Origin of the sequence: Enterovibrio makurazakiensis (assembly GCF_050336585.1) — a bacterium.
GTDB lineage: Bacteria > Pseudomonadota > Gammaproteobacteria > Enterobacterales > Vibrionaceae > Enterovibrio > Enterovibrio gelatinilyticus.
This window is the reverse complement of record NZ_JAKJSE010000008.1, coordinates 115,343-172,406: the sequence shown is the minus strand read 5'-3', so window position 1 is coordinate 172,406 and position 57,064 is coordinate 115,343. Positions and strand designations below refer to the sequence as shown.

The window sequence follows — 57,064 nt, the reverse complement described above, 5'->3', positions numbered from 1 at the left end:
GATCATGGCATCAACGAAATCGAGATCGTCTCGGCCCTGAACTTGTTCCTGAATATTAAATAGCTGTGTTTGCAGTTGGTCACCTGCCGACTGCAACGTATCTTGCAGTTCGCGCAGCGTACTGGATGTTTCGTTTAACAGTTGCTCACAGTTAGCAATCGCTGCTTGCCAATCTTGGTTTAACAGCGCAGCAATGTCTTCTTTGACCTTTTGCTGTTGTTCATCCATGGTGCGTTGGTTCAAATCGATGCGATCGAAAATTTCTGCCACAGAATACTTAAGTACGCCGTAAACATTTTTACGCCAAAAATCAGCATCGCCATCTTCTGACGCTGCTGACAAAGCTTTATCAATCTCATCTGCCACCATGGAGAGCTGAATAGACAGCTTCAATGAGCTGTATTCACGGTGACGTGCATAGTAATCGCTGATACCCAGCGCAAGCGGTGTAAGACGATAGATGCTCGCACCCTCTGTCAGTTCGCTGGTAAAGCGACTCAACAGGCGGCTACGCACCAAATCGTTAATGGCATTGTTTGCGCGAAACGCGATGGTCTCGCTAGCTTGATCGAATTGGTCACTCACAATGCGGAACGCATCGACAAGTTCCCCTTCCCCTAGCTCCTCCTCATAACGCTCGCTGCTGAGTACTGCAACGGCAAGGAGAAATGCCAGCCGTTCCGGCGGCAGATTGAGAGAGAAGTCATTCTGTTTCACCCAACCGACCAACTCAGGAACAGTCTGAGAGAATTCGCTCATCCGTAATCCTTGTTGTCTATTTCTAATTATTTATCGAGAGGTCTTTGCGCCCACACATGAATGTAGCGCCCTAACGATATAAAAGGTTCTTGGCGGCAAAGCTTTTGCTCCATCGCCACAACCTGTTCAAAGGTATATTCGCCCATTCTTGTGTCTTTCATGTAGTCATGGAATGTACGTACACCACTTTTTCCCAAAATATTAAAGCCAGCCTCTTCGATCCACTGATAAACGTCTTCAGGTGGAAGGCCTTTTTGAGGCTGAAGCTTAAAGCGCTTTCTATGCGGCATACCCTCTTCAACATGGGTAAGGTTGCCGCATATTAAATTTTTAAACAGCAAACCATTTTGGTTGTAGAACATCACTGACGCAATGCCACCAGGCTTTACTTGCGAAAGAATGACATTCAAAGCTTCTCGCGGATCCGCTAGCCACTCCATCACCGCATGAAAAAGCACCAAATCAGTTTGCTTATCCACATGCTGTGCAATTTCCTGCACGGGTGCATGAACAAAGCGATATTGAGGAAGCAACCCAGCCGCTTCGATATCTTTTTCCGCCAACTCGAGCATCTGTGAAGAAAGATCGCACAAAGTGACGTGATGACCACGGTTGGCAATTTGCTGCGAAAGCTGCGCTAAGCCGCCTCCAGCGTCCAAAATATCCAGTGGTTTAGACTCACCCAGTTGTCCCAAAATTGATTCGAGATCTTGCCAAACAACGGCTTGGCGGATTTCTCCTTTGCCCGAGCCGTAAATGTTTTTAACAAATTTGTGGGCAATGTCGTCGAAATTTCTATCCTCTGTCACAGTGCCTTCGTTATCATATTCTACTGAAGGGGCTATTTTCGCATAAGACTGCCGTTAATAAAGGTTTGTTGTACTTATTGGCCCCTGTTTGACTATATTTCGGGCGACATTTCATGTTTGAACTAAAAAAACTTATATCAACTTTACTGATGCCCCTCCCTGCACTACTGCTAATCGGATTTTTTGGTCTGTTTTTGATTTGGTTCACGCAGCGTAAAGGGTTTGGTTCGTTCTTTGTTTTTGTTTCACTGCTGTTAATTGGACTCGTATCTTTTCAGCCAATATCTTCATCGTTGTTAATGGGGCTAGAAAGACAGCACACCCGTTTTTTACAACCAGAAGAGCCCGTTGATTACGTCATGGTGCTTGGGCATGGTCACGTGGTTGATGACGAAATCCCTCCTACTTCTGAGTTGTCGCGAGTGGCGTTGATGCGCCTCATAGAGGGGATTCGGATTCACTTCATGTACCCAACCTCACAACTGATTTTGTCAGGTTATGATGGCGGATACGAAGTGAGCCATGCTCGTATGCTGGCTCGGGTAGCAATGGCAATGGGGGTGAACAAGAACAACATCCTGTTGCTTGAAACAGCAAAGGACACGTGGGAAGAAGCCTTTCAAGCGGCATCCGTCGTGGGCGATAGCAACTTGGTACTGGTGACGTCGGCGAGCCACATGCCTCGCGCATTGTATGAATTTCAAAGTGCAGGCCTAGACCCTATCCCAGCACCAACGAATTACATGGCCCAAAAAGAGATTCAACAGCCTTGGATCAAGTACAGCCCTCGGGCACAGTACCTCGAGCAATTCGAGCGCTTCTGGCATGAACGCTTAGGGCAACTGTGGCAACGTCTACGCGACAAAGTGGCGCTACAAGAAGCGGTACTGCAAGCGGACCCTGTGACGTCTCCTGAATCGGCTATGCCAACACCAGAGACTGATATCGAAGGTATTGCGCCAGCCAATTAGATACGAGGCTAACTCGACTCCATTTGTTCACTGACAAAACAATTCGTCTGTTAGAAAAACAAAAAGCTGCCACCAGGCAGCTTTTTTTATGGATTTGTTTTGTAAAGTTTACTTGTCTAAGTATGTTGTGTACGGCCGTGATACTCGACGAATCAATATGTCGATTAACGGCTATTAACTAACTGCCTAACCACTTCAAGATCTTCAGGCGTATCCACGCCAGCAGGTGGGACTTCGATAGCCACATCCACGTGGATTTTCTCGCCATACCAAAGCACACGCAGTTGCTCTAAGCACTCGATGTGTTCAATCGGGCTTGGTGCCCAATTGATATAGGTATTAATGAACCCTGCACGATAACCGTATATGCCAATATGGCGTTTCAGATTATGGTGGATCTCCATCGGCACTTTAGCAAAGTTATCGCGATCCCAAGGAATCGTCGCTCGGCTAAAATACAGCGCATAACCGTCTTTATCCGTCACCACTTTCACAGCGTTAGGGTTAAACACTTCATCAGCATGATCGATGTTAACTGCCAGCGTCGCCATAGGCGCAACACTCTTGGCTAAATTCTCTGCAACCTGACGAATAACACTCGGCGGGATTAACGGCTCATCACCTTGCACATTTACGATGATTTCATCAGCATCGAGATTGTATTTCTCGATCACTTCCGCAAGACGTTCAGTGCCAGATTGGTGATCTTCACGGGTCATGCAAACTTCGGCACCAAATCCATTCGCTGCATCAACAATACGCTGATCATCCGTTGCGATAATCACATTGTGAGCGCCAGACTTCAGCGCTTGCTCGTAAACCCATTGGATCATCGGCTTTCCACCAATATCAACCAAAGGTTTGGCGGGCAAACGACTCGACGCATACCGAGCGGGGATCACCACGGTGAATTTCATTACTTAACCTCTTCAGAAGTCAATTCACGTGCTTCCGGTGTCAACATCACTGGAATCCCATCACGAATGGGATAAGCTAACCGGTCAAATTTGCAAACCAACTCGTTCTTTTCTTTGTTGTAATTCAGCTTTCCCTTACACGCAGGGCAAGCGACGATTTCAAGCAGTCGGTGATCCATATCCATCCTTCACTTTCTTAATGGTATTCATTACGTTGGCAGTATCATCCGCATTGAAGCTCGCATCAACGGGCAAATACCACCAATTCTCAATTTCTGGGTGTTGTTGTAACAATGCCCGACATTTAACGGCATCTTTTTCCGTCATCAACAAATGCTCACCTTGATCAGCTAACGTCATCAATCTCTCAATTTCAAATGCTTTATGATCCGCGAAGGGCTCGCAATGAATGGGGTGTTGTCCCAATTCATTCAGCGTATTGAAAAAACGTTGAGGGTTGCCGATCCCAGCCATCGCAACAGCATTTGGCAAGCTATTGGCAACAACCCGCTGACCCGTTTTTAGATTAACCAATTCATGTGGCAACAAGGCCATGCCAATCTCGCCTGGTAGTGCGACATCACCATTACAAATAATGAAGTCAACGCTATTTAAACGGTCAACTTGCTCTCGCAATGGCCCAAACGGCATGTAATGACCATTACCAAAACGACGCTCGCCATCCACCACCACAAACTCAAGATCTCTCGCCAGTTTATAATGCTGCAACCCATCATCAGTGATAACAATATCAACACCAAGAGGCAGCAACGCTTTCACCGCTTCGCTTCTAACAGGGTCAATCGCGACAGGCGCACCCGTTCTTTGGAAAATCAATACAGGCTCGTCGCCGGCTGCATCAGTGGTAGTGGTGTCATCCAACACCAGAGGATACTGCTTTGCATTGCCACCATAACCACGGGAGACAACTCCCGGAGTCATACCAAGTGCTTGGAGTTGCTCCACCAGCCAAATCACAACTGGCGTTTTGCCATTGCCGCCTACGGTGATATTACCAACCACGATGACAGGAACAGGCGCTTTGTAAGCCTCACCACTTTTCATCAAAAACGCTTTGCGACGCTGTCTGGCTATTGCCCCAAACACCTTGCTCAAAGGCCATAACAAAGGCGCAGCGAGCCAACCTAGCGGGTGGTTTTCAAACCAAATTTTCTCGACCAAACCCGCCAAGCGTTATTCTCCAAATTGAATACGATGAAGTTGTGCGTATGCGCCATCTTTCTCAATCAAGGTAGCATGATTGCCGCGCTCAATAATTTCACCTTCATCAACAACCAAGATCTCATCGGCTTTTTCAATGGTCGACAATCGGTGGGCAATCACAAGCACAGTGCGGTCTTTTTGCAATTCATCTAACGCCGATTGAATAGCACGTTCTGATTCGGTATCGAGTGCTGAGGTTGCCTCATCCAAAATCAGAACTGGCGCGTTACGAAGCAGTGCCCGCGCAATGGCGATACGCTGACGCTGACCACCAGATAAACTCACACCGTTTTCACCAATCACCGTATCGAACCCGTTATCCATGTTCTGGATAAAGTCAGAGGCGTAAGCCAGCTTTGCTGCTCGTTCAATCTCTTCACGAGTGAATTTCTCTTCCGCCGCATACGCGATGTTATTGGCGATGGTATCGTTAAACAGGTGCACGTTCTGCGAAACAATCGAAACGTGATCACGCAGATTACTCAAGGTGTAATCTTCGATACGCACATCATCGATAGTGATCCCGCCGCTGTCGATGTCATAAAAACGGGTCAGCAAATTCGCGATGGTACTTTTACCTGAGCCAGAACGCCCAACGAGTGCCAACGTTTTGCCCGCTTCCAATTCAAAACTGACCTTGCTTAATGCTGGCGTATCTTTGGTTGGGTAAGTAAACACCACGTCATTGACTTTGATGTCACCTTTCACTCGCGCCACTTCATGGCTACCGTTGTCTTTCTCGGTTTCCATTTCCATCAATTCAAACAGGCTGTTACACGCTGCCATACCACGCTGAAATTGCGAGGTGACGTTAGTCAGTGCTTTCAGTGGGCGCATCAAACCGAACATTGCGCCGAACACCACAGCGAACGTACCCGCGGTCAGCTCTGAGCGAATCGCTTCCGTGTTTGCCAACATCAATACCGCCACAAGTGCGAATGACGCTATAAGCTGAATAACGGGGTTAGCGATGGCCTGTGCAGACACCAACTTCATGGTTTGTTGGCGCATACCATTGCTGACTTTCTCAAAGCGCTCTTTTTCAACATCTTGACCGCCAAAGCTCAGTACGACTTTGTGGCCTTTAAGCATTTGCTCAGAAGAAGACGTCACTGAACCCATAGCTTCTTGCATGTTGGAGGATATTTTACGGAAACGCTTAGAAACAAAGCCAATCGCCCAAGCGACAACGGGCGCAATAACCAACAAGATGGCTGATAATTCCCAGCTGTAATAAAACATCAACGTCATCAGGCCAATAATCGATGCCCCTTCACGGACAAGGCTAACCAATGCACCACTGGTGGCATTAGCCACTTGTTCAGAGTCGTAAGTAATACGAGACAGCAAGGCACCGGAAGATTCTTTATCAAAGAAGCTCACAGGCATCTTCATAAAATGATTGAACATGCGACGGCGCATCACCATCACAACATTGCCTGACACCCATGACAGACCATAGGCAGACACAAAACTCGATATGCCGCGAATGAGCATGAGACCCACAAGGTAAAACGGCATCATTTTAAGGAAATCGCTATCCACGCTGTCATAGGTAAAGCCTTCGTCTAGTAGAGGCTTAATCATTGAAAGCATGAGCGTGTCACTTGCTGCGTTAACAATTAACGCAATGATGGCAACCACAAGTCCTAGTTTGTAATTGGCAATGTACGGCCAAAGCGCTTTGAACGTTTCTCGGGTGGTTTTATCTTGGTAATTTGACATTTTATTTGCTTATATTTCTGCAAGTAGCGGGCATTCTACTCTTTTCTTTTGGGGCGTCCAAACATCTTCCGGTACCAAAATGCTTCCAGATCAAGACGTCGACTAAGAATTCGCCAACTAGATGGTGAAAATTGCACACTCACCTGACCATGCATACCAGTTTCATACCAATCAATGTTTCGATGCTCATAACGCGCAACCACATCCGGATGCGGCAAATTCCAGGGAGTATAACGTCCGGTTGAGGCAATAGCGGCCTGCGGCTGCACGCGTTCGATGAACTCAACCGACGAGGATGTTTTACTGCCATGGTGCGGCACAATCAAAACATCGGTGTCCAACTCCTCTTCGTGTGCCACGAGATAAGACTCCCCCGCTATTGGCATATCTCCAGTCAACATAACGCTATGAATGCCATCTGTTACCAGCACCACACAAGAATCTGGGTTTCTCGCTTCGTCAACGAGAGCGAGTGGATACAGGGCGCTAAATTGTAAGCCATTCCATTCCCAACGCTCACCCCGCTGACAAGGAAGCATATCGGGATGATTCTCGCTGATTCTCACCCATTGAGGTTCAAGATTGTCGATCGCCCATTCCATCCCGCCAGCATGATCGTTATCTCGGTGGCTAAGGATAAGCCCGTCCAGCCGACTACCTCTTGATTGCAAGATCGGCGAAACAACACTTTCTACGATGCTTCCCGATGACCATGCTCCCCCCGTGTCATAGAGTACAGCTTCCCCTTCTTTTTCTATCAGTACGGCTAATCCATGCCCCACATCAAGCACGTCGAGCTTCCAACTGTCTGCGTCATCAGCCCCGTCTTCCCACATCACTAACACAGTGACGAATGCGCCAAACAATAGTGGAAACCGCCTCATTTTCAGCGTCAGCCAAAGGAAAACCGTGATGATAAACATCAACAACCAAAGCCAAGGTACACGCTCGATAGAAAACCATCCAAACGAGGCCGTCTCTAATGCAAATAACAAAGGACGTAATGACCAGTCTACTGCCATCCATACCCAGTTGTCCGCGACAAGAGGAGAGATGAGTAAGGCCAAAAGAACTAGGGGGACGGTAATCAAACTAACAAGAGGAACCGCGAACAAGTTATAGAGAATTGACGTCATACTGATGCCGCCAAACCATGCCCACATGAAGGGCAACATGCCAACCGTGAGAAAGCACTGCATCAGAAATAACAACTTGAAATAGCGTTTTAGGGAAGGGATAAGCGACCCGCTTTTCTCGATGCCTTCGTTGCTATTTACGCTGTTTTCTATGTCATCACACCGTCTCTTTTGCCCCACCAATGACATGAGGCACAGCACAAAAACGGCACCAAAAGACAACCAAAAGCTCGCGGAAAAGATGGACAGTGGGTCAACGACCAACACTACGGACAGTACCATCAAGAATGTGTTAAATGGACTGACACTGAAGCCTGTTTGCCGAATAAGAGAGAACGTGATGAGGGCGATAAGTGCACGTTGGGCTGTCAATGAAAAACCAGCCATCCATGCATAACCTAACGCAAAAAACAGCCCCACCATGGCAGCGACCCAAAGCCCTTGATCATGTCTAAACAATAAAGGTAACAACAGCTTGGTGACACTGTAACCAAAGAAAAATGCCAATCCGATATGTAGACCTGAAATCGCGAGTAAATGGGCTAACCCAGTATCTCTAAGCTTCATCCAATCAGACTGTTGCAACAAAAATCGTTCGCCAAACCCCAGCGCGACTAAATACCGAAAAGACGGATAATCTCGAATTTCGTTAGTCACTTTCTCGAACAATTGCTGGCGATAAGAAACACTGTCGTCAAGTATTTCCGCGGTTAACACAGAGCCTTTAGCATGAATATGACGTGACAAAAAATAGGTTTCGGCATCAAAGCCCGCTTCATTCAAACGACCATAGGGCTCTCTTAACCTTGCGGTCATTTCCCAGCGTTGTCCTTGCTTAACTGGCTGATCACTTCGCCAATAGAGACGTACTCTAAATGTCTCAAAAGTGGTCAATTTGCGTCCATTCACTGTGTCGACATCAAAGATTACACTTGTTTGCCGTTTTTCAGCTGTAAAAAGGCTGCCAACTTTTCCTGCTATGGTAATATTCTGAGCCACTGTCTGAGCGGAAATGGTTTTGAATGTAAACAGAGCCGCAGAGCTGGATGCCACTAGACAGCCAAGGGTGAGACCGATGAAAAACACGGATACGTGCTTTCTTAGGGCAAGCAAAATGACAAGCGTGATAAATGAGCCCATCAGCGATGTGCTGATTTCTGGAATGTCTGGCCACCATTTGAGCGTGACGATAGCCACCACGATACCCAGTAACAATTTCATGAAGGTATCAATTCCGTGTTAAATGAAAATCTATGCCAAGAAAAATAATTAAAAAATTTCTCCCCAGACACGACGTGATCCGCAAACAAAAAGCGCTCGCGGTGTTTGGCAATCTGCTTTACGACCCAAACCTTTGGTGTTTGAATCGTCGCTCTGCGTCTGGCGCGTTCGCTGTTGGCTTGTTTATGGCGTTCATTCCCCTTCCTAGCCAAATGATCATGGCTGCTGGCCTTGCCATCATGTTTGGGGTGAACCTTCCTCTGTCTGTTGCCTTGGTGTGGATCACGAATCCAGTCACCATGCCCGTCATTTTTTATGGCGCTTACAAGGTCGGCACTTGGTTGTTGGGCACTCCCAATACCCATTTTCATTTTGAGCTGACATGGGATTTTCTGTTCGGTCAAATGCATCAAATTGGCCCACCGTTTTTGCTGGGAAGTTTGGTATGTGCTTTTTTCTTTGCCGCAGTGGGATACTTTAGTGTTCGCGGCCTTTGGCGCTATTCAGTGGTGAGAAGCTGGCAGAAACGCCGATTGCGTTTGCCTAAAATCAAAGTGCTAAAGAAAAAGAAACCCTCTCAAAATAGCCAAGACCAGAAAAACCAAGACAACTAAAAAACACACATACAAAAATACCCCGCTTTTGCGGGGTATTTTTTTCGTATTGAATAGGATGCGAGATGTTATGTGTTGAAGCGGTACAAGGCTGTAATTCTACAACTTATCAACGGGATGTCCTCCCAACTCTTAGGCGTTACCTATCGTGCACTCAATACCGTCGCGGGTTGCAATTTACAGGCACGCTGCGCAGGATACCAAGTTGCCAACAAGCTCAATACAACAGCAGTAGCAGAAACCATAAACACATCGCTGTAGTGCAATTCCGTCGGTAAAAAGTCGACGAAATAGATGTCGCCAGAGAGAAAGTCCTGCCCTGTTAATCGCTCAATACCACCCACAATAGTTGTGAGATTTAACGCAATTAAACAGCCAGCTATCGATCCCATCACACTGCCCAACAAACCAGAAAGCAAACCGTGCCATATGAAAATCGAGCGAATCAGTCCATCTTTTGCCCCCATGGTGCGGAGCACTGCCACGTCAGCAGCTCGGTCTTTCACCGCCATCATGAGCGTTGAAACGATATTGAAGCAAGCAACGCCAATAACAAGCACCATGACCAAATACATGATCACACGAACCATCTGAATATCGCGATAAAGGAAGCCATACTCCTGAGTCCAGTTCTTAAGGTACACATAAGCCGTCAGTGTTCGGCCGACTTCTCGCACGATACTTCTCGCATCGAGAGGGTCCGTTAACTTCAACGCGACACCAGAAACCATGTCCCCAATGCCCAAGTATGCTTGTGCATCCTGAATAGGGATAAGCGCTAAGCCATGATCCACCTGACCCGCCAAGCTCAAAATGCCAGATACTTGAAGCCGTATGCGCTTTGGCGCTCGCAATTTAAGGTCTGGGTCAGGAGAAGGCACCAGTGCCGTTATCCAATCCCCAACTTCTACGCCCAATCCATCCGCAATGCCTTTACCCAGTACAACAGCATGATTGCCTCCTACAAGAGAAGACCAACCATCCCCCACCACGTAGTCTTTGATATTGCTTACATTAACCTCTTGTAACGCATCAATACCACGAAGTTGAACGGGCTTTAAGTTCGCGCCTTTTTCAAGTAAGGCGGTTAAGGTGACATAGGGTGCACCCGCAACAACGCGGGGGTTCGCGACCGCGGTCTTTTGCATGGTTTCCCATTCTTTAACTGGCGTATTTACCCCTTCCAATTGGGCATGAGGGATCACTGCCAACACACGATTATTCAGCTCTCGTTCGAAGCCATTCATTGCTGACAAACCAACAATGATCACCATGACACCAACAGAAATACCAATCATTGAGGAAACGGAAATAAACGACACCAGTTTATTGCGGCTTTTGGCCTTACTAAATCGACGCCCAATAAACAGCGCTAACGGTTCGATCATGCTGAGACAACCTCACTGTGTTGCTCCACGAACTGACCATCTAACATCGACAACTGTCGGTCCATTTTTCCGGCCAGTTCTTGATCGTGTGTCACCACCAAAAAAGCCGTGTTGAACTCACGGTTCAATTCACGCATTAGGTCATAAATATCTAGCGCAGTCTTATGATCCAGGTTACCTGTTGGTTCATCTGCCAATACCAGTGCAGGACGATTCACGACAGCGCGAGCAATCGCGACACGTTGACGCTCTCCGCCTGAAAGCTCGGAAGGACGGTGCTCGGCACGGTGGGACATTCCCACTGCATCTAAAATTTCCAGCGCCCTTCGCTTCGCTTCTACAGGCTTCTCTCCCCCTATCATCAGAGGCATCGCCACATTTTCCACTGCCGTAAAGTCAGCAAGAAGGTGATGAAATTGGTAGATAAACCCAATGTTGCGATTGCGAAGTGTTGCCTGATCAGATGCACGCATTTTGATCAAATCTTTTCCATCAAAGTTCACTGAGCCTTCAGTTAACGTATCAAGTGCGCCCAGTACGTGCAGCAAGGTGCTCTTTCCTGACCCTGACGCACCCACAATCGCCACCAACTCCCCTTTATCGATAGAGAAGGATACGCCTTTCAACACGTGCGTTTTTAACTCGCCTTCTTGATAGGTTTTCACAACGTTTGAACAGGTAAGTAGCGTATTACTCATAGCGAAGAGCCTCAGCAGGACGAACAGACGCCGCCTTAAATGATGGGAACAAGGTAGCAAGCAGACTCAGCACAATTGCGCCTACGACTACGGAAAGAACTTGCTCTGTTTTAACCACAACCGGCAAAGCAATGCCATTGCCGAGCAAACTCAAATTAAACAGGTGCATAATTTCATTGATATTCATTGCCAGAGCAGTACCAAGTAAACCGCCAAGCATCGCGCCAATTACACCACTGCTGGCGCCCTGCACGACAAACAATGCCACAATGCTTTTGTGCCTCATGCCCTGTGTTTTTAATATGGCAACTTCAGCCTGTTTTTCCATAACCACCATAATGAGCGCTGAGATTATGTTGAATGCCGCCACCATAATGATGAGGCTTAACATTAACCCCATCATATTTTTTTCCATTTTTACCGCTTGAAAAAGCTCACCGCGTAGTTCTCGCCAATCGGACCATTCGTATCCCATGGTTTCAGCAATTTGCTTAATGGTCGGCACATCAAAAGGATCTTCAAGAAACAGCCTAAGATCTGCTGGTTGTGAACGAGGAAGGCGCATTAATCGTGCAACGTCATTGAGGTTGGCATACATGAGTTGGCCATCAACATCCGTGGCAGTGTCATAGATACCTGCAACGGTAAAATTACGCTGAGAGGGAATGCGGCCCACAGGAGTGAATTGACTCGCACTGGTGATCATCACGCGGACTTTGTCGCCCACGGACACATCTAAATCACGCGCTATTTTTCTACCCAAAACCAGATGATACGCACCCGGCTTCAACATTTCGAATGAACCACGCACCATGAACTCACGAATGGGTTCAGGACTGTTAGGCTCAACGCCCAGCAAGCGCCCTGCCGCAATCGAAACAGGGCTTTGCACGACAGCATCAGTGCTTACGATCGGCGCCGTGCCCGTCACGTTATTCCAATTCGCAATCGTGTTCACATCGGGAGCGAGCTCTGCATCGCCAGAAATCACCGCTTGCGGTAAAACCCCCAAGATACGATGTTTCAACTGACCTTCGAAACCATTCATCACCGAAAGTACCGTCACTAATGCCATCACACCAATGGTGATGCCCGCGGTCGACATATACGAAACGAACCGGCCAAATTTGTCGCCTGAACGCCCACGTAAATAACGTAAGCCAATAAACACCGATAAAGGGTGATACATAAATCGAATTCTCAACGAGTCATTTGGACTACTCTAAATACCATTCAATAGTCCGTTGTTATGTGTGCTTACCCAACCGCTTCAATGCTTCGCCAGCTCGTAAGATGAAAGATTGTATTTCATCGTATGAGCGCTTTAGTTAGCGTGGGTATAGTGAACAGCAAGAATACCTTTAAGGTCAGCGGATTGCCATGAAACCCAACCTCACCACCCGCGGTTAGGTGCTTTTTCAAACAAATCGTTCCATTCTTCTTACAACACAGCCTTCTTATTCGCAGATACTGTGACTTGCGCTAACCCATTGCGCCCATGACGACCTAGAACCGAGATCATGAACCGCCCATCGTTTTATCGAGTACTCAAGTTCATTGGCACTGTTCTCCATCAACAGGCAAAGAATCAAACACCTTAAGCACAGAAACATGCATATTGGGTCAGTTTGGGTATAATCAACAGATTACAAAGCATTAGGACACACAATGAGTCAGGACGAATACTTTTCCGTACATGCGCACCTAAAAATTAATGTGGAAGAATTAGGTGATGGCGAGCATGTCCCGTCTGACGTAGAGTTTGGCCGTGAAATCCCGATTGCTTTTCGTATTGCTAGCGACTGTGGTGTTCTAGATAGTAGCGTCGAAAAAGAAATCCATACGCTGCATAACGACCAAGGTCATGCCTTGAGCAAATTTCTGACTGCTCAGAATGAAAAGATCAATTTGTTGCTCGGCTTTATGTTGTCTCAACAAGATGATCCCAACCTTCGATTTCAGACTGAAACTTTCGGAGCCAGCAGCCTCACGTTCATCGCCAAGAAGGCATTTCAGAAAGGACAGCATCTTCGCCTAAAGCTCTTTCTTGAGAACCCTCCTTCCGCCATTTACTGCTACGGTACCGTGTACGGATGCAAAGAAAAAAATGGTAAGTTTGCCGTGGGTATTAAATACACACGCCTTCAAGAAGAAGACAGAGATGTGCTGATCCGTGCTGCGCTTCATCAGCAGCAGAAGCTTCTTAGACAACGCGCATTAGAAAGAGATAACTAAGCCCCAAATCATGAAAGATAACGCTTTATTTACCTTGCCTTCGCCAACCAAAGCCGGCGACACACGTGTTATTGCCAATCTCCTTGGCGCTTCACTGCCTCTAACCATTGCCAATATTGCGGATAAGCAGCAAAGATTGATGTTGTTGGTCGTCCCAGACAATCAAACAGCGCTAAAGCTTCAGCCAGAAATACAGCAGTTTACAGGGCAATCGTGCCATGTTTTCCCAGATTGGGAGACACTGCCCTATGATAACTTTTCACCGCACCAAGACATCATCTCTGATCGTATTGCTCGGCTCTATCAGTTATCTAAACAAACCGCTGGGATACTGATCATTCCGGTATCTACCTTGCTGCAACGCGTCATGCCGAAATCCTTCTTGGTTCAGCATGCGTTGATGGTAAAGAAAGGTGATTTGTTATCACTTGAAAAGCTACGTCATCAACTCGAATTATCTGGCTATCGTCATGTTGATCAGGTTATCCAACATGGTGAGTACGCAAGCCGTGGTTCGATTCTTGACCTGTTTCCAATGGGGTCTAACCATCCTTTCCGCATCGATTTCTTCGATGACGAAGTGGACACCATTAGAGAGTTTGACCCAGAGAACCAACGTTCTACTCAAGAACTCGATCATATCAACTTGTTGCCCGCACACGAGTTCCCAACAGATGACGAAGCTGTTGAGCAGTTTCGCGTTCGCTGGCGCGAGCGATTTGAAGCAAGGCGTGAGCCGGAATCCATCTACCAGCAGGTAAGCAAAAAGACATGGCCAGCAGGCATTGAGTACTGGCAGCCACTTTTCTTTGAGCGCACCGAAACGCTGTTTGACTACTTACCCAATGACACTCTCTTGCTCACCAAAGGTGATCTGGAATCTGCCGCTAATCAGTTTTTAACCGATGCCGAGTATCGTTTCGACCAACGCCGAGTCGATCCACTGCGCCCTCTGCTGCCACCCATTGAGATTTGGCAGAACGTTGAAGAACTATTTTCTGCGTTTAAAGCATACCCGCGCATCAAGCTACAGATTGATTCAACAGAAGATAAAGCCGGACGACAAAATGCGCCCATTAAGGATTTACCAGACCTCACAGTAAATCAGCAGCTAAAAGAACCATTAGGCTCACTGCGCAAGTTCACTGAAGACTTCAAAGGCAAAGTGGTGTTTTCCGTTGAAACGGAAGGACGCCGAGAAGCCATGCTGGATCTTCTCGCTCGTATCAAGATTCGCCCTTTCGTTAGTGCGAACCTCGAAGAAGCGATAAATGCACCAACATCGTTTGCCATGGTGGTCGGCCCAGCAGAACGAGGATTTGTCTGCGAGAAACCCGCCTTTGCGCTGATTTGTGAAAGCAACTTACTCGGTGAGCGCGTTATACAACAACGCCGCCGCGGAGATAAAAAGGCAGCGGTTAACAGCGATACCATGATCCGAAATCTTGCAGAGTTGCAGATTGGACAGCCTGTTGTTCACCTCGAACATGGTGTGGGCCGCTACCTAGGGCTCCAAACGCTAGAAGCTGGCGGCATTGAAACTGAATATGTCACACTGGAATATCAGCAAGGCTCCAAGCTCTATGTACCCGTTGCATCACTGCATTTGATCAGCCGATACAGTGGCGGCGCCGAAGAAACAGCCCCGCTACACCGTCTTGGTGGCGAAGCGTGGGAGAAAGCGCGTAAGAAAGCCGCAGAGAAAGTCAGAGATGTTGCCGCAGAGCTACTCGATGTATATGCCAAACGTGCTACCAAACCCGGCTTTGCGTTTAAACACGACCGAGAAGCATACTTAGATTTCTGTTCAAGCTTCCCATTTGAAGAGACCCCAGACCAATCTCAAGCCATCAATGCTGTACTCTCTGACATGTGCCAGCCTATCGCAATGGATCGCTTGGTATGTGGTGATGTAGGTTTTGGTAAAACAGAAGTCGCCATGCGAGCAACCTTCTTGTCGGTCAATAACAACAAACAAGTTGCCGTGCTTGTGCCAACCACACTGTTAGCACAACAGCACTTTGAGAACTTCCGAGATCGATTTGCCAACCAACCTGTTCGCGTAGAAGTATTGTCTCGATTCAAGTCTGCCAAAGAACAAAAAGCCATTCTTGCCGACTGTGCTGAAGGCAAGATCGACATACTTATCGGCACACATAAACTGCTGCAAAGCGATGTGAAGTTCGAAGACCTCGGTTTACTGATTGTCGATGAAGAACACCGCTTTGGTGTTCGACAAAAAGAGAAAGTCAAAGCCATGCGTGCAGATGTCGACATTCTCACGCTCACTGCGACCCCAATTCCTCGTACATTGAATATGGCGATGAGTGGCATGCGTGATTTGTCTATCATCGCCACGCCACCTTCACGTCGCTTGGCCATCAAGACTTTCGTTCGAGAGCGAGAGGACGCGATGATCCGCGAGGCGTTGCTGCGTGAAATCATGCGTGGTGGGCAGGTCTACTTCCTTCACAATGATGTCGACAGCATTGAAAAAGCCGCAGACGAATTGGCTGAACTGGTACCTGAAGCTCGCGTTACCGTCGCTCACGGACAAATGCGTGAGCGTGAACTCGAACGTATCATGTCTGATTTCTACCACCAGCGTTTCAATGTATTGGTGTGCACCACCATTATCGAAACGGGCATCGACGTTCCAACTGCCAATACCATATTGATGAACAGAGCCGATCGTTTAGGCCTCGCTCAATTGCATCAATTGCGTGGTCGTGTCGGGCGATCGCACCACCAAGCATATGCTTACTTACTCACCCCACATCCAAAACGGATGACGAAAGATGCGGTTAAGCGTCTTGAAGCCATCTCGTCGCTCGAAGATCTTGGCGCAGGTTTCACGCTTGCCACACACGATCTTGAAATACGTGGCGCGGGTGAATTGTTAGGTGAAGAACAAAGTGGTCAAATTCACTCTGTGGGTTTCACGCTGTATATGGAAATGCTTGAGCAAGCGGTAGAAGCATTAAAAGAAGGTAAAGAGCCATCATTGGAAGACTTGCTCAATCAGCAAACCGATGTTGAATTACGCTTACCTGCGCTGCTGCCTGATAGCTATATCCCAGACATCAATACTCGCCTATCACTATACAAACGTATTGCGGGTACCAAATCACAAGATGAGATTGAAGAGCTAAGAGTTGAGCTGATTGATCGATTTGGTTTGTTGCCTGATGCAGCATCGAATTTGCTCAAAGTGCAACAGATTAAACTAGATGCAGCGAAACTAGGTGTACGTAAGATCGACGCTCATGATAGAGGCGGTGTGATCGAGTTTAACCAAAACGCCCAAATTGATCCCGGCTTCTTGGTGGGTCTGTTACAATCGCACCCAACTCGATATCGTTTCGATGGACCAACCAAACTAAGAATTGTGGAGTCACTGACTGATCGCAGAGAAAGGGTTGAGTTCATAGAGACACTACTGACCCAATTTGCTGACAACCTATTGGTCGCCTGAGTCATTGGCGACAAGATGCTATTAACGGAGTAATGCTTTGAAAAAGCTAATTTTCCTGCTGCTGTGCACCATTAGCTGGCCTTCACTTGCAGAACGTTGGTTTGACGTTGAAGTGATTGTATTTAAACGTAACCAGAACCCTGAAAGCGTTCAGGAAAACTGGCCTGATACACAACCAAACATTAATTTGTCGAATGCGATATCTGTTTTTGACTCCGCCACATTATCAGCCAAAGGACTTCAGGTTCTTCCAAAACGCGATTGGCAGCTCAACGCTGAATACAACAGATTAGCGAATCATGCCGGCTTCAAGCCTTTGTTACACACTGCTTGGCGTCAAAATGATGGTAGTAAGCATGCCATGCCAAAACTGCGATTTACGGCGGGTAAAAATTTTGGTGATACTTACTACACCGATGGCACACCAAAAGAGACCTCTCTCAATGCTGACTCCGCTTATGACAGTAATGAAAAACAAAGCGGTTCAATGTATGAGTTAGATGGGTTTATTCGTGTCTATGTCCAGCACTACTTGTTCATTGAAACCGACCTTGTGCTTCGTGAGCCTGGTGAGCGAAAAGTGCTACAAGACGTGAGCGAAGTGCCCACCCCGCTAAATAACCAAACCGCGACCGACATCGAAACGGTCTTGGACGATGGCACTAAGGTTGCTTTGCCAGAAGAAGCGGACACGTTTACCGGACTTCAAAAACTTGAACGTACATATGCCGTCGAGAAATATCTTAAGCCATATGCCTTCGAGCAAAAGCGCAGAATGCGAAGTGGCGAGATCCACTATTTGGATCACCCTCTGATGGGTCTGATTATTCAAGTCACTCGTGTCCAGTAAACTGCTTTATAAACGCCCTCTTAAGAGGGCGTTGCTTTTTCAGGCTTATACGTAAGTAACCTGAATGCACTCGATCTCATGTTACTCGGGTCGACATATACTTAATTAATACATAACGAAGAACGACACACATAACCCATGCAAGCAAACTTGGAATTTCAAACAGATCGCCTTCTGCTTCGCGCACTGAATCGCATAGATGCTATTGCGCTACGCGACGCTATCAGAGACTCCTCTGACACCATTTCTCCATGGCTAGACTGGTGCCACGAGGGTTTTGATGATTTAGATTCAGAAGCATGGATTAATCGCAGTCGACAGGGTTGGCTGACTGGCACAAGCTATGAGCTTGGTGCTTTTGATTTAGAAACAGGGACACTTGTTGGCTGTGTATACATCTCGAGCATCGACAAGGTCGCTAACCTCGCAAACCTCGGGTATTGGATTGCCTCTCACCATCAAGGTCGAGGGCTTGCCATTGAAACGACTGAAGTAGCGGCAACACTCGCGTTTACTCACCTACTGCTCACGCGCCTTGAACTCGTTATGGATCCAGCCAATCTTGCCAGTATTCGTATTGCTGAAAAGTTAGGCGCAAGCTTTGAATGCAAAGCAAGAAATCGATACATGTATGATGGCGAGCCCAGAGAAGGCTTGGTGTACAGTTTAGTCCCATCTGATTTTGGGCTTTAATCTCAGGCTGGCGTGACACCCAAAACGCACTCATCAAGATCAAAAAAAGCTGCCAATGGCAGCTTTTTTCATACATTAAATGGCGCGTTCAGTGACCCACCAAATCTATCAATGTATCAATGAAGTTTTAACGATGGACGCAACACGCGGTTGATTCGGCTCACCAGCATCATCAAACCCGTCTTAATCACACCGTGAAGTGCGATTTGGTGCATTCGATACAAAGAAATGTACACCACACGCGCCAAACGGCCTTCTACCATCATTGAGCCACGAGTCAGGTTACCCATTAGGCTACCTACGGTAGAGAAACGGCTAAGGGAAACCAAAGAACCATGGTCTTTATAGACGTAGGCTTTTAACTCACGATCAGTCAGTTTCGCAACGATGTTTGAGAAACAACGGCTGGCCATCTGGTGCGCTGACTGAGCGCGAGGCGGTACCATCGAACCATCTGCTTGCTCACACGCTGCACAATCGCCCAGCACGAAGATATCATCATCACGCGTTGTTTGCAGTGTTGGCTTAACCACCAGCTGATTGATACGGTTAGTTTCCAAGCCTGCAATATCTTTCAAGAAATCAGGGGCTTTGATACCCGCCGCCCAAACCATGATTTGTGCAGAAATCTTATCGCCATCTTTGGTCACCAAACCGTCTTCTTCGGCTTTTACAACCATGGTTGCTGTGCGTACATTCACGCCCAGTTTAATCAGCTCTTGCTGCGCCGCACCAGAAATACGAGGAGGCAAAGCAGGAAGAATTCGCTCACCCGCTTCTACTAAGGTCACGTTGAGCTTTGAGCTGTCTAGGTCACGGAAGCCATAGTTGTGAAGCTCTTTGATCGCATTGTGAAGCTCTGCAGACAGTTCAACACCCGTCGCACCCGCACCAACAATCGCAATATCAACAGTACCGTTACCCGATTTAGCATGGAGCTTGAGGAACTCATTGTTCATGTCGTTACGGAAACGACGCGCTTGCTCTGGGCTATCTAAGAAAATGCAGTTATCACGAACGCCTTCAGTATTGAAATCATTCGATGTAGAACCAATTGCCATCACCAGTACGTCGTAGCTCAGCTCTCGCTCTGGCATCAGCAGTTCGCCATCTTCCTCGTCGTGCAATGCCGCCAACTGAATGGTTTTATTCTCACGATCGATATTGGCTAAGCTACCCAATTGAAAATCAAAATAATGATTACGAGCATGAGCACGGTAGCTGATGGCATCAACACCCTCATCCAATGAGCCTGTTGCCACTTCATGCAACAAAGGTTTCCAAAGATGACTCGCTTTGCGATCAACAAGAGTGACCTTGGCGCGTCCTTTACGTCCAAGTGTGCGGCCTAATTTAGTAGCCAATTCCAAGCCACCCGCACCGCCACCTACTACAATAATTTTGGTCACGATTACTTCCTCACCATGAATTTAAAACGAAAAAATGTGCCTCACCCCACACTCGAAAATGCGTGATGAAAAAAAATGTGTGTTCAAACGTGTGTAGGTGATGAGGTAAAAATTGATCGCTAGCGGTAATGTGAAGTCGCAGATTTATCTTTTGTTTTTAGTGCATCTACGCTTTTGTATTTGTTTTTTTGCGCTTAACGTCACAACCAATTTGTCGCTTCCATTATACAGCTCACTTGATCTCAATCAATTTTTATATCTTAAAGTCCCAACCAAATGCCGCAAAAATGCGCAATGCATCGATTGGAAACGACAATATTTCGAGAACACAAAACAGAGTAAATACGACAAAGACACCTGAAGCAAAGGCAGGTGTCTTTACGATTAAACGACAGGAGTATTAGGCTTGCTCTTTAAACGCCTTCATAGCTTGAAGGTGATGAGAAATGCTCTTGAATTTATGGCTCTGGGCATCATCCCAAACCACATCATAGTAAGCACTCAATGCATCTTCTGAACGCGAGTTATCAAGCACATCATCATTCTTGGACAAAATAACTAAACAGCGGCCTGCATTTTTAGAACGGAAATCTTCAACACATTTAGTGCCAATATCAGCATACTCTTCAGGCCTATCGATTCGACCTTCCATATTTTCCTGCGGAAACAAGTTAGGGTTAAACACAACTTGCTTTAGGCCGCTTAGAAAACCAATACGCTCTGACCAATACCCACCAAGCCCGACACCGCAAATCAAAGGGTGCTTATCATCAGACATTTCAATTTGCTTGCTGACTTCTTTCAGTAGGTGTTGCATGTCATGTTTCGGGTGACGCGTACTGTAGCTAAGGAAGCGAACATCAGGGTCTATAAACTGAAGCTGCATGACCTTTTCGTGGTTGCCAGGGCTTGTAGAATCAAAGCCATGAAGATAAATAATCACTGAAACTCCCTCTCACACTTGTATGGCTAACGCCGCTATCTTCTAAGTCTGTGTCATGGTGATAACACAATCTACCATGCATTCACACACATTACTTAAGGTTAAAGAACAAAGCCTCGAAGGGGTCAATAAATTCAACGTCAATTGGTTACCTTGTCACCAACCGTGGTGGTATCTACGCAGTTTTCCGACAACCACACTCACTATTGAAGTACGTCATTGATGTCATCAACATAAGACGCCAACTTATCACGTAATACTTGGCGTTGCTTGTCACTCAAATGCCTATCCAATCGCTGAAGCAGCTCATATCGTCTCGCAAGATAAATAGCCATGTCACTTTGGTATTCATCACTTTGAAAATGGACAAGTCGGGAGAAATAATCATTGATGCGCTGTTCGATATCGGGCTCATTACGGTGAAGAAGAATTGCTGTCAGCTCTTCCAATAAGCGATCACGAATATCGTAAAACACAGGTCGCATCTCAATCTGGTAAGACGCCATTTCGGTCAATTGTAATTGCTGCTTATCGCTAACAGCGTCTACCCAAACTTCCATCCGCTCGACCAACCGTGTCTGACGTCGCATGACCTGATCGTCAGTCGTGCCTTCATTCGCCTTTTGAACGCCTTCATCAATGTTGTCTTTGAGCGTTTGCAGCCAGTGTTCAACCTGCTCATCACTCAGCGACCGAATCAAATTCGCTAAGGGCGGCGTCAAACCAACAAGTGACGCCAAAATCGTTTCGTTCACCTGTTGGTGGTACTCCCCTATCTTTGAATAAGATAAAGGTGAAGCCGTATCTTGCTTAACTTGCTTGAGCAAAGCCTGTATTTTGGGAAGTTCCACTTGTCGATGCCATGAATGAAACACCTCCAGATCTTTGTCCAACTGCTGCTGTTGAGACGACGTCATATCAACATAGTCGGACAAGTAGTAATCGATCCAGAAAGGGAGTGTGTTGTAGGCAAATTGATTAGTGCATGCAGTGAGAGAGAATGCCATGAACGCAGCAATCATCATGTTTTTCATTGAATAATCACTATGCTTCATCGATGTGCCCCCTCTCGGTAACAACTATGGATATCGTTGCTTGTTCAAATCGGCAAGGAGTTGAAAAGCGCGTTCTTGATACAATGGCAAACCGTATAATTCAAACCCAAGCAAAAACCACAGCAAGCCCAAATAGTGGGCCACTGGAAGCCATCGTTCACAAGTTTTGTGCCACAACTCGACGTTTTCTATACGTCGTTTTTGACAGTACCGATTCACTAAGGTTTCAAGATCAACGTCATTTGCGATAGATGTCATGACCAAATCAAGGGCAGGGTCACCCAACGCGGCATATTCCCAATCAATGACTTTGACTTCACCGTTAGGCTGCCTAATCAGATTGTACGCGCCCAAATCATAGTGACTGGTTGTTAAAGTCAAATCACTCTTGAACGCCGAACGCTGGAAATACTGATGAATGGACACGACGTCGTGGGTTAACGAATCAGAAGATAGACAACGAAAGTAGTGCTGACCTTTTTCAAATGGATCAAACCGATTGGTAAGGGCTGGTAGCTCATGAACCTTGGCTTGCAACTCTGCCAGCATGTCCAATTCAGCGCTCACTAATACGTCGCCTTTTACCCACTCATTTAACAAGCCTTCAGGATAAAGAGCCACAGGTCTTGATGTTAGCCCCATCTGTGAAGCAATCAACAACGCATCATGTTCATTTTGACGGCTCAAGCCAAATATTTTGGTAGGCTGCCCATTTGGTCGCCACACAAATTCACGACCGTCAGAGCCTGAAAGCTTCATACAGCGGTTGCTCAAACCACCTTCAAGCCATTGCGCGTTTTCAATAATAAAATGAGGCCGCAGTCGTTCGACAACTGCGGCCTTATCAAGCTCTATGGGTTGCAATCGTATTACCAACCAATCAGAGATTTAGACTCTTTCTTACGAATTTCAGTCTCATCAGCCCATTCAATCAGGCCCGTTTCAATATCCATTAAACGCATCGTCATTTTGTAGTAGACGTCAGCATCACTACCACTACGCTTATCAATACTGGATAGGTTGCCGTACAACATGTACTGCGCCCCCACCATTTTACCAAACTGAATAGCAGTGCCTGGGTTAACCAGCGCGTCGTTGTTTTGGAAATCCAATTGATCACGAACGGCTTCCACTCGCGTCATATCAACAAAGCGGAATTTACCTGAATTAAGCATACGCGTGCTAATAGAATCAGTGATTGATTCTGTATCAATGTGTTCCGCCGTTTTGTTCTTGATTGACTCAACAAAAACAATCGGTCTGCTATCACGAGTAATCGCCGCGACTGATCCTGACGTCAGCATGCTGTCGGTCATTTCAACAGCGATTTTTTGAAGATCCGTCGACCCAAACTCGATCGTGGTCGTTTCTACTTCTTGAGCGTCGCCATAGCTCACTTTTTGTGAACACCCACCCATGATGAGCGCTACACCCATCAGCGCAATCACGCTTTTATTCATTCTTCTCACCCATCAAGTTGTCTATATTCGTTAGCGATTAATGTCCCTGAACTAAGTATTACTGCACGTTGCGCAGTGACACACGAAAGTTCTTAGCCGCTGGGTTCAATGCAACGCCTTGAAGCGTCACAGAGTCTTGACCGTAGAGCGTAAACTGACGCCACGGAGAACGACCGCTGTCGACTTCAAGCCCCTGCTCGTCATACCAATTGAATCGGTACTGAAGGTTCTGCGCATCACTGCTTTTATTCGTGACCATGACCTGCGCTAACAAGCGATCGTTAACTTCGCTGGTTTTGGCGTTGCCAAACTCCAAAGACTTGCCCAGCACTTCATTACCCAAAACAACATTCTGATTACTGCTATCAATGCTAATGCCAGACGTATTACTCGCACATCCCGCCAAAAACAACGTTGCCGATAGCAAAATAAATGCAGATCGCATCATATATCTCCTAAAATTCCCTGCCAGTGCACGACATTACCACCCTGCCGAGACAGCCATACCAGTGTCGTTTTACCCGATTCCAAAGCCACATCTATGGATTGCCCATCCACGGTTACTACGTGTTGGCCCCCAGAATACATACCGCTGAACACTCCCGCGCTTTCCGGCAGGGTCTGCCAACTGCGTGTATCCGGTTGTTCAGTTAATACGTTTAAAATACTTGCCACAAAATTTCCAACGCCACTCTCGTCATTTTTAGACAAAGACTTACGCATTTCGTTTTTTGCCACAAGGCGCAAAATCTGACGAACACTCATTGCTGGCATGGCTTCACTCAGCGCATTTTGAGCCATAGCATTCACATTCACCAACGCAGACGGTGTGACGGTAACACCATCGATACCAAAAGACTGCTGTGGCGTAGCACTAAAAGAAGTGTAATACGGAAGTGCCAAACTATAGGTTTCCAAATACCCATCGCTATCAGTCAACCAGATGGGCAGACGCCAATCTTGACGCGCATTCACCACACCTTGCTCATTAATCACAACCAGTTGAGATTGGCTTCGTAGTGGACGTTGATAGTCGCCGTAGCGCTTTTCAAGCAAGTCCAACTCACTATTACGCCCTTGCTTGAACGCCACCCTCATTGTCGCGTCAGCAATGTATTGGTTGTCTGGTGCAACCGCCAAAGCTCGGCTGTAATCAATGAACGCGCCATTAAGATTACCTTCAGCTTCATACAACAAGGCTGATAGATAAAACAGATACCCGTTCTGCACTGCTTCTAGCTTGTCACCCGCATCAGGATACCTTGCGAGCACGGCACCTACGTTGTCAGCGATACCATTGTTCTTGGCTGAATTCGTCGCGTTTTTCAGTTCAGTTTCACGGAGTTTACGGGCTTCTTCTTGCACTCTGTTCGCACGTCGAGACTCTACCAATGCAGCGGTCAGATCGCCTTCCTGCAAATACCCTAACATTAAGTAAAGGTGCAAAAAACCCAGTTCGTAATCCGGAGGCGTATACGTCAACATGTTATCGTTAGAGAGCAAGGCACCGGCCTGATTAAAGCCCTCAGAAACTTGAATCACGGCTTGTCTTTGTTGCTCTGTCGCCGCGATATCCGCTTGGTCAAACCCTTCCTTACTGATCACATCGTCGCCCGCAAGCAACGCCAAACGCCCGCGCTCCATGCCATCAAGCAAATCACCATCGACAGACTCTGGTAGCAATGCCAGCGCTTGCTCGTACTCTCCCTGAGACGCTAACTGATGTGATGGCTTCAATGCCGCTGAATAATGGCTAAACAGCCCTTGAACTGACAAATTGGCACAGCCCATCAGGCCAAGGCTAATGAGGCCAACAGCTAGTTTTTTTTGATGGCACAAAGTAAAAGCCCTACGCGTATTGGCGAGGGCTTGGGAGAAATAGTGAGTCATTATCCGACAGTCATCGGTCCCAATGGGCGTCCACCAAGTAAGTGCATATGAATGTGATACACCTCTTGTCCACCATGGTTATTGCAGTTCATGATCAAACGGTAACCGTTTTCTGCAATGCCTTCTTCTTCCGCTAACTTACGTGCAACCGTAAACATACGACCCATGGTCGCTTCGTCTTCAGCTTCAATATCATTAACCGTTGGGATGAGCTTATTTGGAATGATGAGCATATGGCTTGGCGCACGAGGATTAATGTCTCGGAAGGCCGTAACGAGATCGTCCTGATAGACGATGTCCGCGGGTATTTCCTTACGAATGATTTTACTGAAAATGGTTTCTTCAGCCACGGGCAACTCCAAATGAATGATTTCATGAAGGTCTAAGTATGCTAGAGACCAAGAGATTGAGCAATAATGAACAGTGTTTTTATCGACATGAGTGAAGGGGAACGCTCTATTTTTACGTTTCGTTACAAAACCTGATGGTTTTTCCCCCAGCCTCTAGCTGCACTTATCAGTCATGAGTTATTTATTAACCATTCTCTCAGCAATTTTGCGTCTCACTTCAAAGACTCGAAATACCGACCAATTTTAAACGTAAAGTTTTTGAAATACTTGCAGATGATAAGAATAGCGATGTGTTAGAAGTCAGTAATTAACTTTTATTAACGGTAGGTGGTTTGTTTTGCAGCAAGTGCCCCTCCGTAGCAACGATTTTTCGGCCTCTATTTTAGGTCGTCTATCTGGGAGACATTGGCCTGTGGCTAGTGGGAGGAAACAAATGGCTAAGAAGCGACAGAGTTCTGTTATACGTCGAATGTACGCAGGGTTTGCAGTACTAGCAGTCAGTTTAGTAGCGACAAACACACTAAACTTGAACAGCTCTCAAAACATTCATGAACAACTGGAAGTTGTGACCACTGAAGCCCTACCTTTAGTATCCATGTCTAACGAAGCGAGTGTCAGCTTGCTCGCAGCAGATAAAATCTTCAAAGATTATCTCACCAGCGGCACTGTCACCGCCAGCCAGCAAGTTCTTGATCAATTTGAAGCAGCCAGACAAAAGTTCGACGTTAACCTTGGCAGCCTCTACGAAGCCACCTCTAGCCAGCCAGAACTTGCAGGGCAGTTGGAAACCTTGCGTGAAATTGAAAAGCGATACTTCGAAGAAGCAGCAATGGCGATGGGGAACTTCCAGCGCCAACAAACCGCCAAAGCAAATGGTGTAAAAGCCGCTCGCCAATTCCAACGTATGAACACTGCGCTTGCCCTTGGCATGCAAGACTTTGTTGCCAATAACGGTTCCACAACGCTTAAAATCATCTCTAAAACCTACTTTAGAAAGCTGCAAGAAACCGAAACACACACCTCTGATGCGCTCGCCAGTAATGATCTTAATGACGTCAACAAAGCCATTGCAGGCAACAGGCGCAGTGTTAAACAATTGAATTACTCATTTCGCTCACTGACTTCTCAGTTACCTGAACTGAAAGAGAAGTTCCAGAAAGATCTCGACTCCTTCACCGTTGATGTGTCCAGAGAAGGTGGCGTGCTAGACCAGCATTATGCCTATTTGGTGGCGACGGGAGAGCTATACGACAATATCTCCAACCTCGCAGTGGAAGTTGATAATGCGATGGCAATATTGGATCAATTTCGCCAGCAAGCGGATGGCGTCATGATGGCATCCATTGAGCAAGCGAACACATCATTCCAAAACGGCGTAAGACAGACCATTTTCATTGGCGCTTTAATTCTTGCCATTACCTTCTTCATTGGTTGGCACATCGCTCGTAGTGTTCGTAAACCTCTGAGCAGTACCCTAACGGTATTAGAAGCCATTACCGATGGTGACATGACACAACGCATCGAGGTCAAGGAACACAATGAGTTTGGGCAACTTGCCGACCACATCAATACCTTGGCATCTAACCTTCAAGGCATATTGAAACAACTTCGTGATGCGGCTGAAGATCAGGCGCAAGTTGCTGCAGAAAACCAGTCCACCACTCAAACAGCCAAAGAGCAGCTGAATGAACAGCGCCAACAAACCACGGCGGTTGCCGCTGCAATGACCCAGATGGAGCATTCTGTTCAAGATGTCGCTAGCAGTGCGCAGCAGACCATGGATAAGGTCATGGAGGTGAGTGACGCCGCAGCCAAAGGCCGCGAAATCATGACGCGCAGCATCAGCACTACCCACCAGCTTTCAAGTCGACTCGATGAGTCAGTTTCTGTTGTTTCTTCCCTTCAAGAGATGACCGCCAATATCGAAACGATTCTGGACGTGATCAGTAACATTGCTGACCAAACTAACTTGCTTGCCCTGAATGCCGCGATAGAAGCCGCACGTGCGGGTGACCAAGGTCGAGGCTTTGCCGTGGTTGCTGATGAAGTACGCGTACTGGCGAAACGAACATCAGACTCCACCTCTGAAATTGAGGAGATGATCAGCAAACTACAAACGCAATCTAAAGATGCTGTGTCCGTGATGCAAGAGTGTGTCACCGAGATGGGCAATAGCGTCACCCAGGCATCTGACGCCAACTCAGCGATGGAAGAAATTGAAGCCATCATCATGATGATCAGCGACATGAGCAGCCAAATTGCTCAGGCTGCGACAGAGCAACGCACCACATCAGCAGATATTGCACGTAACGTCGAACACATCAGCTTCATTGCAGACAACAGCTACAGCGCCATGCAAAATGTTGCCGGAGCCAGTGAGAGGCTTGATAAACAAGCAGTGAGCCAAAACGAATTGGTTCATAGGTTCACGGTTTAACCTTTTATTCAGGTTATAGCGGGCACAAAAAGTGCCCGCTTTCTTTTGTTCCGCCAACACTTCCACAAAGCGACAAGTCTCTTTACTACGGCCTCTATAACCGCCCATCCCCACACTCAATATCCACGCCATTTATTCGTCATCGAACTCACTCACCTACCCTCACTTCATGCAAATCACGATTAGCATGCAATGTCTAGATAGACTGCCAATTCACCCAATTAGCCATGCACCATCACCGTCAATTCATCGACGCATTATGCACGCCGTTTAACCTAGGTTTGAATCGATGGCAAATAGATCCAACTGTTTGTTTTAACGCCAAAGTTAGGTGCCAATATGAGCAAATGCGCCTATGCGCTATCGGAATAGCGTAATAAACGACAAATGTGATCCATGTTTACCTTCGTAATATTCTTGGTTGTGTTATGCGCCTCTTGTGGCAAAAATCAAAAAGAAAGCGCTTTCTTTTCCAGTTTGAATACCAAGAGTTGGATAACTACCGAGACGAAAATCGCAACCACAAAATCATAAGTCACTGATTAGTTAAGTGACATTGACGTTAGGATAGTCGCTATCCAAAGGGAGTTAGACAGTGTCGAGCAAAATGGCCTACCTGCACCAACAAAACGGTGACGGGTTAACTGAGTTGAAAATGAAAACGCGCCAAATCGTGGATAACAAAATTCACGGTATTTCTTTCAGTCCTTATGTCGACGGACAGGGACCGGGTTCTGAAATTAGCGAAGCGCAAATTCACGAAAGATTGCAAATCATCGTACCTCACGTCAATTGGGTGCGTTCATTTTCCTGCACAGAAGGTCACGAGAACATTCCAAGAATCGCCAAAGAATATGGCTTAAAAACCATGGTTGGCGTTTGGATTGATTATGACAAAGAAAAAAACGAAATCGAATTCAACAACGCTATTGAAGTGGCTAAAGCAGGCCATGTTGATGTATTAGCGATTGGCAATGAAGTGCTATTGCGTGGCGATTTATCTGAAGACGATTTGATCGACTACATTGAACGCGCTAAAGCGGCGTTACCTAATGTTGAAGTCGGCTATGTGGATGCGTATTTCTTATTTGAAAATCACCAGCGCGTCACGGATGCCTGTCAGGTTGTACTCACCAACTGCTACCCATTCTGGGAAGGCTGCCCACAAGAATTCGCCGTCCCATACATGAAAGAGATGTATCACCGCGCGATGAAAGTCGGAAACGGTAAACGCGTGATCATATCAGAAACAGGTTGGCCAAATCAGGGCGTCGCCGAACGTGGCGCTGTGCCTTCTGAAATCAACGCATTGAAATACTTTATCGACACCTATGCATGGGCAGAGGAAGAAAACATCGAAATATTCTATTTCTCGTCATTCGACGAAGCATGGAAAGTGGAAGATGAAGGCGCTGTTGGTGCCTATTGGGGACTTTGGGATAAAGACGGTAACTTTAAGTACAACGCTTAATTTACGCATTCTCTAGCCGTCTTTTTCTATTAGCTATAAAAATAAGGAAACAAGGTATAACACTATGGAATACAGAAACGCTATTTGTTATTCGGGGTACCGAGAAGGTCAAAACCCTCGCGAAGGGATCTATCCTTCTTACAACCAAGTGAAAGAGGATTTACTTATCCTTTCTCAAAACTGGTCAGCCCTACGCCTATACGATTGCAGCACGCATGCACGTTTGGTGTTAGACGTAATAAAAAACGAAGGTCTGGATTTCAAAGTCATGCTTGGAGCAGATGTCGGCGCTGAAATGAACAACCCAGATTGCCCTTGGGGTGCACAGTTCAGTGAGGAAACGCTGGCTGCAAACCAAGAAGCAAACAAGCAAGAGATTGAACGATTGATCGACCTAGCAAATGCCTATCCTGACACCGTGGGATATGTCTCTGTCGGTAACGAAGCGAGTGTTGAATGGACTGATCACCTGATCTCTGTGGAGAAACTGGTTGAACATGTTAAGCGTGTTAAGTCTGCGATTTCACAGCCAGTCACGTTTTGCGAGAACTATGTTCCTTGGACCTACAAGCTGGATGATTTAGTAGAAGCGCTAGACTTCATTTCTTTGCACACCTATCCGGTTTGGGAATACAAAACCATTGATGACGCATTGGAATACACCAAGCAAAACTACTTCGCTGTTGCCGACCGTTACCCTGGCAAGCCTGTCATTATTACAGAAGCCGGCTGGGCAACCGCCTCAAATGGTCGCGGGATTGACGAGTGGAATGCTTCAGAAGAACTGCAAGCCGCTTACTACGAGCAATTGCTAAACTGGACACGTGAAGAGAAAATCCTCACATTCGTGTTTGAAGCATTTGATGAGCCGTGGAAAGGCGACTCTCACCCTCAAGAACCAGAAAAACACTGGGGCTTATTCAAGGTTGATCGCACACCAAAGCTGGTGATGCAGGAACTGTTTGATTAATCTCTAGCACACCTATAACTCCAAATAAAAAATGGGCAGATAATCTGCCCATTTTCTTTCGTGCACTAAACGCGGAGTGTCTCACCCGCAATGCCCTATTGCACAGCATCGCGTAAGCACACCCTAAAGTCCTTTCCTTTCGTCTTTGCATTCCCAAGAGCCCATTTCAAACTCTCTGCAGATCCAAGGTCTGTTTTCATAGATAGTGCACATAAATGTCTCGCGATCTAGCGCAGAGCACCAACCATCATCTAGACGTAACATGGTTTCTCCACCCCACTGGTCATAAGCAATATGCTCTTCAGGAACACCAGTATCAGTGATGATCATCACTTCCAAACGACAACAACATGCTCGGCAGTTAGAGCACAATACTTCTGGCGTCACATTTTTAACGGGGATAGTCATAGACATCTACGGTTAACTCAATTGCCGCATAATACTTCAAAAAGCAGTGAAATCCTTCTAAATACTGATGCAAAATTTGATTGACGCCACCGTCGCCATTTTTCACACCAAATCGCTTTAAACCAGCTTCGCTAAACATGAGAAAAGCCTTACAATGCGCGCCCTTTTTACATCTCGCAGGCAACTTCCTTGAAACTCAGCAAAAGATTGAAGCACATTGAGCAGATGGTAACGTTGCGCTACACCCACATTTGGGATTGCTGCTGCGACCACGGTTTTCTGGGCGCGGCTTTGCTAAAACGAAATGCCGCTGACAAGGTACACTTCGTCGATATCGTGCCAAATCTCATGGTGACGCTAGAAACACATTTGAATCGGCTCTACCCAGATGTCTCGTCTCAATGGCAAACCCATTGCATCGACGTCGCCACGTTACCGCTGGTCGATTATCAGGGAACGCATCTAGTGATTATCGCAGGTGTCGGTGGAGATCTGATGAACGAATTCGTTAGCGCTATTCATCGCTCACATCCGGATATGGAGATTGATTTCCTGCTGTGCCCCGTGCACCACCAGTTCGTATTGCGTGAAAAACTGATTGAGATGGCGTTTAGCCTAAAAGACGAAGTCTTAGTCGAAGACAACCAACGTTTCTATGAAATTATACTGGTATCAAACCGTACGAATGAGCAGGCTCCCGTAAGCCCTGTCGGTGAGAAAATTTGGCATGCGTACTGCGACGATCAAGCTCATATTACCCAAAGGTACCTCACTAAGTCCTTGGCGCACTATTCGCGAATTCAGAGGGGAAATGCAGCTATAGGCGGACACATCATCGAGGCGTACCAAGCCGTCACGCTTAACAGAAATCAGATGGGACTGGAAAACAGTCTAGGATGATTTTAAAAAGGGGCAAAATGCCCCTTCCATGATCAAAGGCCGATTGAAGGGCAGTTGAACGATAAATCACGCATGACTTACCCTTGCTGATGTACAACACGATACTTAGTTTTCACTAATTGATTCAACAAGACTTCTGAACTTTCAAGCTTCAACTGTACTTGGTTTTCTAAATCACCAAATAACGAAATCCCTTGCCCAAGAGCAACTGGGACCGAAGTGATCGTCATTTCATTCAAAACACCAGAACGCAGTGCGCTTTGAAACAGCTTACCGCCATCCAAGTAAACCGTGTTGATACCTTGTTGTTGCATCTGCGACAACATGCTTTGCAGTTCGCCCGAGATAATATGCGCTTTACACGCCAATTCTTCAGGCACTTCCAACAGGGAGTTACTCGCCACATAGACGGGCTTGTTATATGGCCACATGCCGAACGACAGCACCTTTTCAAAGGTATTTCGTCCCATCAGCAATGCATCAACCGAATCCATAAATTCAGCGAAACCAAAATCACTGCCTTCAGGGTTTTCAATTGTTTCTAGCCAGTCCAATTCACCGTTCACACCAGCAATAAACCCATCAAGACTTTGCGCCATATAAGCAACAATCTTCATCTAACACCTCTAAGCACACATTGCGAATGCGGCATTATCCTCTGGTTCACTAAAATACGAAAGCGGATTAACACGGGGAAACATCGCCAGAATACGCCCCAAAAATGGCCTTTCAAGCAGGCTCTCATAACAAGTAATTTCTACAAATAAAGAAGGTTAGACGAAATTCAATCATGGCGTCAATCAACAGAATTCGCCGCTAGCGCAAACCCTAGAAACTGATAACATGCGCGAGATCTTTACTATTCGAGAAAGCACACCCATGTCAGTAAATAATCCCCAAATCAAAGATGTCTATGTCGCATTCCAAGTTATTCCAAGGTTAAAAGAAGGCAATAATTTTGAAGTGGTAGATAAGGCTATTGAGGTTGTGAAGGCCGCCAATGTTCCTTATCAAGTTGGCGCAATGGAGACCACGATGCGCGGCGAACTCAATCAGTTGTTGGATATTGTTAAAGCCGCCCAGCAAGCCTGCTACGATGCGGGAGCGCTTGAAGTGATCACCAACATCAAAATCCATAGCAAAACAGAAGCCGCCACAGACACCTTCTGTACGTACGATCGTGGTGTGACTAAAGCGAACCATATGTTTGTCGATAAAGCATAAACGCCCATAAAAAAAGAGAGCCCAATTACCTCAGGCTCTCTTCTTAGTGTCTAAAAGTGTCGGTAGTAACACCGAAAAACTCTTAGCTGTAATAGGCTTCAACCGTGCCTTTCAGCGTGATCAAAAGCGGTTGACCGCGACGATCCAATGCTTTCGGTGAAGGGATTTTTACCCAACCTTCGCTGATGCAATATTCTTCGACATCGAAACGCTCTTTGCCGTTAAGGCGAATACCAATGTTGTGCTCGAAACACTCAGCAACATGGTGTGGGCTGCGTGGGTTGCCTGATAGGCGATCCGGCAAAGCTGGAAGCGAAGTAGTGTCGTTCATGGTCATGACCTGTAGATATAAAAGTGCGACATTGTAGACAATATGCCTTTCGCGCTCAAGATACTGCGTTATAAATCGTTGCAACAAACCTTTAAGGTACAAAAAGACCAGCACAAACCGTTCTTGGTAAACCGTTATGGACGAACCAAGGACATGCGCACAAACCGTATCCCGTTAAACGATTCTTCTTCAGCCATCGCTTCAAAACCGTGATGCTCATAAAAACAAACTGCATTGACGGATGAACGTAAACGAATTTCTTTGTGGGACGTCGAATCTAATAATGAGCTAAGTAATTTTCTGCCCAACCCAGTCCCTTGACAAGATTTAGACACAAACAGATGCGTCACATAGTTTCCGTCTCGAAGCGCACCAAAGCCCACCATTTCGCCATCATGCTCAGCTTTTATCGCTGTAAACATGCTTTCATCAAATGTTGACTCGATATCTGGTAGCACTCGCGTCTTGTATTCTTCTTTCCCTTGAGCGTTGAACAAAGGCAGAACGTCAAGCTCTGACACCATCGCAATCAAATGTTGTACCGCCGATATATCACTAGGTTTGGCTGGCTGAATATCCATATTCCCTTCAAAATTCTGTGCACTTTGGTTTGATGATAACGGACTTAAAGCGATGAATAAACAGCAATAATTTATTTACACATAGTGCGTTTGCAACAAAATCGACGGCAGTTAATCAGATCACTGTCGTATCACTCTCTAGCCATTGCTCACGACTAATTCTATATAGGCAATGCCGCTCCAATTCATGGCCTTTGGGGAGTTGAGGGTGATCAAAGTCTTGATGACTATTGGTCATACCAAGCTTCAACATAACGCGTTGAGATGGGATGTTCTGCAGTGCAGTAAAGGCATAAACCTCTGAAGCGCCTAATTCTTGAAAGGCAAAGTGAAGTGATTGTTGCGCAGCTTCTGACGCGTAACCCTCTCCCCAATATTCAGCTAACAACCGCCAACCTATCTCTACAAACGGAGCATTTGGAATACCACTAGCTTCGTGTTGGTAATGTAAACCCACAAATCCGATAAATTGACCCGTTGCTTTAAGCTCTATGGCCCAAAAGCCCCAACCTCTTTTTAAAATCAGTGACTGAAGTCGAGTTGCTTGCATATCACTTTCATGACGTGAGAGAGTCGATGGAAAATAACGCATGACCTCAGGGTCTGAATTTAAACGAGCGAATGGCTGATAGTCTTCACTTTTCCAACGTCGTAAAATGAGTCTGCTGGTTTCCATCGTGATGATTCTCTCATTGTGAAATGTAGAAACGGCGCTGTTGATCAAATCACTCATCTAACGTACTGATCCTATGAGCATAATACATATTACTCAACTCGGTAACTCGCAGGTATACCGAGTCTTGTGACTTTGTTCATCACATTGATGATCTGAATCGCTGCGCCGATGATTAGATCAATGATTTAGGAAACAACGCCCGTAGGTACACATAATCGGCTTTGTAGATAAGTTATGGCAAAGAACTTTCAGCGAAATCTACATAGAAGCGCAAAGACAATCACCCAATGCCTCACGAATTTTTTGTTATATGCAGCACCGCCTGCCTCACTTCATTAGCCAACATTTGAGGTGAAGACTGCAATATAAAGTGAGAGCCAACGATTGGCCTATACGAACAATTTGTAAATGACGTCGGTATTTCTTTCGCCTTCCCCTCAGGAATAAGCAAGTCGCTAATTGGACGAATATACACACAAGGTAATGAACTATGAGATGCCATTGTATTTTTCAAGCTTAGAATGGATCTCAACCTACTCTTCAGGGTGGCTTCAGGCAAATTGCTGATTGTGGACGTAAACGTAGCGACAATGCTCTCTTGTACATCCCAGCCCAAAAACAACAATCGATGCATCAAATTTGCACCAGGGATTGATGACAAACGTTTGATAGGAAGTAACAAAACCAAACGAATTAAAGACGGACGAGGGCAACTAAGAAAACTAGCGACAAAGATAATACCTTTTGTATGTTTGTTATCGTGCTGAATAAGGTGCGGGATTAAACCACCTGAAAACGACTCAGCTAGCAGTATGTGATCCTCTTTTGGGAGCTTTGAAACGACAAACGCTGACAAGTCTTCGTACGACTGACTGCCTAAATGTGGGAATGATATTATGGCAGTTTCACCTCTATAGAATGAGACGAATTCATCAAATAAGTTTCCAGTACCATCCATGCCAGGTAACAATACAAGCTTCAATTTATCCCCTTGAATTCAAAACTGACAATCACCATGAAGCATGCATGTTGTACTCGTTCCATAGTAAACCAATACATTTCTTTATCGATGATTTCATTCTGTTCAAGTCGTATTTAAAGGGTAGAACGCACAAATCTACGCCGCGAAGCTCCCTCAAACGACACAATTCATTTCGACATAAGTTACTGATTCGTCTTGCTTCAGGATTTTAGAACGAGTCAACTACTCTTATTCGTAATTTTCGAAGCCGCAACTCCTATCCCTACACCTAAAACAAAGCCTCCAAGCAACTTAAGAGCTGTTGGATTTTCTGAACATGCCGCAACTAAACCCGCACCAACTGTGCCACCAGTTAAACCGCTCGCTAACTGATTTGATGTGACTTTCGCTCCTGACGCCCACGTTACAAAATGTTCACAATTATTATCTGTGACAGAATACTTCCATCTACCTATCTGAGTGCGGGCTTTTTGGAGCATTTCATCAATGGTATTAAGAGAACTCACATTACTTACAATTGTCTTTTTTCCTTGGGTAACCACATTCCAAGGCTCTTCAATCACCGTGCCATTACGTTTTGTCGCTGATATAAGCATATACAACCCTTGGTCGCACAGTTTGTCAGTAACAATTGACCAGTGTTCATAGAGTCCAAAATCCGTTGCTACAATATCACCTGGTTTAACACTTAATGTGTTCATAACACTCCATTGCACATATCTCAGTCGCTTCACAAGACAACTTATTACAGGAACCAACTCTTGTTTGAAAGGCTGTCAAACCATTGCTTAACTCACTACCATGATATGTTTCGATGTGCATATTGAGAGTTTGATTGACGCAGCATCGAAAAATTCATACGGCAACATACTCACCCAATTGACCTAGTATAGGTAAAAAAGACCAGAGTCCTTGCTGCGCTGATAACGAAAAAAGCCGCATACAATAAAACCAGCTTTCAAGCTATGTATCTTTAATCACAATGGTTCTAGCCAATAAATCACCCAAACGTCTTCTTTTCTTACCCAATAGAAATATTGAATCAATGAAACCGAGAATAAGACAAAGAAAATTTCTAAAAAATGATTGAATCAACGAACAATATGCACCTGTTTTTTTGTCTATAACAGAAATCTTGAATAATCTTTTCCCAATGCTCTTCCCCTTAGGTAAGGCGTCGCTAAAAAGATAGTAAGACACGGAAACAACCAGTGAATAGATACGCACATTCTCTGTGTCTAGCCCAGATTTACCTAACACGTAAAAACTCCCCATAAAAATCAGTATACTGATCAAAGAGTCTGTCGTCTGCGCTAAAAATCGATAATTAAGCGGCGCAGTGGATAATTTCCGAGTTTCAAAATTGTGTTCTTTCGGCGCTTTGGCACGATCCAATTCAGCATTAAGCAAACTCCCAATTTGAGGCTCATTTCTGTCCATAGTCTTCCTTCAATGTAAATTGCTTTGAAATTTATGGACTTACCCATACCAATTCTGATGAAAGCGAAGAAATTCGTCGTCTCAAAGAAAGCGTTTTAACGCACTAGAAAAGAGCGCGACATATCAAAAAATCGCGGCGTACTTTCGCCAATCAGTCCAATTGAAGTATGCCTTTATCCGCGCTCATCAATCGACCTTTCCCGTCAGATTGATGTGACATGTCCTCGACATTCATCCCAGTGCTTATTCTTTGTATTTTTGGTTCAATTACCTAGTAGGCTAGAAAAAGATTTTTTACCGTTAATGCTGTTAATCAACATGATATTTTTTCCTTTTCCAGGTGTCCACCAACTACAATCGGCATAAGAGTCATCCCAAACTCTTTGAGCAAAAAATTCGATGGGATCAGGAACAACTAAGTCAACCATTCCTCCCTGAAGCATTTTAACTTTATTATCCCCTTCTCCAATCACAGTTAAACCATAGATAGATAACTCCCCATTCTCATCAGAGCAAAAGTATGAGGTTTCACCATAAAACGTAGATTCATCCCCTACTTTCAAGTCTGTAAGATACCGATTTCCGGTATAATTGCCAAAATCCTCATATGGAATATCCCACTTAAATCCCGAAAATACAGGAAAGGCCAAGAATAAAAACAAATACAATCCATTTCTCATAGTATCTCCTAATTTATAACCTTACGTACTAATCATGCCTTTTTATATGGCTTTCCATGTAAGCCAATTAAGTTCCCCAAAAGATCGTCTAACTGGCAAATTGTTATACCGTTTTCAATTTCCATTGGGCCACGATACAACTTGGCTCCTAGCACCTCAAGACTTGAGATTATTGTCAGATACATCATCAGCTAACCAATACACAACTGTACTTTTCCCTCGCAGATACTTCTTCATCTTGCTGAACTATCTCAAAACGAATGTTGCTTCGTTCATGTACTCACAAAAAATGGTCGCTTGCTTAAAGTGCAATACTTCATCTGCAATACGATATAGACAGTTTTGTGGCCCGAAAGCAGTGACTTCTCACACAGTCGTCTATTAACCTATTACCTTGCAACTGCAGAAGGATTCATATGTGTTAGGCATTTCGAATCCTCGAAAGAACTCTGTTTGAAACAATAAAATCACAGTAGTTTCCTGAAATGGTGGAATCAGGATCAGTTACCACATACTCAAATGAAGATTTAATCGGCAGATCAGATACTTCAGGCGCTTTGATGCCAAGCGATCCTAGTTTTGAAGCAACGGAAGTATCTAGAAGCGCTTTGGCGCACGCTATAAAGTGTAAATGTGAAGAATCGGCCTTATCTCGGCTTTCATCACCATACATGTACTTCATATACTCTAAAGCTTCTTTAACCTTTGGATTAGTAGAACTCGAGACAAAGTCATAATGCTCCCAATCAGCTGAATCGTAGCGCAATCCATTTCTAGGATAATCAGAGCTGGTTCTCAATGAGAGTGAAAATTGCCCGAACCAAGGAATCGCATCGAGTGATATCCCAGTAATCGGAATATCCCCTCGCCAGGTTCGTTCAATATTTTCTATATAACCCTCAGCATCATTTAGTAAAGACAAAATCGCCGACGTATAGATCGTTTTACCTTTTTCTATAATTTTCATTTTTATTAATCACTAAAGATGGTTGTTATCAGAAGCTCTATGCTCAGAGAAAGCGTCGTGTGTGACGAATAAACACCAAAAATCAATCATTGAAGCCTAAGCCGTTTACTGCAGAATCACACAAGTTAGTACTGACAGATGCTACGATTCAAAAGCGTGTGTTCAGATACTGATGTGATGGAACGGTCTCATTACGACAAAGCCAAATGGAAATACGACTTTCAAGCCAACACCTTTAGCATCGACGATTTTTCATCAATTAACAGCAATATAAGAGACTAACACATTCATCAAGGCTGGGCTAATTATGAGGGAACTTTCAGCACCAAAGTTAAGTATTGGTTTCACGATAATTATTCATATATATCATGCCCATCATTATGGTTAAATCATATTTTCTTACATCTAGAAGACAGAAACAGAAAAAACAAACATACTAGTAAGGCAACAATATTCTGCCATCCTTCAGGAGGGACACCAAAGTTTTTGTGAACATGTAAATAGAAGATTTCGTAGTATAAATACCTCACTGTAGAAATAAAAAACACCGAAAGTGAAATAACAAAGAACGCTCGCCTCATTGTAAAAATCCGAGACTTACAACCAATGATATTTTCCAAATAAAATAAAAACATCGACAAGGGAAGCATGACAAGCATCATACAAACCCCTGCGTATTCACCAAAGCCACGCCCATCGTTTACATTTGTTCCAGCATTTATATAAGCTATTGAAAAAATAGCAACAACCAACCCAAGAACATATATGAGATTACAAAATATAACTTTCAATTTTTCGGCCATAATAACCCGACCCCTTAGCTTTAAATTTGAAGTGCGACATAACGCATCACATGGGCCCTCTCTCATGTGAATTTGGAAAATTTTGGTGCCTTTTGAAAACAGGAGGTTCCATGTCTTCAAGAATTCTTTGCGATGTTGCGCTTAGCAAACACCACTTCTCTCTACACGCGATTAATTACCGTGGCAAAGTCATTCTTCGCAAGTCCGTTTCTCGCACTAAATCACTACTTTCCAAAGACTCGTTGAAGCAAAAAATCCAAAAAAGTCGCTAGCATTCCTTCATCAGAAAGATGGTTGTCATTCTAAATTCGATGCTACCCGATGGCGTCATGTGAAGCGAGACACAGAGTTTGAATTAGCTATTGATGCAATAGTCTCGTGTTAGACATCTTGTCACCACAAACTAACCTTCTTTACCCTCATTAACTTCCAACATGAAAACATGAAAATTGCCAACGAGAATGCAATATGAAACATTGGTATGCCTCTATCCAAGTAATAGGGTTCGCCCATGTAAGAATCGAATACTTTGCCACAAAAATGATGACCCTCAATGGTTGTTTCAATGACAAAAGGTGTCCAGAAATAAGTCACAGACATAGAAACCAACAAAGCAATTATCGGGTTAATCCAGATAAATACTGTATTTTCTCTTCCACGCCAAAGTGTGACCATAATGAGTAAGAACAGAAATGAACCGTACACCATCGAAACATAAAAGCGTCCATCATCTCCCTGCGTACAAGTCCCCGCCACTGCACCGAACGAAACCACAAGACCATACAACACTATCAATATCGAACCGCACATTTGTAACCTATGGTGCCTAACGTTGAAATCTAGCTAACCCGCTCAAGATTCCTATCCTAAGCAATGAGAAGGACGCGCATCGCCCCTTTTGATCTAATGAATTTCGCCAAAAACCACATTTCAACAAAAGGAAGCAACGATGCGCGATATTCAAATTCTACAAGATATTCTACAAACTCAGTGTCCCATTATTCATAAAAAATGGCTTCAGTCACTGATACTTGCGAACCCATCCTCTCTCGATGGGGCTAACCTCACGCTCACTAAATTCGGGCGTTCCGTTTACGTCATGAACACTGCTAAACATACCATCAAGCGAGTCGACCGAATGCCTGGCAATGCACAGTAGCACCGTGAAAAAGACGTTATCTATAAATGGCATACCAGCCATATTGCACGTGCTAATCCTTTGATGTTCGACCGTTTAGGCGGACACTTTGTTAGGTATTGCCAACTTGAGCACCCTGTCTAATTCGTTCTCTTAGATAATTTATGAATTGATCATCTTCAGTATTAAATAGATCGTAACCTATTTGTGTAAAACCATCGGGAGTGGTTGATTCAATTTTTCCTACATTATTGTGATTATAAGAGTATTCACTTTGTAGTGTGTAAATTAATTGCTGAAACCTGATATCAGGATTCTTCTTCCAGATAATTCCTATCATATCTAAAACTTCATCAATTCTTTCAGGATTTCTCATAATGCTCTCGATACCTCCCCTACCTAACGCTAAGTTTACCGCCGATCTTGACTGCCTTTTTTCACCTCTTATGAAAAAAAACAGCCAAGTAAAGTGGTCGGGGAAAACGACATGTTAAGACTTTATAGCCCCAGTTGTTTATTGTTTACTACAAGGTTGAAATTATCACCGTTTTGAGAGTGTTTCCAACCTTTATCAATTGCCAATTTAATAAAATACTCAATGTGCTTTGGCGTTATTGTGGGGTATAAGTCCTTTTTAATTTTCTCACCTACAAGGTCGGAGAAATCTAACCAGAAATTTCGGGTCACAAGACCTTTAAGAATTAGTTTTCCAGCATTAGACTTTTCACTCTGTACTGTAATATTGAAATCAAACTCGCCATTATCTTTCCATGATATAGAAATCGCAAAGCGGTACTCAACATCGTCTACCACAATCTTACGAGATTTATTTTTAGGTAGTGCCATACTTTAGAGCCTTAACGTTCAAACAAAGGGCATTTACAAACCCAAACTGATTGAAACGCCTAAGTCACAGCGTTTCTTTGACAAATGCGACACGACTAAACATCCCTCGCTCATTCGCTTGATAGATTTATTACCTTTTTGACACGCCGGTCTTCTAACTCCTTTAACTCGAAGCTCAATAAATCAAAGAAACCACCGTCAAATGACTCGAAGATGTCTTCCTCGTGTGACCAACGGACAATGTCACCTAATTCATTGACACAATAAACATCCGCATCTCCCATTACTTTTAGAATTGGCACCACTGTGTGGCCCATATCTTTGAATTCAGATGCAGCTATATCAATACGCATCCAATCAGGTGCTTCGTCACTAAATGCGTAAGTGGTCAATCCGTACAAAAATGACCAAAAAGGACCGACTTCTCCGACGCTAGCTCTTGGCCAATATTCTTCTTTAACTTCGAGATATAAACCTCCAAAGGGGTTAACAGAGTGAGCCACGTACTCCTTTGGAAATTTAACACCGAACTTTTGTGCGAAACCATTTAGCTGGCTTTTGCTTGGAGCACTTTCACCAGCTGCTACTACATAGTAATCATCACACCAAATTGTGTTCAGCAGTTCCTGAGTTTTGTCCTTTGTTTGAAGCAGCATACTGAATTCCTTAGTAGCCTAACGCAGCCATAAACGGCGAGCGCATTTTTTGCGAGTCTAGTGCCCGTAGGGCGCGATGTTTAATGGGATTATTACGCACTCAGCTTTGATTCAAAATAAGAAGCCAGTGAGATACATATTTCAATAACTTGCTGCCCATAGAGAGGGAATTCAGCTTCAGCACTTGCAATGCTCATTTTTGAATGTACGAAATATCGGTGACCAGTTTTTATTTTGAAGCTGTAGTGGCCGAGCAAATCTATTGGTGTAAGTTCGATCAGAAGTTCATCGGGACTCGTTGCACTCAAAGTAGCTTCACCAGATAGTGTTTTTTCAACCATCCTTAACTGCTCAATAAACTGTTCCATTTCGGGGCCATCTACCCAAGTTTCCGTCTGGCCATGCACATATTCCGATTGGAAACCAAGCGTTAGCTGACAATCATATCCAATACCAGCAGTGCCGTGGTCAGAGGATCTTATTTCCAAATATTCTTTATGATTGAATTCGAGCTTCATACCACACCTAGTGCATATCACCCCATAACCAGCAGCCGCGAGCGAAGTGCGCTTTAGGCTGTGGCTGTCCAGCCTCGAAGTAGCGATGGTTGATGACCTTAATACTCATTGAGCCTTCTCCTCCAGCTTAACCCTCGGGCTAAGCTGGAAGGCGACAAAACCAAAACGGAGAAGACTCAATGAGATTTTATAACCAACAGCATAACTATTACTGCGGCATCGATCTGCATGCACACATTCTTTACGTCTGTATTCTCGACGCAACAGGCAAACTCGTGCGCCACGGTGCGCACCTTAAAGCCCATGTGTCGAACACCTTTACCCAATACAATGTGCCGTCACCCAATCTCGCCCTCCGTTATCCCTATTCCAGAGAAGAAGTGCGTAATCGCTTCAATGAACCGGCGATTAACCGCAACATCGATATCGACCTCAATATGATTGGCTTCTACACCAAAGAACTCCCCCATGTGGAGTGCTTTATCGAGAAAAAACGCCAAACAGCACAACCCGAGAGACTATCTGCTGCTTCAAACTGTACCCGGCATTGGCCGTATTCTTGCGCTGACGATTTTGTATGAGATTGGGAGTATTCAACGTTTTCCTTTCGTTCAACACTTTGCCTCTTATTCCCGCTTGGTGAAGAGCAAGGCAAAAGCGCTGTCTGCCTTGGCGCACAAGTGGCAGGCAGCGGTGAGACCGCAGTAAGAGCCCCTCTATATGTGTTTGCCGTAAGCAACGACTTAATGGCGGAAAAGACAGAACGAAGTAGACGGCTTTGTTGTTCGAAAGCATTGGCTGCTGACGCAGCCAAAAGAATGCTATTGCGTATTGACCGGAGAAGGGCTCATATGTGTTATAAGCACCGACCTGTGGACAAAAAGTGCACCCAATCCTCTCTGCCTTGCGCTTTAGCAGCGCTCGTTGCTCTTTGGATATCATAAGTAACTCTATGAAACGTTATGTCCCATTTGTCATCAGGCTTTTTCTGCAATGTTGCATAAGAAGCCTTTGATGAATAATTCTGCATTGAGTGAATATTAGGCTCATCATCAGTGTAGGCTTGCAGCCCAACACTTCCAGGATTAACAACTATCTGTCCTGTCGATAACTCAACACATCTTGGGGTGTGAGTATGACCGCAAAGAATGATCGGTGAGTATCTGCCATTTAATAATTTTATTACTTCACGATCAGCTCTAACTTCTGGCTTACCGGTAACTATATCTTCTAATAAATACACGAGATCATCGTCTGGTGTTCCATGACACGCGTAAATATCAGGGGTTATCTGTAAATCAAATGGCAACTGCTTCATCCACTCTAATGGTGACCTACCCAAGTCATTTAAGATAAATTGCATTGTTGGGTTTGAGTCTATTTCAGCTTTTTTCGCCTCATAAATCTGTCGGTCTTGATTACCTGAAATGGTTATAGCATTCAATGAAAGTAAGTAAGTAATCGTAAGTTTCCCTTGGGGCTATTGGACCATATAGAATATCTCCAAGGTTTATAAAATTTTTCACCCCTTTTGATTTTGCGTCATCAACAACAGCTTTAAGTGCGAACACGTTACTATGAATATCAGACAATACTGCAAACTTTTCCAATGCACTCTCCTTGTGTTTATATCCCCTGCATTGCTTTGTTAAATTTTTACACCAACTCTCTTTTGTTTTCTAAAATATACCTAATAAATAATTTAGCATTATGCTCTTCTAGTAATGAAAACTGATGACTAAGATCATCAATCTTTTTTTGGCTTTCTTCTGACATCAGATCAAACTGCATAATTCTATCTTCTTCATTTTTTTCTGGACTTGAATCAGGAAACAGTTCAATTACCTTTTGCACGATCTTATAGGCCTCGTTCATGCCAATTTTCTTAAATGAAGCCAAGGCTGCAAAGACATTATCGCCGTACATATTCTCAAAATACTGGCTAAACCCACCATTGAGAACTTGCCCCTCAAGCTCTAAGGGGTGAACCAATATTTGTTCGCTTTCCCTCAGTAGATCATATCCCGCTACTGCATCATATTTGCTGGCCAGCAACTCATATACGTCATAGACAAAGTCGCTATCGCTCAATTCACCTGATTCATACTTTGCAATAACATTTTCCATTTGGACTTCTCTACTTTCAATTTAACGCCAAATTAAGTAGTGAGCAACGCTGCCACATAACCTCTACCATTGTGCCGTAAACACTGAAGCTGATTCAAACCAAAAGTGCCAAGCGTTGCGAATCTGCATGAATTTATTGTACTGTTAACGATTTCGACATATAAACCAAAACGAACATTAGTATCGTGATTACAATAGAACAGAAACTCGTAACTAAGCCATCGTGAACCAGCTCTTTATGAACTTCTGTTATTGTTTTTACTGGATATTCTCTTTCATAAGTAACACGCTCTTCATAAGACCATGTCATACGTATATAGCGATAGAACACATAACCTAAACCAACGTAGCCAAGAAAAGTAACAAAACCTATACCCGTAGCCGCCCAAATCATAAAAGACACTACACCACTGATGTAATAGAAGAACTGAAACCTATAGCTTGCTGTTTTTTGCGCCCACTTCAATATACTCGCTTCTTTAGGATTATTTACAGTACGCTTAGTATAAAACAGGCGATGCCAAGCGTCGTAACTTAGCTTAGGGTAATCTGAAAGCTTTCTATAACCTTCCGTATGTTTTTTCTTGTTTCTAGCTCGTCTTTTGCTCATATTAATCCAGTTCACATAACGCCAGCCATAAACGGCGAGCGATATTTGCGAGTCCAGCGCCCGGAGGGCGCTATGTTTGATGGCATTGTTATATGTCTGCAATGTCTAGCACCAGACTCTCTGCTTTTAGTTCCAGCTTTCCCGCAAGCTCAATTTCAAAGAAATATTCTCCGAGCTTTGAGAATTTAAACTCTTCAAAATGTCCAAAGTCCTTCTCTCCTGTCGTGTCAATAGCTGGCTTGCTAGTACATAGAGAGTCAAAGCCCTTTAAATACTCGATACCGACAAACCTTAAGTTAGCCTCTCTAAAGCAAGCCCATGAATCGGAAGAAGGGGGCGTATAGCTGGCATGCTCAGGGAGCAACACGATATCAAGCTCAATGAAAAGATCATCATCTTTTAAGTGCCAGTTGAGGACATATGACTCCCATAAATCAGTATCTTTGAGCACAGGATGTTTGTCCGCATTATGTATCAGCATAATCAAGTAACCTAATATTGCTGCAGATATTTAGTCATATAACACCATGCTCTGGGGCAAACCGGAGCGCAGCGTAGTTTTGTCCCTAGCAGCGCTTTGTTAGCCAATTTTTATAATCCGTACTAAATAATTAAGTATTTTGTCGGTGTTTTCATTTGAACAAGGAATCTGTCGTCTCATTGCTCTCAGTTTGTCAGCAACACCGGCAGATAAATAAAGATCAGGCTTCTTATCTCGGTATTTTCCAAAAGTAATCATTCTGACATTCTCAGCGTTGGCGCACTTAACTTCTGGCTGAAGATAGATTTCAGTAGAGGGTACTTTTGCGGAAAAAATTGTTATCTTGTGATCAGGAACGCCTTTTCGCCACACCTTTTCAGAGACACTGATACCCACCTTATATAGGCCATCTGGTTCGCTGCAATAGAAAGATATGTTGTTCTCTCTTTCAGCTTCCGATACTTTATTAAGCTCTTCAGCGCCGATAAAATAAAACCTTTCACTTAAGATGATATCTGCATCATTTGATCTAACTCTAATTCGTGAGTTGTCAATGTTGTATGAAACGAATTTTGAAGTGCATACACTTACTGGAATGAAAAATACTCCACTATCTATGGGGTTTACAGTATTATAGGTCGAAGTATTGACGAGTATTTTTTCATCTCTTTGGATTGGATATATCGGAGTACGTTTAGAAAAAAACGATGGTGCCTCCCACAGAATACCATCAGTCAACTCTGATGCTTCAATAACAGGAAAGTATCCAGATCTAAATATTTGGCCACGATCATTAACGACAACAGCTTCTCCTTTTTCGTCAGTAACGTATACACCTAGTTTCCATGACTGAAATATATATGGGAGTTGTTCACTTATAACTAACGCACCTTCAATTGGCTTACCTCCACCATCAACAATTCGAATGGTTTTAGAAGCACATCCAACCAAAACTATCGAGGCAAGCAATGTAAGTACAATTCGATTCATTATTCTCTTCATATGACTAACGTCATTCTAAGTGACGAAAAACATTAGCTTCACGCAATAAAGCTACCGTAAACGCCATAAGTTGATATAACAAAATTTGCGGAGATGTTTTGCGTCCGCCTTCAAAACCTTTGTTAGAATAGAAATCTAGGGAGTAATATTCAGCCGTAAATGCCTAAGCTCATTGGCCAAATTCTCATCTCTGGGCATCGGAAACGTCCCAACTCTGTAAACCGCGTGTTTTCCAGCCTTACACAACTCACGATCACCAGAAGACACTACGCTCAAAGCTAGACCAGTTGTGCTTAATTGAATATCTAAGGTAAATATTTTACCAAGCATTTTTTTAGTTAATATCAGTTCAAGTTGAATTTTTTGTTGGTAAATTTCTTCATACCCTTTTAATTCAGACGTATCAGATCTTGAGTTAACCTCTGAGTTTGATGATGTACAGGCCGAAGCAACAAAGCACACCAACAAGGACATACAACACTGCTTTGATATCACTCCCATCAACACTCCCTACAAAGTTCTAACGCCTTTAGCACGCGCCCAAAGCCGGAGCTTGGGTTTTGTGCGAGTATTTTTCCGCACAAAACTCAAGCGGAGTGTATTGGGTCGCCGTGCCTAAACTTGTTACCTGTTTGGCCATAATAGCCCCTCTACTTGGTCATATTTCTCAGCAACCTTAAGAAACGGCTCAGCCCAGCCGCTACTTAAGCTGAGTTCTTGTAGCGGCCCTGTCGGTGCAAACATAACACCAACCTCAGCTCTTTCTGGCAAACCGTATGACTTCGCCATGTTTAGAAATTTAGTTATCTCTTTCGAAGCCTCCTCTGCATCTTCCCAGTAAGACCAGCAAAAATCATTATCTGGGATTTGCACAAGCTCAACTGCAGATTCAAGCACGTGAACCAATGCTTCATAAGGCTCTGATTCATTTATTGAGCTGTGAATCAATTCTTTGGTGCGATCTAGTTTCATAGAGACAGTTAACGCTGGCAGCAAGCGCGCGTTTTTTGCGTCGCCTTGCCTGCCCTTGTTATAACCGGCGAATTCAAATACTGCGGCGAACCTTGCTTGGATTATATGCAAAGTCGTATTTCAGAACAGCCCACCTAGCTTCTTGTAGACCCTTTGACTCAGCCACTTTCATTACCTCGGATGAAAATGAACCTGAGTAAGAAAAATTGCCAAGCAACTTAGAAATTGGCACCAGCTGATAGTCGAAGCACTCACTCTCTTGATTGCTTAAGTCGTAGTAGCCGACACCACACAGATCCTGCAGAACATCAATATCTTCTGAATCTCCAGCGTCATCTTGAATACCAAGCCATACCGAAACAACTCCGGCCTTTTCGAAACCTTGAGAATAAAAATCTTCTTCCTCAGAGTAATCCTTCAATGGCACAAAACTCTCGATAGGTTATAACGCCCGGCTCAGCCGAGCCCAATGCGGAAGTTGCCTTGCGTTAAGTTGGGAGCGCAGCGAATCAACACAAGACAACTGGAGTGTTGGGCTTCGCGCTGAAGCCGATTGTTATATGGCCCATTCAATATCTTTTGCACCGTGTATATTTTGAACAATATCTTTTGCACCGTGTATATTTTGAACAATATCTTCTAACAGTGCTTTTGCTTTATCTTCAGATGTACGAGCAGCTTTTCCAAAAAGCCCTTTTAATAGCAAAATCTTTTGCTCTGGCAAAACTTGCCATAAAGGCGGAGCTGATGGTTCATCGTTTTTACCCATGTAAAAGACAACTTTTTCATCATCAATCCGCGATACGATGCTGCACATAAACCTGAATCAATAGGCTTCTCAAGGATAAGACTTTTTGCTTTCAGCTCATCAAAGAAGAACTTTGCCATATCTTAATTTGTCTTAAACTTATCAGTTTTAAATTAGAGATTCTTGCTCATTGTGGAGTCATCTCGATGACATATAACGCCGCCAGCATCGGCGACCAATACGGAGTTTGCTTTGTGTTATTTTGGAGGAGAGCGACAACACAAAGCAAACGGAGTGTTGGGCGTCCCAGCCAAGCGTGTCTTTGCTTGGCTAATGCTGCCTGGCCTTGTTATGTTTTCACAGTGGTTCACCAATGGTTTTATTCCACACCTCAGTAAGCCAAGCATACAACCCTTCCTCTGTATCAAATTCTTCTCGAGTAATACGATCATATTCAGAGATGGAAATTGTACGTTCAGAAATAGCACGCCAGAGTTGATCTTTATATTCCGATGGTGTTGCGTAAGACCAATTTTCTTGTTTGCAATGGTCCGAAAGCAGCTCAATATTGGTCGCATTCACATGGCAATACACTTCAAATATTCTATCGAGTGGCTTTGAAATCGGCATTTTACTCTCGGTCATGATGAAACATAAGGCCCGGCTCAGGCGCAACCAGCCAGAGTGGGATTTGTACCAAAATTGGCGCTCGCGCCATTGGCACAAATGACGCGGCGGTTGGTTGTCGCTTGGAGCCGTTTGTTAGGCATTTGGCTCATTTGGCAACCCTATTTCTGGATGAATACTAGAGTTCCGCCAGAAGTAGCTTTCTTCATTGAAGACTGAATCATCGCCTGATCGAAGTAAATCACATTCGTGAGCTGCCCTAATGAAGCGATCATCTATCGGCTGCAATGCTTCATGCAAGCTCGTGCTATTTTCGCTGCCTGCATTCTCAAGAACCAGCTGCAGCCAATACCGCACTCCTAAATCGTGATTGTACTCGGCGATATCCCAACCATCCCAATCGGTGTCAACGAATTCAGCCCAAGAGTCACACAGCTGGTGAAGTTTTGAGCCGTCGAAGTCATCAGCAATAGCTTGGGACTTACCCCACGCTACAATTACATTTCTGATATTAGATAGTTCATCTTCCGAAAAGGAAACACTCAGACTCAACTTCCGTACTCTCATCGAGCCCCCTTGCCTAACGTTCGAATAACGGGCGCTTACTAGCCAAAGCAGAGTGAAGCACCTAAATCACAGCGTTTCTATGAAAAAATGCGCCACGAGTAAACGTCCGCGTTTATTTTCTTGTTATACCGATTTAAGGTTGTGCCACCAATGCTTGCATCCGTTTACACAAGACACGCTCCTACGACGTGAATCACTTATAGCAAATAGAGATATGAGTAAATACAACGATTTATCCATCTCTATATCTGGTAACAGATTTATCTTATGCAATGCACTCTTCAGTTCCAACTTACTGATCAACACGCATGGCGTGAAGTTTGGGTTTAGGCCCGACTCAACGATTGCTCTACTTACTTCATCATTTGTCGGGTGCGATTGAACTACAAATCTAGATAGTGAACGCAGAGTTTCTGATTTTGCCGCTGCATTTAGATTGGAAAACCATAGATTACCCTGTTCTCCCGTAAGAAAACCTTGGGCTATTTCATTGATTCTTAGCTCAATTACAGTCATATCAGCCATAGGTATAACGTCGCAATAACGGGCGCTTACCAAGCCACCCAAAACTGCTTTAATCCTTTGTATTCACGATACTTTAAAAAGCTGCCGCATTGACAAAGCGTCCACGTTTATTGCCTTGTTATGCAAAAATCCGGACTCAGGATATGTCATGAAGTTTCACAACTTTCTCTTGGGCAAAAAGCGTTAACTTTCCGCAGTCCATACATTCTAATGACGTAGTACTTTTATTTGCCCAATCCAGCCCCAAAAAGCTAGCTGCTCTCGTGTTAAGTAGAAAATTTGTATGCCTAAAGTACTCACTATTACAGTGACTACAAACCACATTCTTTTCAGCTGCTCTGAATTTGAACAAATCGTAATTCTCCAACTCAACACGTTTATGCTTTAGTTTGATTTCATCAAGAAATCCCATAAATACGGGAATGCCTAGAATGAAAAGTAACGCAACAATTGCTAAGAGTGCTTCACCCATACTATCCAAATCACAACCACGAATGTATTAATTGCATAACTCTTTAAACAGCGGAAAACGCGAGCGCAGTGAGTGGTTTTCCGCTGCTTTAACTTGTTATACGCACTATTCGACGTAATTACCTGTGATAGTGCCTGTTGGACATTTGGAGTGCTTTATAAGAGAACGAGTAATTCGAGCTATAGTTTGCTCTTTGTCCCAGCCGTGACTTTGGTGCATTCCATTTGCAATATGTTGAACTGTATCTGCAAGAAGTTCTCCCCATGCATCTCTTTCATCAATATCGCAGTCCTCTGCGTCTTCCCACATTCCGAGATGAAGTGAAATATTCAGGCTGTCATGTGCTAGCCATATTCTGATCATTTCTCTAGCTGCATCATCTCCAGCAGTTCCAGTAGGTATAGGTAGTTCATGCATGTGATTGACTTTCCTTGTGCGTATAACGTCGTTTTAAGGGGCGAAAAACATTAGCTTCACGCAAGGAAGCCACCGTAAACGCCATAAGTTGATATAACAAAATTTGCGGAGATGTTTTTCGTCCGCCTTCAAAACCTTTGTTATGCACGACGTATTTCAACACCAAGCATATGTGACTTTTCTAGAAAACCCTGCAACGACTCCTTGTCATAAAGACAAGGAACTAAAGTAAGACTTGTTTGATTTCCACTCTTTTGCTCAAAGGTTAATTTTCTGTCAAAGGTAATGCTCTCTAGGTCATTTAATAAAATTTCTTTGTCTACCGAAAGCCATCCTGAGCTACCATTTAGCACGATACTATATTTTGTAAGACTTATACATGAATGCTTATATACAAACATAATTCGAAGAATCAAAGAGATTATTAAAACAGCAAACAGAGCACTTCCGGCGTATTCATCATATCTGTACGCTTCAGAGTAAGTGAAAACTGACTTAATCATTAACCATGATGCCATTTTTGATATGGCCCACCAAAATGGGATAGCTAGAAACACACCAATAGCAAACCAAAAATTGTCTTTAAGTAAAATAGATATCTTGTTCTTTCTCACTTCCATCTATCACCTATTGTTCATTGGGCATAACGTTAGCATAACGGGCGTTTACTAGCCCAAACTGATTGAAACGGCTAAATCACCGTTTTAGAAAAATTCGCCACGAGTAAACGTCCCGTTCATGCTCTTGTTATGTGGACAATTCCTTCCCAAAACAGATGGACTTTTCAATACCTACATAGCGTCCAAAAGGTTCAATCTCGTTGAAAGAGTTACGTAGATAGAATCGAACGGCTTGAGTATTAACCCTTCGAGTTGACAGCAACACCTTTGTATACCCACGATTAAAAGCTTCAACTTCTAAATGGCTGAGAAGGAAGCCGCCAGCGCCAGCACGATTAGAGTACATTCGTTTGAACTCACAAGTGTTTGGCTCGTAATACCTAAACACACCACAAGCAACTGCGATTTTGTTTACGTAAACGACAATACATCCATCTTTTTCAGGATCAAAATCGTCTACTGAAAATGAATTTTGGCCTGAGTCACCAGTGATATTCTTCAATTTCAAACTTAGCTCTGATGCCAATCCCCTGAAATCACAGTCACTAGGAGTTAGCCACTTACTCTCAAATTCCATAGTTCACATAACGTTCGAATAACAGGCGTTTACTAGCCAAACTAGATTGAAATGCCTGATTCACAGCATTTCTATGAAAAATTGCGCCACGAGTAAACGTCCCTCGTTCATTCGCTTGTTATGTGTATTTTTTCATCTCAAGCTTGACTGAAGACTTTAGCCCAGAAAGTACTTGTATCAACGATTGGGTGGCATCAGCATATGATATGTAATCTTTAGGGTGTGTTTTTTGATTCAGCTCCACAGCATCAAACTGCCGATGAACTTTGTAAACTATTGACTGCGTTGAACTAGGGTCAAATGGGATTGTGGGAAAATAGAGAGCTGACAACATCTCTATTCTGTCAGAAGCTTCCACACTCGCCACCATTTTATCGATTATGAGCTGATCTGTTGGCGGATGTTGGTAAAGACGCGAAAGAATATCCAAGCAAAGCCTTTCGTATGAGTATATAGCTGTAGCGAACTCTTCCAATTTCACAATTCTGAGATTGCGATTGTCTTTTCGCGTACTAAACCATTGGTTTAGAAGTAGAAGCGATACAGCTAGTATTGTTGAAACTACAATAGAGAATAATGTTGCTTGCTGTGCTGCTGTTGCAAAGGTTTTGTTGAACCACTCAAACATGAAAACTCACTCGTAAATCTGGAATACACATAACGTTAGCATAACGGGCGTTTACCAGCCCAAACTGTTTGAAACGGCTAAATCACCGCTTTTAGAAAAATGCGCCACGAGTAAACGTCCCGTTCATGCTCTTGTTATGTGTTAATTATCAAATGCTTCCTTTACTTGCTCATTCGATGCAAGCGCGTACTGAAGGACAACGATAGAGCTATTTAGAAGTTCTTGGCTACGTTCTGGCGCAAACCAATTCCCATTGAACTTCCCACCGTGAAATAGATTGTTTCTAACCCGACGCACATAAAGCAACAACAAGTCCGTATCATTTACTGGTGTTGGTGCTGTATCAGACCATTTGATTTTCCCTTGCTCAATCACCTGCTTCTTCGGTGGGTTATCAAGAATATACTGCTTACACACCTCGAGGTTTTTATCATTTACGGCTTGAAACTTAGCATCTATATCCTGAGCGAAACTAGTCCAATTTGGATTTGCTTTTCCGTCACCGGAATGGAAAGAAGCTGCTTTTAAAGAATATTCAATTCTTGAAAATAGTTTAAAGAAATCAAAAGATAACGTATCTAAACTTTCCACTAAAACTCCTACTTCTGGTAATACATAACGCCTCATTAAGAGGCTAAAAATAGTTGGTTAAAATAAGCGACGAAGGAGCAAAAACCATCTATTTTTTGTCCTACTTCAATGACTTGTTATGCAGCCACTCCAAAATACTTCGAATATATCCTTGGACACATAAACTGCTCGCACTCTTCTCTAAATAGCCAATTGGATGAGCACTCAATATGACCGAATACATGATCTATAAAGTAAGCCATATCCTCCAAATACTTTCTAGAAGCGTTATTGGAAAGTCCTTTAGAAATTCTCACCTTAACTAGGTCAGCACTAATATCCTTCCTTGCTCTAAAGTAGAATTGTATGCCTTCTTGCGAGAAATACTCGACACCAAAGGCTTCGCCTTCCAATTCCCATTCGGCTTGGTGAATTTCTTTCTGATTGGCGAAACCACTCAAAAATTTTTTAGCAATTTGTAAATTCTTTGGTAAACGACCGCTAGATCTAAATCTCACGAGTTTTGCGCAGCAGTCCAGCAAATAGTGCTTTACTATTTTCTGTTTAGCCGGATTTTTACTTACTTTCTCTAACTCTAATTTTATATTCATAGCCTTGTAGTTAACTGGTTGCATAACATTTTAATAGACATCAAAATGGTGTATTTAAACACCCCGAAGTGTCTCATAATAACGAACTCCCACTTTTTAAAAGTGAGCAACATATTGTTTTCATGTGTTTTATTATGCACATCTCAAACTGGGTAAGTGAAAAAGCCCCAAAACGGTCTTCGCGAGTATTATGCACCGACATTGGCTAAGCTGGATGTATTCACAGTATCCGATAAGCAGAAAAACAGCAATGACATCGCCCTTTCTTCAAATGGTAAGCGAAAAAATGTATGTGCAACGCTACGCGAAACGAACCATACAAACGTACCTTCATTGGATCTCTGCTTACATTCGCTTTCATCAAATGCGTCACCCTTCAACAATGGGCGACAAGGAAGTTGAAGAGTTCCTCAATGATCTCGTTAACATAAAAGATGTTGCGGCAAACACCCAAGCACTGGCACTAAACGCCTTGGTCTTTCTTTACAAAGACATCCTTGATGGTCCGCTATCTCTTAAGCTGAATTTCGTATCAAGCAAAAAAAAGCAAAAGCTTCCTGAAGTGCTCACCCAGAGTGAAATAAAAAGGTTCTTAGAATACTGCCCGACAAAGCATCATCTTGCCTGCTCGCTCATGTACGGCAGTGGGCTACGCCTAATGGAAACCGTACGTCTGCGTGTTAAACATGTTGATTTTGATTTTCGCTGTATCAAGGTTATCGACGGCAAAGGCGGTAAAAACCGAGTCGTGACACTAGCACCAGAGCTATTCAATGCCCTTCGAGCCCAAATTCAACAAGTCGATTATGTGTTGAACCTAGATAATAACAATCCGCGTTTCTCCGGCGTATGGATGCCACACAGGCTTCGAGAAAAATACCAAACCCAATCCCGCGCATTGCCATGGCAATACCTGTTCCCGTCCCAAAATCTCAGCGAAGACCCTGAAAGTGGTCTCGTTCGCCGCCATCACATTGACGAAAAGCAGGTGCAACGAGCCGTACGAACAACCACAAAATTGGCTGACATAAAGAAACATGTCACGCCACACACATTGCGCCACTCATTCGCTACACACTTACTGCAATCAGGGGCTGACATTCGCACCGTCCAAACTCAATTAGGCCATTCGGATGTACGAACCACGCAAATTTATACGCATATACTTCAAAATGGTGCGCAGGGTGTTACCAGCCCACTATCTCGTATCTAGCCACGCTACCGCCCCTAAGCGGAAGCTCAGTCATTCGTATGTTGAAAGAAAACATGTTATCGCCGTGTGACAGTTATTGGAGGGCACGATGTGATTTTTGCAGGAGAATTCTAAAAGATAAGAATCAAGAAAAGGGATTCAACAGAATAACGTTACGAAATATAAGCAAAAAAAACCGCAGCCTAAGCCGCGGTTTTTACACTCGTTGAGTTTGGTAAAAATCAGTCATCCATTTCAGCGATTTTTACTTTCCAAGTATCAGGGCCAATTTGGTGCGCATTGTCACCCCGTGAATCCACGGCAACCGTCACTGGCATATCTTCCACTTCAAACTCATAAATGGCTTCCATACCTAAATCTTCAAACGCGACCACGCGGGCTTTCTTAATCGCTTTAGCCACAAGGTATGCAGCACCACCCACAGCCATCAAATACACGGCTTTGTGCTGTTTGATTGACTCAACAGTTGCAGGGCCACGCTCCGCTTTACCAATCATGCCCATTAGGCCCGTATCACCCAGCATCATCTCGGTAAACTTGTCCATACGCGTTGAAGTCGTTGGGCCTGCAGGGCCAACCGCTTCATCACCCACAGCGTCAACAGGGCCAACGTAGTAGATAAAGCGTCCGTTAAAGTCGACGCCGTCTGGCAAGCCCTCACCGTTATTCAACATCTCTTGAATACGCTTATGTGCTGCATCACGACCGGTCAGAATCTTGCCGGACAGCAGAACGGTTTCGCCAGTTTTCCATTCTTGGATATCATCTTTACTGATGTTGTCTAGGTTCACTCGGCGTACATTGTCGCCAACTTCCCACGTCACCTCTGGCCACTCTTCCAGTTTTGGTGGTTGAAGATCTGCAGGGCCTGATCCATCAAGGGTAAAGTGAACGTGGCGTGTTGCTGCACAGTTAGGGATCAAACAAACAGGTTTTGATGCCGCGTGGGTTGGCGCTGTTTTTATTTTCACGTCAACAACCGTGGTTAATCCACCCAAGCCTTGGGCGCCAATACCCAGTTTGTTCACACGATTAAAGATATCTAAACGCAGTTCTTCTTCTGCGTTTTCTGGACCACGATCGATCAACTCTTGAATGTCGATATGTTCCATTAAAGATTCTTTCGCCAGTACCGCTGCTTTTTCTGCCGTACCGCCAATGCCTATGCCTAGCATGCCCGGCGGGCACCAACCAGCACCCATCGTAGGCAAGGTTTTCTCTACCCATGCCGCGACATCGTCAGATGGGTTTAGCATGACCATTTTGGTTTTGTTTTCAGAACCGCCGCCTTTGGCTGCAATTTGAATTTCTACCGTGTTACCTGGCACCATATTGATGTGCACAACCGCTGGCGTATTGTCTTTAGTATTAAGACGTTTGCCTGCAGGATCAGCAACCACAGACGCACGCAGAGGGTTATCGGAATTGTTGTAAGCGCGGCGTACAC

General features: G+C 44.4%; 68 protein-coding genes and 1 pseudogene (2 of these 69 cut by a window edge). 15 read left to right on the top strand and 54 right to left on the bottom strand.

Annotated elements, in window-relative coordinates; all coding sequences use genetic code 11:
- Both mukF and cmoM read right to left on the bottom strand, forming a co-directional pair.
- Positions 1 to 759 carry the 5' portion of a chromosome partition protein MukF gene (gene mukF / locus L4D06_RS07050; RefSeq protein ID WP_274165582.1) on the bottom strand. Its footprint begins 564 nt before the window's first position, so 759 of the gene's 1,323 nt are visible here — the first part of the coding sequence; it begins with the start codon at positions 757 to 759; its stop codon lies off the left edge, out of view.
- Positions 760 to 785: 26 nt separating this feature from the next.
- Positions 786 to 1,568: a tRNA uridine 5-oxyacetic acid(34) methyltransferase CmoM gene (gene cmoM / locus L4D06_RS07045; protein WP_274165583.1), complete on the bottom strand. Its 783-nt coding sequence runs from the start codon at positions 1,566 to 1,568 to the stop codon at positions 786 to 788.
- A gap of 113 nt (positions 1,569 to 1,681) precedes the next feature.
- On the opposite strand from cmoM, the gene elyC reads away from it, so the two are divergent.
- Positions 1,682 to 2,539, top strand: coding sequence for an envelope biogenesis factor ElyC (gene elyC / locus L4D06_RS07040; protein WP_429738464.1), 858 nt, complete (start codon positions 1,682 to 1,684; stop codon positions 2,537 to 2,539).
- A gap of 164 nt (positions 2,540 to 2,703) precedes the next feature.
- Here the strand turns inward: elyC and kdsB are convergent, their stop codons facing one another.
- The 5 genes from kdsB to L4D06_RS07015 are packed head-to-tail and all read right to left on the bottom strand — an operon-like array spanning position 2,704 to position 8,762.
- Entirely contained in the window at positions 2,704 to 3,456 is a 753-nt protein-coding gene (gene kdsB / locus L4D06_RS07035; RefSeq protein WP_274165585.1) for a 3-deoxy-manno-octulosonate cytidylyltransferase, read from the bottom strand.
- Positions 3,456 to 3,635 (bottom strand): Trm112 family protein, encoded by a 180-nt coding sequence (locus tag L4D06_RS07030; RefSeq protein WP_274165586.1) that lies wholly within the window; start codon positions 3,633 to 3,635, stop codon positions 3,456 to 3,458. The genes kdsB and L4D06_RS07030 overlap by 1 nt, the downstream gene beginning before the upstream one ends.
- Complete coding sequence (gene lpxK / locus L4D06_RS07025; protein ID WP_274165587.1) at positions 3,616 to 4,647, bottom strand: tetraacyldisaccharide 4'-kinase; 1,032 nt, start codon at positions 4,645 to 4,647, stop codon at positions 3,616 to 3,618. Before lpxK ends, L4D06_RS07030 begins: the two co-directional genes overlap by 20 nt.
- Positions 4,648 to 4,650: 3 nt before the next feature.
- Entirely contained in the window at positions 4,651 to 6,405 is a 1,755-nt protein-coding gene (gene msbA, locus L4D06_RS07020) for a lipid A ABC transporter ATP-binding protein/permease MsbA (protein WP_274165588.1), read from the bottom strand.
- A gap of 35 nt (positions 6,406 to 6,440) precedes the next feature.
- A complete protein-coding gene (locus L4D06_RS07015) occupies positions 6,441 to 8,762 on the bottom strand; it encodes a DNA internalization-related competence protein ComEC/Rec2 (RefSeq protein ID WP_429738461.1) in 2,322 nt (773 codons plus the stop codon).
- Between the two features lie 32 nt (positions 8,763 to 8,794).
- On the opposite strand from L4D06_RS07015, the gene L4D06_RS07010 reads away from it, so the two are divergent.
- Entirely contained in the window at positions 8,795 to 9,376 is a 582-nt protein-coding gene (locus tag L4D06_RS07010) for a DUF2062 domain-containing protein (RefSeq protein WP_274165590.1), read from the top strand.
- A gap of 143 nt (positions 9,377 to 9,519) precedes the next feature.
- Here L4D06_RS07010 and lolE read toward each other — a convergent pair whose 3' ends face one another.
- From lolE to lolC, 3 genes are read right to left on the bottom strand one after another with little or no spacing between them, the layout of a single operon-like run.
- The gene (gene lolE, locus L4D06_RS07005) at positions 9,520 to 10,764 is read right to left on the bottom strand and encodes a lipoprotein-releasing ABC transporter permease subunit LolE (protein WP_429738459.1); all 1,245 of its coding nucleotides are present in this window, start codon (positions 10,762 to 10,764) and stop codon (positions 9,520 to 9,522) included.
- Positions 10,761 to 11,462 (bottom strand): lipoprotein-releasing ABC transporter ATP-binding protein LolD, encoded by a 702-nt coding sequence (gene lolD, locus L4D06_RS07000; protein ID WP_274165592.1) that lies wholly within the window; start codon positions 11,460 to 11,462, stop codon positions 10,761 to 10,763. The genes lolE and lolD overlap by 4 nt, the downstream gene beginning before the upstream one ends.
- Entirely contained in the window at positions 11,455 to 12,651 is a 1,197-nt protein-coding gene (gene lolC, locus L4D06_RS06995) for a lipoprotein-releasing ABC transporter permease subunit LolC (protein ID WP_274165593.1), read from the bottom strand. The genes lolD and lolC overlap by 8 nt, the downstream gene beginning before the upstream one ends.
- 479 nt (positions 12,652 to 13,130) lie before the next feature.
- Between lolC and L4D06_RS06990 the strand changes: the two genes are divergently transcribed.
- From L4D06_RS06990 to L4D06_RS06975, 4 genes are all read left to right on the top strand, one after another.
- A complete protein-coding gene (locus L4D06_RS06990) occupies positions 13,131 to 13,697 on the top strand; it encodes a PilZ domain-containing protein (protein WP_274165594.1) in 567 nt (188 codons plus the stop codon).
- A 10-nt stretch (positions 13,698 to 13,707) separates the two neighbouring features.
- Positions 13,708 to 17,172: a transcription-repair coupling factor gene (gene mfd / locus L4D06_RS06985; RefSeq protein WP_274165595.1), complete on the top strand. Its 3,465-nt coding sequence runs from the start codon at positions 13,708 to 13,710 to the stop codon at positions 17,170 to 17,172.
- Positions 17,173 to 17,209: 37 nt separating this feature from the next.
- Positions 17,210 to 18,022, top strand: coding sequence for a peptidoglycan binding protein CsiV (locus tag L4D06_RS06980; protein WP_274165596.1), 813 nt, complete (start codon positions 17,210 to 17,212; stop codon positions 18,020 to 18,022).
- A 150-nt stretch (positions 18,023 to 18,172) separates the two neighbouring features.
- Positions 18,173 to 18,715 (top strand): GNAT family N-acetyltransferase, encoded by a 543-nt coding sequence (locus L4D06_RS06975; protein WP_274165597.1) that lies wholly within the window; start codon positions 18,173 to 18,175, stop codon positions 18,713 to 18,715.
- A gap of 116 nt (positions 18,716 to 18,831) precedes the next feature.
- Here the strand turns inward: L4D06_RS06975 and L4D06_RS06970 are convergent, their stop codons facing one another.
- The 8 genes from L4D06_RS06970 to hinT all read right to left on the bottom strand — a co-directional run bounded on the left by L4D06_RS06970 (position 18,832) and on the right by hinT (position 25,822).
- Positions 18,832 to 20,124: an NAD(P)/FAD-dependent oxidoreductase gene (locus tag L4D06_RS06970; protein ID WP_274165598.1), complete on the bottom strand. Its 1,293-nt coding sequence runs from the start codon at positions 20,122 to 20,124 to the stop codon at positions 18,832 to 18,834.
- A gap of 400 nt (positions 20,125 to 20,524) precedes the next feature.
- Positions 20,525 to 21,067, bottom strand: a complete 543-nt coding sequence (ycfP, locus tag L4D06_RS06965) for an alpha/beta hydrolase YcfP (protein WP_274165599.1) — start codon at positions 21,065 to 21,067, stop codon at positions 20,525 to 20,527.
- A gap of 203 nt (positions 21,068 to 21,270) precedes the next feature.
- Positions 21,271 to 22,122 (bottom strand): DUF6279 family lipoprotein, encoded by an 852-nt coding sequence (locus L4D06_RS06960; protein WP_429738457.1) that lies wholly within the window; start codon positions 22,120 to 22,122, stop codon positions 21,271 to 21,273.
- 24 nt (positions 22,123 to 22,146) lie between these two features.
- On the bottom strand, positions 22,147 to 22,986 hold the full coding sequence (locus tag L4D06_RS06955; RefSeq protein WP_274165601.1) for a phosphotransferase: 840 nt from the start codon (positions 22,984 to 22,986) through the stop codon (positions 22,147 to 22,149).
- Positions 22,987 to 22,991: 5 nt separating this feature from the next.
- Positions 22,992 to 23,582: a penicillin-binding protein activator LpoB gene (lpoB, locus tag L4D06_RS06950; protein WP_274165602.1), complete on the bottom strand. Its 591-nt coding sequence runs from the start codon at positions 23,580 to 23,582 to the stop codon at positions 22,992 to 22,994.
- Between the two features lie 58 nt (positions 23,583 to 23,640).
- Entirely contained in the window at positions 23,641 to 24,027 is a 387-nt protein-coding gene (locus tag L4D06_RS06945; RefSeq protein WP_274165632.1) for a YcfL family putative periplasmic lipoprotein, read from the bottom strand.
- On the bottom strand, positions 24,027 to 25,472 hold the full coding sequence (locus L4D06_RS06940) for a COG3014 family protein (RefSeq protein ID WP_429738454.1): 1,446 nt from the start codon (positions 25,470 to 25,472) through the stop codon (positions 24,027 to 24,029). The genes L4D06_RS06945 and L4D06_RS06940 overlap by 1 nt, the downstream gene beginning before the upstream one ends.
- Positions 25,472 to 25,822, bottom strand: a complete 351-nt coding sequence (gene hinT / locus L4D06_RS06935; RefSeq protein ID WP_274165604.1) for a purine nucleoside phosphoramidase — start codon at positions 25,820 to 25,822, stop codon at positions 25,472 to 25,474. Before hinT ends, L4D06_RS06940 begins: the two co-directional genes overlap by 1 nt.
- A gap of 433 nt (positions 25,823 to 26,255) precedes the next feature.
- Here hinT and L4D06_RS06930 point away from each other — a divergent pair, with 433 nt between their 5' ends.
- From L4D06_RS06930 to L4D06_RS06920, 3 genes are all read left to right on the top strand, one after another.
- Positions 26,256 to 28,259 carry a methyl-accepting chemotaxis protein gene (locus L4D06_RS06930; protein ID WP_274165605.1) on the top strand — a complete coding sequence of 668 codons (2,004 nt, stop codon included), beginning with the start codon at positions 26,256 to 26,258 and terminating at the stop codon, positions 28,257 to 28,259.
- A 595-nt stretch (positions 28,260 to 28,854) separates the two neighbouring features.
- Positions 28,855 to 29,730, top strand: a complete 876-nt coding sequence (locus L4D06_RS06925; RefSeq protein ID WP_274165606.1) for a glycoside hydrolase family 17 protein — start codon at positions 28,855 to 28,857, stop codon at positions 29,728 to 29,730.
- Between the two features lie 64 nt (positions 29,731 to 29,794).
- Complete coding sequence (locus tag L4D06_RS06920) at positions 29,795 to 30,700, top strand: glycoside hydrolase family 17 protein (RefSeq protein ID WP_429738452.1); 906 nt, start codon at positions 29,795 to 29,797, stop codon at positions 30,698 to 30,700.
- Between the two features lie 123 nt (positions 30,701 to 30,823).
- Here L4D06_RS06920 and L4D06_RS06915 read toward each other — a convergent pair whose 3' ends face one another.
- Positions 30,824 to 31,108, bottom strand: coding sequence for a YkgJ family cysteine cluster protein (locus L4D06_RS06915; RefSeq protein WP_274165633.1), 285 nt, complete (start codon positions 31,106 to 31,108; stop codon positions 30,824 to 30,826).
- Positions 31,092 to 31,247, bottom strand: coding sequence for a hypothetical protein (locus tag L4D06_RS06910; protein ID WP_274165608.1), 156 nt, complete (start codon positions 31,245 to 31,247; stop codon positions 31,092 to 31,094). Before L4D06_RS06910 ends, L4D06_RS06915 begins: the two co-directional genes overlap by 17 nt.
- Positions 31,248 to 31,297: 50 nt before the next feature.
- Between L4D06_RS06910 and L4D06_RS06905 the strand changes: the two genes are divergently transcribed.
- Positions 31,298 to 32,008 carry a tRNA (adenine(22)-N(1))-methyltransferase gene (locus L4D06_RS06905; protein WP_429738451.1) on the top strand — a complete coding sequence of 237 codons (711 nt, stop codon included), beginning with the start codon at positions 31,298 to 31,300 and terminating at the stop codon, positions 32,006 to 32,008.
- A 77-nt stretch (positions 32,009 to 32,085) separates the two neighbouring features.
- Here the strand turns inward: L4D06_RS06905 and L4D06_RS06900 are convergent, their stop codons facing one another.
- The gene (locus tag L4D06_RS06900; RefSeq protein WP_429738449.1) at positions 32,086 to 32,625 is read right to left on the bottom strand and encodes a dihydrofolate reductase family protein; all 540 of its coding nucleotides are present in this window, start codon (positions 32,623 to 32,625) and stop codon (positions 32,086 to 32,088) included.
- Positions 32,626 to 32,887: 262 nt separating this feature from the next.
- On the opposite strand from L4D06_RS06900, the gene L4D06_RS06895 reads away from it, so the two are divergent.
- The gene (locus tag L4D06_RS06895; RefSeq protein WP_274165611.1) at positions 32,888 to 33,232 is read left to right on the top strand and encodes a thiamine-binding protein; all 345 of its coding nucleotides are present in this window, start codon (positions 32,888 to 32,890) and stop codon (positions 33,230 to 33,232) included.
- 82 nt (positions 33,233 to 33,314) lie between these two features.
- Here the strand turns inward: L4D06_RS06895 and L4D06_RS06890 are convergent, their stop codons facing one another.
- The 9 genes from L4D06_RS06890 to L4D06_RS06850 all read right to left on the bottom strand — a co-directional run bounded on the left by L4D06_RS06890 (position 33,315) and on the right by L4D06_RS06850 (position 39,692).
- Positions 33,315 to 33,563, bottom strand: coding sequence for a DUF3297 family protein (locus L4D06_RS06890; protein WP_274165612.1), 249 nt, complete (start codon positions 33,561 to 33,563; stop codon positions 33,315 to 33,317).
- 134 nt (positions 33,564 to 33,697) lie between these two features.
- On the bottom strand, positions 33,698 to 34,144 hold the full coding sequence (locus tag L4D06_RS06885; protein ID WP_429738446.1) for a GNAT family N-acetyltransferase: 447 nt from the start codon (positions 34,142 to 34,144) through the stop codon (positions 33,698 to 33,700).
- 115 nt (positions 34,145 to 34,259) lie between these two features.
- Entirely contained in the window at positions 34,260 to 34,877 is a 618-nt protein-coding gene (locus L4D06_RS06880) for a GNAT family N-acetyltransferase (RefSeq protein WP_429738445.1), read from the bottom strand.
- Between the two features lie 235 nt (positions 34,878 to 35,112).
- A complete protein-coding gene (locus L4D06_RS06875) occupies positions 35,113 to 35,802 on the bottom strand; it encodes a hypothetical protein (protein WP_429738443.1) in 690 nt (229 codons plus the stop codon).
- 218 nt (positions 35,803 to 36,020) lie between these two features.
- Positions 36,021 to 36,503 (bottom strand): lecithin retinol acyltransferase family protein, encoded by a 483-nt coding sequence (locus L4D06_RS06870; RefSeq protein WP_274165615.1) that lies wholly within the window; start codon positions 36,501 to 36,503, stop codon positions 36,021 to 36,023.
- 262 nt (positions 36,504 to 36,765) lie between these two features.
- Positions 36,766 to 37,242, bottom strand: a complete 477-nt coding sequence (locus L4D06_RS06865) for an RDD family protein (RefSeq protein WP_429738441.1) — start codon at positions 37,240 to 37,242, stop codon at positions 36,766 to 36,768.
- Between the two features lie 263 nt (positions 37,243 to 37,505).
- Positions 37,506 to 37,922, bottom strand: coding sequence for a hypothetical protein (locus L4D06_RS06860; RefSeq protein WP_429738439.1), 417 nt, complete (start codon positions 37,920 to 37,922; stop codon positions 37,506 to 37,508).
- Positions 37,923 to 38,343: 421 nt separating this feature from the next.
- Complete coding sequence (locus L4D06_RS06855) at positions 38,344 to 38,889, bottom strand: hypothetical protein (protein WP_429738437.1); 546 nt, start codon at positions 38,887 to 38,889, stop codon at positions 38,344 to 38,346.
- A 389-nt stretch (positions 38,890 to 39,278) separates the two neighbouring features.
- Positions 39,279 to 39,692 carry a hypothetical protein gene (locus L4D06_RS06850; RefSeq protein WP_429738435.1) on the bottom strand — a complete coding sequence of 138 codons (414 nt, stop codon included), beginning with the start codon at positions 39,690 to 39,692 and terminating at the stop codon, positions 39,279 to 39,281.
- Positions 39,693 to 39,802: 110 nt separating this feature from the next.
- Between L4D06_RS06850 and L4D06_RS06845 the strand changes: the two genes are divergently transcribed.
- A complete protein-coding gene (locus L4D06_RS06845; RefSeq protein WP_429738434.1) occupies positions 39,803 to 39,964 on the top strand; it encodes a hypothetical protein in 162 nt (53 codons plus the stop codon).
- A gap of 677 nt (positions 39,965 to 40,641) precedes the next feature.
- Positions 40,642 to 40,851, top strand: coding sequence for a hypothetical protein (locus L4D06_RS06840; protein ID WP_429738432.1), 210 nt, complete (start codon positions 40,642 to 40,644; stop codon positions 40,849 to 40,851).
- 91 nt (positions 40,852 to 40,942) lie between these two features.
- Here the strand turns inward: L4D06_RS06840 and L4D06_RS06835 are convergent, their stop codons facing one another.
- The 4 genes from L4D06_RS06835 to L4D06_RS06820 form a co-directional block, all read right to left on the bottom strand.
- Positions 40,943 to 41,206, bottom strand: a complete 264-nt coding sequence (locus tag L4D06_RS06835; RefSeq protein WP_429738431.1) for a hypothetical protein — start codon at positions 41,204 to 41,206, stop codon at positions 40,943 to 40,945.
- Positions 41,207 to 41,328: 122 nt separating this feature from the next.
- Complete coding sequence (locus L4D06_RS06830) at positions 41,329 to 41,676, bottom strand: hypothetical protein (RefSeq protein ID WP_429738429.1); 348 nt, start codon at positions 41,674 to 41,676, stop codon at positions 41,329 to 41,331.
- Positions 41,677 to 41,786: 110 nt separating this feature from the next.
- A complete protein-coding gene (locus tag L4D06_RS06825) occupies positions 41,787 to 42,332 on the bottom strand; it encodes a hypothetical protein (protein WP_274165623.1) in 546 nt (181 codons plus the stop codon).
- 92 nt (positions 42,333 to 42,424) lie between these two features.
- Positions 42,425 to 42,850, bottom strand: coding sequence for a hypothetical protein (locus L4D06_RS06820; protein WP_429738427.1), 426 nt, complete (start codon positions 42,848 to 42,850; stop codon positions 42,425 to 42,427).
- Between the two features lie 179 nt (positions 42,851 to 43,029).
- On the opposite strand from L4D06_RS06820, the pseudogene L4D06_RS06815 reads away from it, so the two are divergent.
- A pseudogene (locus L4D06_RS06815) lies at positions 43,030 to 43,510 on the top strand (transposase); the annotation flags it as partial.
- Positions 43,511 to 43,706: 196 nt separating this feature from the next.
- Here L4D06_RS06815 and L4D06_RS06810 read toward each other — a convergent pair.
- The 19 genes from L4D06_RS06810 to L4D06_RS06720 form a co-directional block, all read right to left on the bottom strand.
- The gene (locus L4D06_RS06810) at positions 43,707 to 44,294 is read right to left on the bottom strand and encodes a metallophosphoesterase family protein (RefSeq protein ID WP_429738426.1); all 588 of its coding nucleotides are present in this window, start codon (positions 44,292 to 44,294) and stop codon (positions 43,707 to 43,709) included.
- On the bottom strand, positions 44,269 to 44,421 hold the full coding sequence (locus L4D06_RS06805; RefSeq protein WP_429738515.1) for a hypothetical protein: 153 nt from the start codon (positions 44,419 to 44,421) through the stop codon (positions 44,269 to 44,271). The genes L4D06_RS06810 and L4D06_RS06805 overlap by 26 nt, the downstream gene beginning before the upstream one ends.
- Before the next feature lie 85 nt (positions 44,422 to 44,506).
- Complete coding sequence (locus L4D06_RS06800) at positions 44,507 to 44,977, bottom strand: DMP19 family protein (protein WP_429738424.1); 471 nt, start codon at positions 44,975 to 44,977, stop codon at positions 44,507 to 44,509.
- Positions 44,978 to 45,110: 133 nt separating this feature from the next.
- Positions 45,111 to 45,689 (bottom strand): hypothetical protein, encoded by a 579-nt coding sequence (locus L4D06_RS06795; protein ID WP_429738423.1) that lies wholly within the window; start codon positions 45,687 to 45,689, stop codon positions 45,111 to 45,113.
- Positions 45,676 to 46,068: a hypothetical protein gene (locus L4D06_RS06790; RefSeq protein ID WP_429738421.1), complete on the bottom strand. Its 393-nt coding sequence runs from the start codon at positions 46,066 to 46,068 to the stop codon at positions 45,676 to 45,678. The genes L4D06_RS06795 and L4D06_RS06790 overlap by 14 nt, the downstream gene beginning before the upstream one ends.
- A 99-nt stretch (positions 46,069 to 46,167) precedes the next feature.
- Complete coding sequence (locus L4D06_RS06785; protein ID WP_429738419.1) at positions 46,168 to 47,058, bottom strand: hypothetical protein; 891 nt, start codon at positions 47,056 to 47,058, stop codon at positions 46,168 to 46,170.
- Positions 47,059 to 47,205: 147 nt separating this feature from the next.
- Positions 47,206 to 47,544, bottom strand: coding sequence for a cell envelope integrity TolA family protein (locus tag L4D06_RS06780; RefSeq protein WP_429738417.1), 339 nt, complete (start codon positions 47,542 to 47,544; stop codon positions 47,206 to 47,208).
- A 150-nt stretch (positions 47,545 to 47,694) separates the two neighbouring features.
- On the bottom strand, positions 47,695 to 48,042 hold the full coding sequence (locus L4D06_RS06775; protein ID WP_429738416.1) for a hypothetical protein: 348 nt from the start codon (positions 48,040 to 48,042) through the stop codon (positions 47,695 to 47,697).
- A 73-nt stretch (positions 48,043 to 48,115) separates the two neighbouring features.
- Positions 48,116 to 48,469, bottom strand: coding sequence for a hypothetical protein (locus L4D06_RS06770; RefSeq protein WP_429738414.1), 354 nt, complete (start codon positions 48,467 to 48,469; stop codon positions 48,116 to 48,118).
- 129 nt (positions 48,470 to 48,598) lie between these two features.
- Complete coding sequence (locus L4D06_RS06765) at positions 48,599 to 48,811, bottom strand: hypothetical protein (protein ID WP_429738412.1); 213 nt, start codon at positions 48,809 to 48,811, stop codon at positions 48,599 to 48,601.
- Between the two features lie 336 nt (positions 48,812 to 49,147).
- Entirely contained in the window at positions 49,148 to 49,435 is a 288-nt protein-coding gene (locus L4D06_RS06760) for a hypothetical protein (protein WP_429738411.1), read from the bottom strand.
- A 117-nt stretch (positions 49,436 to 49,552) separates the two neighbouring features.
- Positions 49,553 to 49,984, bottom strand: a complete 432-nt coding sequence (locus L4D06_RS06755) for a hypothetical protein (protein ID WP_429738409.1) — start codon at positions 49,982 to 49,984, stop codon at positions 49,553 to 49,555.
- Between the two features lie 123 nt (positions 49,985 to 50,107).
- Positions 50,108 to 50,500: a DUF5958 family protein gene (locus tag L4D06_RS06750; RefSeq protein WP_429738513.1), complete on the bottom strand. Its 393-nt coding sequence runs from the start codon at positions 50,498 to 50,500 to the stop codon at positions 50,108 to 50,110.
- 586 nt (positions 50,501 to 51,086) lie between these two features.
- The gene (locus L4D06_RS06745; RefSeq protein WP_429738407.1) at positions 51,087 to 51,398 is read right to left on the bottom strand and encodes a DUF5076 domain-containing protein; all 312 of its coding nucleotides are present in this window, start codon (positions 51,396 to 51,398) and stop codon (positions 51,087 to 51,089) included.
- A 140-nt stretch (positions 51,399 to 51,538) separates the two neighbouring features.
- Entirely contained in the window at positions 51,539 to 52,018 is a 480-nt protein-coding gene (locus L4D06_RS06740) for a hypothetical protein (protein ID WP_429738405.1), read from the bottom strand.
- Positions 52,019 to 52,145: 127 nt separating this feature from the next.
- The gene (locus tag L4D06_RS06735; RefSeq protein WP_429738403.1) at positions 52,146 to 52,526 is read right to left on the bottom strand and encodes a GNAT family N-acetyltransferase; all 381 of its coding nucleotides are present in this window, start codon (positions 52,524 to 52,526) and stop codon (positions 52,146 to 52,148) included.
- A gap of 187 nt (positions 52,527 to 52,713) precedes the next feature.
- A complete protein-coding gene (locus L4D06_RS06730; protein WP_429738402.1) occupies positions 52,714 to 53,223 on the bottom strand; it encodes a hypothetical protein in 510 nt (169 codons plus the stop codon).
- 141 nt (positions 53,224 to 53,364) lie between these two features.
- Complete coding sequence (locus L4D06_RS06725; protein WP_429738400.1) at positions 53,365 to 53,814, bottom strand: hypothetical protein; 450 nt, start codon at positions 53,812 to 53,814, stop codon at positions 53,365 to 53,367.
- Positions 53,815 to 53,930: 116 nt separating this feature from the next.
- Entirely contained in the window at positions 53,931 to 54,428 is a 498-nt protein-coding gene (locus tag L4D06_RS06720; RefSeq protein WP_429738398.1) for a hypothetical protein, read from the bottom strand.
- A 226-nt stretch (positions 54,429 to 54,654) separates the two neighbouring features.
- Between L4D06_RS06720 and L4D06_RS06715 the strand changes: the two genes are divergently transcribed.
- Complete coding sequence (locus L4D06_RS06715) at positions 54,655 to 55,617, top strand: integron integrase (protein WP_429738397.1); 963 nt, start codon at positions 54,655 to 54,657, stop codon at positions 55,615 to 55,617.
- A gap of 221 nt (positions 55,618 to 55,838) precedes the next feature.
- On the opposite strand, the gene L4D06_RS06710 is transcribed toward L4D06_RS06715, so the two are convergent.
- Positions 55,839 to 57,064, bottom strand: partial view of a fumarate hydratase gene (locus L4D06_RS06710; RefSeq protein ID WP_429738512.1) — the 3' portion only. 289 nt of this gene lie beyond the right edge of the window; only the last 1,226 of its 1,515 coding nucleotides appear in the window; the start codon falls outside the window, past its right edge; it ends in the stop codon at positions 55,839 to 55,841.

Coding starts and splice junctions, on each gene's coding strand:
- elyC (WP_429738464.1), top strand. CDS start 1,682: ATGTTTGAACTAAAAAAACTTATATCAACTTTACTGATGCCCCTCCCT.
- kdsB (WP_274165585.1), bottom strand. CDS start 3,456: ATGAAATTCACCGTGGTGATCCCCGCTCGGTATGCGTCGAGTCGTTTG.
- L4D06_RS07030 (WP_274165586.1), bottom strand. CDS start 3,635: ATGGATCACCGACTGCTTGAAATCGTCGCTTGCCCTGCGTGTAAGGGA.
- msbA (WP_274165588.1), bottom strand. CDS start 6,405: ATGTCAAATTACCAAGATAAAACCACCCGAGAAACGTTCAAAGCGCTT.
- L4D06_RS07015 (WP_429738461.1), bottom strand. CDS start 8,762: ATGAAATTGTTACTGGGTATCGTGGTGGCTATCGTCACGCTCAAATGG.
- L4D06_RS07010 (WP_274165590.1), top strand. CDS start 8,795: ATGCCAAGAAAAATAATTAAAAAATTTCTCCCCAGACACGACGTGATC.
- lolE (WP_429738459.1), bottom strand. CDS start 10,764: ATGATCGAACCGTTAGCGCTGTTTATTGGGCGTCGATTTAGTAAGGCC.
- lolD (WP_274165592.1), bottom strand. CDS start 11,462: ATGAGTAATACGCTACTTACCTGTTCAAACGTTGTGAAAACCTATCAA.
- lolC (WP_274165593.1), bottom strand. CDS start 12,651: ATGTATCACCCTTTATCGGTGTTTATTGGCTTACGTTATTTACGTGGG.
- L4D06_RS06990 (WP_274165594.1), top strand. CDS start 13,131: ATGAGTCAGGACGAATACTTTTCCGTACATGCGCACCTAAAAATTAAT.
- mfd (WP_274165595.1), top strand. CDS start 13,708: ATGAAAGATAACGCTTTATTTACCTTGCCTTCGCCAACCAAAGCCGGC.
- L4D06_RS06960 (WP_429738457.1), bottom strand. CDS start 22,122: ATGAAGCATAGTGATTATTCAATGAAAAACATGATGATTGCTGCGTTC.
- lpoB (WP_274165602.1), bottom strand. CDS start 23,582: ATGAATAAAAGCGTGATTGCGCTGATGGGTGTAGCGCTCATCATGGGT.
- L4D06_RS06945 (WP_274165632.1), bottom strand. CDS start 24,027: ATGCGATCTGCATTTATTTTGCTATCGGCAACGTTGTTTTTGGCGGGA.
- L4D06_RS06940 (WP_429738454.1), bottom strand. CDS start 25,472: ATGACTCACTATTTCTCCCAAGCCCTCGCCAATACGCGTAGGGCTTTT.
- L4D06_RS06930 (WP_274165605.1), top strand. CDS start 26,256: ATGGCTAAGAAGCGACAGAGTTCTGTTATACGTCGAATGTACGCAGGG.
- L4D06_RS06920 (WP_429738452.1), top strand. CDS start 29,795: ATGGAATACAGAAACGCTATTTGTTATTCGGGGTACCGAGAAGGTCAA.
- L4D06_RS06915 (WP_274165633.1), bottom strand. CDS start 31,108: ATGACTATCCCCGTTAAAAATGTGACGCCAGAAGTATTGTGCTCTAAC.
- L4D06_RS06910 (WP_274165608.1), bottom strand. CDS start 31,247: ATGTTTAGCGAAGCTGGTTTAAAGCGATTTGGTGTGAAAAATGGCGAC.
- L4D06_RS06900 (WP_429738449.1), bottom strand. CDS start 32,625: ATGAAGATTGTTGCTTATATGGCGCAAAGTCTTGATGGGTTTATTGCT.
- L4D06_RS06895 (WP_274165611.1), top strand. CDS start 32,888: ATGTCAGTAAATAATCCCCAAATCAAAGATGTCTATGTCGCATTCCAA.
- L4D06_RS06890 (WP_274165612.1), bottom strand. CDS start 33,563: ATGAACGACACTACTTCGCTTCCAGCTTTGCCGGATCGCCTATCAGGC.
- L4D06_RS06885 (WP_429738446.1), bottom strand. CDS start 34,144: ATGGATATTCAGCCAGCCAAACCTAGTGATATATCGGCGGTACAACAT.
- L4D06_RS06880 (WP_429738445.1), bottom strand. CDS start 34,877: ATGAGTGATTTGATCAACAGCGCCGTTTCTACATTTCACAATGAGAGA.
- L4D06_RS06870 (WP_274165615.1), bottom strand. CDS start 36,503: ATGAACACATTAAGTGTTAAACCAGGTGATATTGTAGCAACGGATTTT.
- L4D06_RS06865 (WP_429738441.1), bottom strand. CDS start 37,242: ATGGACAGAAATGAGCCTCAAATTGGGAGTTTGCTTAATGCTGAATTG.
- L4D06_RS06860 (WP_429738439.1), bottom strand. CDS start 37,922: ATGAGAAATGGATTGTATTTGTTTTTATTCTTGGCCTTTCCTGTATTT.
- L4D06_RS06855 (WP_429738437.1), bottom strand. CDS start 38,889: ATGAAAATTATAGAAAAAGGTAAAACGATCTATACGTCGGCGATTTTG.
- L4D06_RS06850 (WP_429738435.1), bottom strand. CDS start 39,692: ATGGCCGAAAAATTGAAAGTTATATTTTGTAATCTCATATATGTTCTT.
- L4D06_RS06845 (WP_429738434.1), top strand. CDS start 39,803: ATGTCTTCAAGAATTCTTTGCGATGTTGCGCTTAGCAAACACCACTTC.
- L4D06_RS06840 (WP_429738432.1), top strand. CDS start 40,642: ATGCGCGATATTCAAATTCTACAAGATATTCTACAAACTCAGTGTCCC.
- L4D06_RS06835 (WP_429738431.1), bottom strand. CDS start 41,206: ATGAGAAATCCTGAAAGAATTGATGAAGTTTTAGATATGATAGGAATT.
- L4D06_RS06830 (WP_429738429.1), bottom strand. CDS start 41,676: ATGGCACTACCTAAAAATAAATCTCGTAAGATTGTGGTAGACGATGTT.
- L4D06_RS06825 (WP_274165623.1), bottom strand. CDS start 42,332: ATGCTGCTTCAAACAAAGGACAAAACTCAGGAACTGCTGAACACAATT.
- L4D06_RS06820 (WP_429738427.1), bottom strand. CDS start 42,850: ATGAAGCTCGAATTCAATCATAAAGAATATTTGGAAATAAGATCCTCT.
- L4D06_RS06800 (WP_429738424.1), bottom strand. CDS start 44,977: ATGGAAAATGTTATTGCAAAGTATGAATCAGGTGAATTGAGCGATAGC.
- L4D06_RS06790 (WP_429738421.1), bottom strand. CDS start 46,068: ATGCTGATACATAATGCGGACAAACATCCTGTGCTCAAAGATACTGAT.
- L4D06_RS06785 (WP_429738419.1), bottom strand. CDS start 47,058: ATGAATCGAATTGTACTTACATTGCTTGCCTCGATAGTTTTGGTTGGA.
- L4D06_RS06780 (WP_429738417.1), bottom strand. CDS start 47,544: ATGTCCTTGTTGGTGTGCTTTGTTGCTTCGGCCTGTACATCATCAAAC.
- L4D06_RS06775 (WP_429738416.1), bottom strand. CDS start 48,042: ATGAAACTAGATCGCACCAAAGAATTGATTCACAGCTCAATAAATGAA.
- L4D06_RS06765 (WP_429738412.1), bottom strand. CDS start 48,811: ATGGGTAAAAACGATGAACCATCAGCTCCGCCTTTATGGCAAGTTTTG.
- L4D06_RS06760 (WP_429738411.1), bottom strand. CDS start 49,435: ATGACCGAGAGTAAAATGCCGATTTCAAAGCCACTCGATAGAATATTT.
- L4D06_RS06755 (WP_429738409.1), bottom strand. CDS start 49,984: ATGAGAGTACGGAAGTTGAGTCTGAGTGTTTCCTTTTCGGAAGATGAA.
- L4D06_RS06750 (WP_429738513.1), bottom strand. CDS start 50,500: ATGACTGTAATTGAGCTAAGAATCAATGAAATAGCCCAAGGTTTTCTT.
- L4D06_RS06745 (WP_429738407.1), bottom strand. CDS start 51,398: ATGCATGAACTACCTATACCTACTGGAACTGCTGGAGATGATGCAGCT.
- L4D06_RS06740 (WP_429738405.1), bottom strand. CDS start 52,018: ATGGAAGTGAGAAAGAACAAGATATCTATTTTACTTAAAGACAATTTT.
- L4D06_RS06730 (WP_429738402.1), bottom strand. CDS start 53,223: ATGTTTGAGTGGTTCAACAAAACCTTTGCAACAGCAGCACAGCAAGCA.
- L4D06_RS06720 (WP_429738398.1), bottom strand. CDS start 54,428: ATGCAACCAGTTAACTACAAGGCTATGAATATAAAATTAGAGTTAGAG.
- L4D06_RS06715 (WP_429738397.1), top strand. CDS start 54,655: ATGACATCGCCCTTTCTTCAAATGGTAAGCGAAAAAATGTATGTGCAA.